Origin of the sequence: Micromonospora sp. NPDC047548 (genome assembly GCF_040642975.1) — a bacterium.
GTDB lineage: Bacteria > Actinomycetota > Actinomycetes > Mycobacteriales > Micromonosporaceae > Micromonospora.
Map to the genome: position 1 here is coordinate 1 of NZ_JBEYTI010000037.1, position 53141 is coordinate 53141.

The 53141-nt window shown below is 72.7% G+C and carries 52 protein-coding genes, 1 tRNA gene and 1 other RNA gene; 18 read left to right on the top strand and 36 right to left on the bottom strand.

The window, feature by feature from the left end; translation table 11 throughout:
- Positions 1-327, top strand: a 327-nt coding sequence (locus ABZ807_RS26355; protein ID WP_357163301.1) for a hypothetical protein, incomplete at its 5' end; no start/stop codon positions are given.
- A gap of 205 nt (positions 328-532) precedes the next feature.
- On the opposite strand, the gene ABZ807_RS26360 is transcribed toward ABZ807_RS26355, so the two are convergent.
- The gene (locus ABZ807_RS26360; protein ID WP_357163304.1) at positions 533-1006 is read right to left on the bottom strand and encodes a hypothetical protein; all 474 of its coding nucleotides are present in this window, start codon (positions 1004-1006) and stop codon (positions 533-535) included.
- Positions 1007-1753: 747 nt separating this feature from the next.
- On the opposite strand from ABZ807_RS26360, the gene ABZ807_RS26365 reads away from it, so the two are divergent.
- Together ABZ807_RS26365 and ABZ807_RS26370 are read left to right on the top strand one after the other, a co-directional pair.
- Positions 1754-2230, top strand: coding sequence for a hypothetical protein (locus tag ABZ807_RS26365; RefSeq protein ID WP_357163307.1), 477 nt, complete (start codon positions 1754-1756; stop codon positions 2228-2230).
- Positions 2231-2367: 137 nt separating this feature from the next.
- A complete protein-coding gene (locus ABZ807_RS26370) occupies positions 2368-3537 on the top strand; it encodes a winged helix DNA-binding domain-containing protein (RefSeq protein WP_357163310.1) in 1170 nt (389 codons plus the stop codon).
- Positions 3538-3837: 300 nt separating this feature from the next.
- Here ABZ807_RS26370 and ABZ807_RS26375 read toward each other — a convergent pair.
- Positions 3838-3910: transfer RNA gene (locus tag ABZ807_RS26375), tRNA-Ala, on the bottom strand.
- Positions 3911-4000: 90 nt separating this feature from the next.
- Positions 4001-4591: a YqgE/AlgH family protein gene (locus ABZ807_RS26380; RefSeq protein ID WP_350800170.1), complete on the bottom strand. Its 591-nt coding sequence runs from the start codon at positions 4589-4591 to the stop codon at positions 4001-4003.
- A gap of 150 nt (positions 4592-4741) precedes the next feature.
- Here ABZ807_RS26380 and ABZ807_RS26385 point away from each other — a divergent pair, with 150 nt between their 5' ends.
- Together ABZ807_RS26385 and mdlC are read left to right on the top strand one after the other, a co-directional pair.
- Positions 4742-5545 (top strand): S-methyl-5'-thioadenosine phosphorylase, encoded by an 804-nt coding sequence (locus tag ABZ807_RS26385; RefSeq protein WP_357163315.1) that lies wholly within the window; start codon positions 4742-4744, stop codon positions 5543-5545.
- Between the two features lie 151 nt (positions 5546-5696).
- A complete protein-coding gene (gene mdlC, locus ABZ807_RS26390) occupies positions 5697-7292 on the top strand; it encodes a benzoylformate decarboxylase (protein WP_357163318.1) in 1596 nt (531 codons plus the stop codon).
- 3 nt (positions 7293-7295) lie between these two features.
- On the opposite strand, the gene ABZ807_RS26395 is transcribed toward mdlC, so the two are convergent.
- From ABZ807_RS26395 to pruA, 10 genes are all read right to left on the bottom strand, one after another.
- Entirely contained in the window at positions 7296-8261 is a 966-nt protein-coding gene (locus tag ABZ807_RS26395) for a hypothetical protein (protein ID WP_357163321.1), read from the bottom strand.
- 40 nt (positions 8262-8301) lie between these two features.
- Positions 8302-8766 carry a hypothetical protein gene (locus ABZ807_RS26400; RefSeq protein ID WP_357163324.1) on the bottom strand — a complete coding sequence of 155 codons (465 nt, stop codon included), beginning with the start codon at positions 8764-8766 and terminating at the stop codon, positions 8302-8304.
- A 119-nt stretch (positions 8767-8885) separates the two neighbouring features.
- Positions 8886-9557 carry a hypothetical protein gene (locus ABZ807_RS26405; RefSeq protein WP_357163327.1) on the bottom strand — a complete coding sequence of 224 codons (672 nt, stop codon included), beginning with the start codon at positions 9555-9557 and terminating at the stop codon, positions 8886-8888.
- A gap of 79 nt (positions 9558-9636) precedes the next feature.
- Positions 9637-10012: a transfer-messenger RNA gene (ssrA, locus tag ABZ807_RS26410) on the bottom strand.
- A gap of 104 nt (positions 10013-10116) precedes the next feature.
- Positions 10117-10596: an SsrA-binding protein SmpB gene (gene smpB, locus ABZ807_RS26415; RefSeq protein ID WP_357163330.1), complete on the bottom strand. Its 480-nt coding sequence runs from the start codon at positions 10594-10596 to the stop codon at positions 10117-10119.
- Between the two features lie 137 nt (positions 10597-10733).
- A complete protein-coding gene (gene ftsX / locus ABZ807_RS26420) occupies positions 10734-11609 on the bottom strand; it encodes a permease-like cell division protein FtsX (protein ID WP_357163334.1) in 876 nt (291 codons plus the stop codon).
- Positions 11610-11679: 70 nt separating this feature from the next.
- Positions 11680-12360 carry a cell division ATP-binding protein FtsE gene (gene ftsE, locus ABZ807_RS26425; protein WP_357163337.1) on the bottom strand — a complete coding sequence of 227 codons (681 nt, stop codon included), beginning with the start codon at positions 12358-12360 and terminating at the stop codon, positions 11680-11682.
- A gap of 118 nt (positions 12361-12478) precedes the next feature.
- A complete protein-coding gene (gene prfB / locus ABZ807_RS26430) occupies positions 12479-13600 on the bottom strand; it encodes a peptide chain release factor 2 (RefSeq protein WP_357163340.1) in 1122 nt (373 codons plus the stop codon).
- 64 nt (positions 13601-13664) lie between these two features.
- A complete protein-coding gene (locus ABZ807_RS26435) occupies positions 13665-14180 on the bottom strand; it encodes a PadR family transcriptional regulator (RefSeq protein WP_357163343.1) in 516 nt (171 codons plus the stop codon).
- 234 nt (positions 14181-14414) lie between these two features.
- On the bottom strand, positions 14415-16043 hold the full coding sequence (gene pruA / locus ABZ807_RS26440) for an L-glutamate gamma-semialdehyde dehydrogenase (protein WP_357163346.1): 1629 nt from the start codon (positions 16041-16043) through the stop codon (positions 14415-14417).
- Positions 16044-16398: 355 nt separating this feature from the next.
- Here pruA and ABZ807_RS26445 point away from each other — a divergent pair, with 355 nt between their 5' ends.
- Positions 16399-17406 carry a hypothetical protein gene (locus ABZ807_RS26445; RefSeq protein WP_357163349.1) on the top strand — a complete coding sequence of 336 codons (1008 nt, stop codon included), beginning with the start codon at positions 16399-16401 and terminating at the stop codon, positions 17404-17406.
- Between the two features lie 61 nt (positions 17407-17467).
- Here the strand turns inward: ABZ807_RS26445 and ABZ807_RS26450 are convergent, their stop codons facing one another.
- Complete coding sequence (locus ABZ807_RS26450) at positions 17468-17977, bottom strand: hypothetical protein (RefSeq protein ID WP_357163352.1); 510 nt, start codon at positions 17975-17977, stop codon at positions 17468-17470.
- A 199-nt stretch (positions 17978-18176) separates the two neighbouring features.
- Between ABZ807_RS26450 and ABZ807_RS26455 the strand changes: the two genes are divergently transcribed.
- Both ABZ807_RS26455 and ABZ807_RS26460 read left to right on the top strand, forming a co-directional pair.
- A complete protein-coding gene (locus ABZ807_RS26455; protein ID WP_357163355.1) occupies positions 18177-18404 on the top strand; it encodes a helix-turn-helix domain-containing protein in 228 nt (75 codons plus the stop codon).
- Between the two features lie 104 nt (positions 18405-18508).
- Complete coding sequence (locus ABZ807_RS26460; protein ID WP_357163449.1) at positions 18509-19090, top strand: Rv3235 family protein; 582 nt, start codon at positions 18509-18511, stop codon at positions 19088-19090.
- A 357-nt stretch (positions 19091-19447) separates the two neighbouring features.
- On the opposite strand, the gene secA is transcribed toward ABZ807_RS26460, so the two are convergent.
- The gene (gene secA, locus ABZ807_RS26465) at positions 19448-22348 is read right to left on the bottom strand and encodes a preprotein translocase subunit SecA (protein WP_357163358.1); all 2901 of its coding nucleotides are present in this window, start codon (positions 22346-22348) and stop codon (positions 19448-19450) included.
- A gap of 169 nt (positions 22349-22517) precedes the next feature.
- On the opposite strand from secA, the gene ABZ807_RS26470 reads away from it, so the two are divergent.
- A complete protein-coding gene (locus ABZ807_RS26470) occupies positions 22518-23675 on the top strand; it encodes a GNAT family N-acetyltransferase (protein WP_357163362.1) in 1158 nt (385 codons plus the stop codon).
- The gene (locus tag ABZ807_RS26475; RefSeq protein ID WP_357163365.1) at positions 23672-24781 is read left to right on the top strand and encodes a GNAT family N-acetyltransferase; all 1110 of its coding nucleotides are present in this window, start codon (positions 23672-23674) and stop codon (positions 24779-24781) included. The genes ABZ807_RS26470 and ABZ807_RS26475 overlap by 4 nt, the downstream gene beginning before the upstream one ends.
- Positions 24782-24881: 100 nt before the next feature.
- On the opposite strand, the gene raiA is transcribed toward ABZ807_RS26475, so the two are convergent.
- The 5 genes from raiA to mtrA form a co-directional block, all read right to left on the bottom strand.
- Positions 24882-25529: a ribosome-associated translation inhibitor RaiA gene (gene raiA / locus ABZ807_RS26480; RefSeq protein ID WP_357163368.1), complete on the bottom strand. Its 648-nt coding sequence runs from the start codon at positions 25527-25529 to the stop codon at positions 24882-24884.
- A 249-nt stretch (positions 25530-25778) separates the two neighbouring features.
- On the bottom strand, positions 25779-26486 hold the full coding sequence (locus tag ABZ807_RS26485) for a ComF family protein (RefSeq protein WP_357163371.1): 708 nt from the start codon (positions 26484-26486) through the stop codon (positions 25779-25781).
- Positions 26487-26493: 7 nt separating this feature from the next.
- The gene (locus ABZ807_RS26490) at positions 26494-28290 is read right to left on the bottom strand and encodes an LpqB family beta-propeller domain-containing protein (RefSeq protein ID WP_357163374.1); all 1797 of its coding nucleotides are present in this window, start codon (positions 28288-28290) and stop codon (positions 26494-26496) included.
- On the bottom strand, positions 28287-29978 hold the full coding sequence (mtrB, locus tag ABZ807_RS26495; RefSeq protein WP_357163452.1) for an MtrAB system histidine kinase MtrB: 1692 nt from the start codon (positions 29976-29978) through the stop codon (positions 28287-28289). The genes ABZ807_RS26490 and mtrB overlap by 4 nt, the downstream gene beginning before the upstream one ends.
- Before the next feature lie 75 nt (positions 29979-30053).
- Positions 30054-30743, bottom strand: a complete 690-nt coding sequence (mtrA, locus tag ABZ807_RS26500; protein WP_357163377.1) for an MtrAB system response regulator MtrA — start codon at positions 30741-30743, stop codon at positions 30054-30056.
- A 214-nt stretch (positions 30744-30957) separates the two neighbouring features.
- Between mtrA and ABZ807_RS26505 the strand changes: the two genes are divergently transcribed.
- The 5 genes from ABZ807_RS26505 to ABZ807_RS26525 are packed head-to-tail and all read left to right on the top strand — an operon-like array spanning position 30958 to position 36134.
- Positions 30958-31809, top strand: coding sequence for a hypothetical protein (locus tag ABZ807_RS26505; RefSeq protein ID WP_357163380.1), 852 nt, complete (start codon positions 30958-30960; stop codon positions 31807-31809).
- Positions 31806-32435 carry a DUF4129 domain-containing protein gene (locus tag ABZ807_RS26510; RefSeq protein WP_357163383.1) on the top strand — a complete coding sequence of 210 codons (630 nt, stop codon included), beginning with the start codon at positions 31806-31808 and terminating at the stop codon, positions 32433-32435. The genes ABZ807_RS26505 and ABZ807_RS26510 overlap by 4 nt, the downstream gene beginning before the upstream one ends.
- Positions 32432-33838 (top strand): DUF4350 domain-containing protein, encoded by a 1407-nt coding sequence (locus ABZ807_RS26515; protein ID WP_357163386.1) that lies wholly within the window; start codon positions 32432-32434, stop codon positions 33836-33838. The genes ABZ807_RS26510 and ABZ807_RS26515 overlap by 4 nt, the downstream gene beginning before the upstream one ends.
- A complete protein-coding gene (locus ABZ807_RS26520) occupies positions 33835-34827 on the top strand; it encodes a MoxR family ATPase (protein ID WP_357163389.1) in 993 nt (330 codons plus the stop codon). Before ABZ807_RS26515 ends, ABZ807_RS26520 begins: the two co-directional genes overlap by 4 nt.
- Entirely contained in the window at positions 34824-36134 is a 1311-nt protein-coding gene (locus ABZ807_RS26525) for a DUF58 domain-containing protein (RefSeq protein WP_357163392.1), read from the top strand. The genes ABZ807_RS26520 and ABZ807_RS26525 overlap by 4 nt, the downstream gene beginning before the upstream one ends.
- Here the strand turns inward: ABZ807_RS26525 and ABZ807_RS26530 are convergent.
- Entirely contained in the window at positions 36112-37116 is a 1005-nt protein-coding gene (locus ABZ807_RS26530) for a stage II sporulation protein M (RefSeq protein ID WP_357163395.1), read from the bottom strand. The two genes, ABZ807_RS26525 and ABZ807_RS26530, sit on opposite strands and share 23 nt — an antisense overlap.
- Before the next feature lie 41 nt (positions 37117-37157).
- On the opposite strand from ABZ807_RS26530, the gene ABZ807_RS26535 reads away from it, so the two are divergent.
- Positions 37158-38150 (top strand): RDD family protein, encoded by a 993-nt coding sequence (locus ABZ807_RS26535; protein WP_357163398.1) that lies wholly within the window; start codon positions 37158-37160, stop codon positions 38148-38150.
- A gap of 103 nt (positions 38151-38253) precedes the next feature.
- Here ABZ807_RS26535 and efeB read toward each other — a convergent pair whose 3' ends face one another.
- The 3 genes from efeB to efeU are packed head-to-tail and all read right to left on the bottom strand — an operon-like array spanning position 38254 to position 41677.
- Complete coding sequence (gene efeB, locus ABZ807_RS26540; RefSeq protein ID WP_357163401.1) at positions 38254-39567, bottom strand: iron uptake transporter deferrochelatase/peroxidase subunit; 1314 nt, start codon at positions 39565-39567, stop codon at positions 38254-38256.
- Between the two features lie 23 nt (positions 39568-39590).
- On the bottom strand, positions 39591-40724 hold the full coding sequence (efeO, locus tag ABZ807_RS26545) for an iron uptake system protein EfeO (RefSeq protein WP_357163404.1): 1134 nt from the start codon (positions 40722-40724) through the stop codon (positions 39591-39593).
- Between the two features lie 29 nt (positions 40725-40753).
- Positions 40754-41677: an iron uptake transporter permease EfeU gene (gene efeU, locus ABZ807_RS26550; RefSeq protein ID WP_357163407.1), complete on the bottom strand. Its 924-nt coding sequence runs from the start codon at positions 41675-41677 to the stop codon at positions 40754-40756.
- 287 nt (positions 41678-41964) lie between these two features.
- Between efeU and ABZ807_RS26555 the strand changes: the two genes are divergently transcribed.
- Complete coding sequence (locus tag ABZ807_RS26555) at positions 41965-42117, top strand: hypothetical protein (protein WP_357163410.1); 153 nt, start codon at positions 41965-41967, stop codon at positions 42115-42117.
- Between the two features lie 276 nt (positions 42118-42393).
- Here the strand turns inward: ABZ807_RS26555 and ahcY are convergent, their stop codons facing one another.
- The 12 genes from ahcY to ABZ807_RS26615 all read right to left on the bottom strand — a co-directional run bounded on the left by ahcY (position 42394) and on the right by ABZ807_RS26615 (position 52532).
- Entirely contained in the window at positions 42394-43881 is a 1488-nt protein-coding gene (ahcY, locus tag ABZ807_RS26560; RefSeq protein WP_357163413.1) for an adenosylhomocysteinase, read from the bottom strand.
- Positions 43882-44190: 309 nt separating this feature from the next.
- On the bottom strand, positions 44191-45354 hold the full coding sequence (manA, locus tag ABZ807_RS26565; protein ID WP_357163416.1) for a mannose-6-phosphate isomerase, class I: 1164 nt from the start codon (positions 45352-45354) through the stop codon (positions 44191-44193).
- A 2-nt stretch (positions 45355-45356) separates the two neighbouring features.
- Positions 45357-46364, bottom strand: coding sequence for a cation diffusion facilitator family transporter (locus tag ABZ807_RS26570; protein WP_357163419.1), 1008 nt, complete (start codon positions 46362-46364; stop codon positions 45357-45359).
- The gene (locus tag ABZ807_RS26575; protein ID WP_357163422.1) at positions 46361-47557 is read right to left on the bottom strand and encodes an SIS domain-containing protein; all 1197 of its coding nucleotides are present in this window, start codon (positions 47555-47557) and stop codon (positions 46361-46363) included. Before ABZ807_RS26575 ends, ABZ807_RS26570 begins: the two co-directional genes overlap by 4 nt.
- Complete coding sequence (locus tag ABZ807_RS26580) at positions 47554-47739, bottom strand: Trm112 family protein (protein WP_357163425.1); 186 nt, start codon at positions 47737-47739, stop codon at positions 47554-47556. The genes ABZ807_RS26575 and ABZ807_RS26580 overlap by 4 nt, the downstream gene beginning before the upstream one ends.
- 62 nt (positions 47740-47801) lie before the next feature.
- Positions 47802-49184, bottom strand: a complete 1383-nt coding sequence (locus ABZ807_RS26585) for a phosphomannomutase/phosphoglucomutase (protein ID WP_357163428.1) — start codon at positions 49182-49184, stop codon at positions 47802-47804.
- Between the two features lie 69 nt (positions 49185-49253).
- Positions 49254-50339 (bottom strand): hypothetical protein, encoded by a 1086-nt coding sequence (locus ABZ807_RS26590; protein WP_357163431.1) that lies wholly within the window; start codon positions 50337-50339, stop codon positions 49254-49256.
- 152 nt (positions 50340-50491) lie between these two features.
- Entirely contained in the window at positions 50492-51133 is a 642-nt protein-coding gene (gene nfi, locus ABZ807_RS26595) for a deoxyribonuclease V (RefSeq protein ID WP_357163434.1), read from the bottom strand.
- A gap of 86 nt (positions 51134-51219) precedes the next feature.
- Positions 51220-51804 carry a DinB family protein gene (locus tag ABZ807_RS26600; RefSeq protein ID WP_357163437.1) on the bottom strand — a complete coding sequence of 195 codons (585 nt, stop codon included), beginning with the start codon at positions 51802-51804 and terminating at the stop codon, positions 51220-51222.
- Positions 51805-51853: 49 nt separating this feature from the next.
- Positions 51854-52045, bottom strand: a complete 192-nt coding sequence (locus ABZ807_RS26605) for a hypothetical protein (protein WP_357163440.1) — start codon at positions 52043-52045, stop codon at positions 51854-51856.
- Entirely contained in the window at positions 52042-52254 is a 213-nt protein-coding gene (locus ABZ807_RS26610; RefSeq protein WP_357163455.1) for a hypothetical protein, read from the bottom strand. The genes ABZ807_RS26605 and ABZ807_RS26610 overlap by 4 nt, the downstream gene beginning before the upstream one ends.
- 2 nt (positions 52255-52256) lie before the next feature.
- Complete coding sequence (locus tag ABZ807_RS26615) at positions 52257-52532, bottom strand: hypothetical protein (protein ID WP_357163443.1); 276 nt, start codon at positions 52530-52532, stop codon at positions 52257-52259.
- Positions 52533-52925: 393 nt separating this feature from the next.
- Here ABZ807_RS26615 and ABZ807_RS26620 point away from each other — a divergent pair.
- The coding region (locus tag ABZ807_RS26620; protein ID WP_357163446.1) for a GntR family transcriptional regulator at positions 52926-53141 on the top strand (216 nt) is incomplete at its 3' end.

The following is a 53141-nucleotide window of genomic DNA, read 5'->3' on the forward strand; positions in this document are numbered from 1 at the left end:
GATCATCAGAAGCCGCGCTCGTCCCACAACTCCAGCCCCGTCCGGTCCTTAACCTGGACAGAACGCCTCAAGCCGGAACAACGCCGGGGCCGTGCCCGACCCGCAACGCCGAAGGTCGCCCACGTCACCCGCGACGAGCTGATCGAGATTGTCCGCCGGATACAGGCAGCCGACGACGACATCGACTACTACGTTCTGCTGCTGGACACCAACGTCCTGCACCCACGAGTCACCGATCTGATCTTCTGGCCGCCACCGGAGCTGGCCAACGCGTCGCCCCGGGCCATCGTCGACGCGGCATTGAGCTACCGACCTATCGGTTTGTGACAACGCGCCCCGACGCACGCTCATGCCGCGAAGCGCTCGTCACCGAAAGTGACTGTTGGCGTCAGCCATCGTCCATTGGCGGACACTTCATGTGGGTCGAGGATGGTGGCGATCACGGTGATGTGGGAGCCGGAGGGGCGAAACTCCCTCCGGCTACCCGATCCTGCTGGCCGGCCTGTGCCAAGGCTGCCGGAATGGGCCGGCTTCAGAGAACCTTCGCGTCGCTTACCCGGAACTCCCAGCCAGCTACATTGCACGGGTCGTACTTTCCTGTGGCGGAGTCATAAAGGCAGGTCTTGGCCCAAAGGGTGCTGTCTTCGTAGTAATCCTTGTCGCAGACCGCCCATGATGGAGCGCCGTGGTTGTTCTTGCACTCGCCCGTTCGAATGAGCGACCCATTCCGATAGTTGTACCAGACCACAACGACCGACTTTCCGTCCTTTATGTTATCGAGGACCCACCACTTGTCGCCGTTCGCCTGGAATACTCCGAGATTGTTGCTAGTGCGCTCGGCGCCCTGGAACCAATATCCTGATTGCCAGTAGCTGGGCCCTACCATGGTTTTGGTACCGATATTCTTTTCATAGGTGATAGCAGCGGCCGGAGAAGAAGCCGCCATCACGATTGAGATGCCTCCGACGAGCGCCGTCAAGGCGCGCATGAAGTTTCGAACTGACATGGAAGGTCTCCTTCAAGACGGTGGGGGCGGGGGATTGAGCTACGCGCAGATCGGTGGTGGACCGCCGTCGCGGTTCTTGCAATAGAAGACGATCGCCTCCGGATTGCCACGGTGGTTGTTGTCGGCCAGGACTGGATGTCCGGCCAGGGATCGGGTTAAGGGCTGCTCTACTTTCTTGCCGTGCCAGGAAGTTAGTCGAGGCGCACACGGGCCGTCATCAACCATCTCGATCCTTGAGGGAATCTTGAGCTAAATTCATCTTGGGTGGCGGACACCTTCGGCGGCATGGCGGACGTCGATGGCCCATACGATCCGGGGGCGGCAAGCACCCAGCCAAGGCCGCGGCAAAGTCGTCAGGTGATGCCGAGTAGGGCCAGCGGGCGGGTGCTGGCGCGGGCGTGGTGACGCTTGGCGGCGGCGATGTTGGTGACCAGATCATCCGCCACTCCGGCCCACCCACACCCACGCTGGCCTGCCCGAAGGCTCCTATCTGAACGGCATTGACTCCTGGCCTGCCGTGGGTAGGGCGCTCGACCGCTTGTACGGCATCCCGGCAACTTCACCGACAAGGTCGTCTTCCGTCGTTGTCCCACCTGCGGCGAGCGCAACATCGTGCGAGACAACGACTTCACCCGCGCCCTCTGCAACAGTTCCCTACCCATGCAGTGGAACTTCACGTCGGACTGATCAACACCACCCAGCAGCATCCGGATCTGCCGTTGGCCGGGCGTTCGAAGCCGCCCGGTAGTGCCGAAGAATATTCAGGATGCAGCGGCGGATCCTGCCGGTTCAGTCGTCGAACTCGAAGCCGTGAGTCTTGGCGAGTTCCACGAGTTGCCGCACACGACTGCCGTCGGCCGCAACCGCATGCAGCCGGACGGCCAGGTCGTCCAGTGTGGCGCGATCGCTGCTGTAGGCGAGGAAGGCACCGGCCTCCGCATCGGACGAGAAGCGCCCGTCAAGGACGTCTCGGTCTACTGGCTGACCGGCACCGCCGGATCCGCCGCCCGCCTCTACTACGAAGACGCCCGCACCTGGGGCCAGGCCCAGCCACGCTCTTCAGTACCGACCGGGGTGGCGGTGTTCCCCAACGACATCACCATCCGGCCCCTCGCCGAACGCGACCACAACGTGGTGCACTGGACCGAGTTCAGCCGCGGCGGCCACTTCGCCGCCCTGGAAGCACCCGACCTCCTCGTCGGCGACGTGCGAGTTTTTCCGTAAGCTCCGCTGACCGCACCCAGCCACGCTAGCCGTCTCGACGCCCGGCCGCCCGATCCGGGCGACGAGACGGCACGTTCCGAGGTCATCCGAAGCCTGGGAACGCCCACCCGAACCACGACGCCGGGGAGACGTGCTCGATGACCAACCTTTCGACGATGGCGCCGCGGCTGTCCTGGCCCGATGTATGGGGTCGGCGGCTCGACCGGCACGGGCTGTCCGCTCCGGTACACGGCCGGCCAGCCGATGCCGTTGCCGCTATGTGCGGCGCGCACGCTCAAGTGCTCTCCGCCGCTGAGGTGTCCATCGGGTTGCGCGTAGCCGGCACCACCCGCAACGACGTTCGAGACGCATTGTGGAAGGAACGCAGCCTGGTCAAGACGTTCGGGCCGCGCGGCACCGTGCACCTACTGCCGACGCGTGATCTACCGCTGTGGACCGGCGCGCTCGGCGCGTTGCCACCGTCCTCGAACAGCCTGCCCGCCGACGCGCGGCTGACCAGAGACCAGACCGACGAGGTCGTCTCGGCGATCGCGGAGGCACTGGCCGACGCGGAACTGACCATCGACGAGCTCACCGCGGCGGTGGTCGCCCGCACCGGCCCTTGGGCCGCCGACCCGGTCGTGCCCGGGTTCGGCGGCATGTGGCCGCGCTGGCGACAGGCGATACACCTTGCCGCACACCGTGGGGCACTCTGTTTCGGCCCGAACCGTGGACGAAAGGTCACCTACACCAGCCCGCAACGGTGGCGGCCAGGATTCCAGCCCGCACCGGCACCCGACGCCCTCGCCGGCCTGGTCCGGCGCTATCTGCACGCGTACGGGCCGGCAACACCGCAGCAGTTCGCGCAGTGGCTGTCCGCGCCTCGCCGCTGGGCGACCCAGTTGTTCGACTCCCTCGCCGACGAACTGCAACAGGTCAACGTCGCCGGCACGGTCGCCTGGGTCTCGGCCGGCGACACCGCGCCAGCACCCGTGCCATCGCGCGGGGTACGGCTACTGCCGTACTTCGACGCCTACACCGTCGGCTGCCACCCGCGCGAGCAGCTCTTCCCCGGACCTGCCGCGCAACGCGCGCTCTCCGGTGGCCAAGCCGGCAACTTTCCGGTACTGCTCATCGACGGCACCGTTGCCGGGATCTGGCACCTCCGCCGCTCCGGACGCACGCTGCACATCACGGTCGAACCGTTGACCACGCTCACCGTCGCCGAGCGCCGGGATCTCGACGACCAGGCAGACCGTATCGGGGAGATCCTGGAAGGCAGACCACAGTTGACCATCGGCACGGTGACCGTAGGCGGCCACGCGTAACCACGCCAACGTCAGCCGATCGGTGGGCACATCCGTTCGGTTCGCGCACCGCAGCCTAATGGAGCTGCCGCCCGCTCACACGAACCGCAAAGGCGCAGGTCAGCAGCGAGATCATGTCATGGAGTGGACCCGATGGGGCAGAACCCGAACCGCATTCACGCTGCTCGGGGGCCAGTCGTGACGGTTTCAGCCGTGCGTCGGCGGGTTTCGTAGTGCGCCGGCAGCTGTCTGCACGGCGGCTGATCGCAAAAAACCGACACCAGTCGATGACTGATGCCGGTTTACCTGCGAAAACGCAAGTGGAGCCGAGGGGACTCGAACCCCTGACCCCCACACTGCCAGTGTGGTGCGCTACCAGCTGCGCCACGGCCCCTTGCTGTCGTCCCCGGTGTCCCGGGCACGCAGAGAACTATACACACGCCGGCTGGCATGGTCATCTCGCGGGGGTCCGACCCCGCCGCGCCTAGTTCAGCGCCACGTCGGGCGGGAAATGGGCGACCGCCGCCATCATCCCGCCCTGCCTCCGCAGCACCATCTGCCACAGGTCGTCCGGCCGGTCGACGAAGGCGTCGCCCGGCAGCGCGTCGAAGACGAACCAGGAGCCGTCCTCGATCTCCTGCTCCAACTGCCCGGAACCCCACCCGGAGTAGCCGGCGAAGACCCGGATGCCGCCGATGCCGTCACGCAGCTTCTCCGGGTCGGCCGACAGGTCGACGGTGCCCACCGCGCCGGAGATCTGCTGGAAGCCCTTCAGCCGGCGCATCGGGTGCCGCATCCGGGCCAGGCAGATCGCCGAGTCCGGCTGCACCGGGCCGCCCTCGAAGAGCACCGCGGGGTGGCGGGCCAGGTCGCTCCAGTCACCCAGCACGTCGGCCACCGGCACCTCGGTCGCCCGGTTGAGCACCACGCCGAGCGCCCCTCCGGCCTCGTGGGCGACCAGGAGCACCACCGTGCGGTCGAAGTTCGGATCCTTGAGGGCCGGGGTCGCGACCAGCAGCCGCCCGGTCATGGACTCCATGGCTCGACCGCCGATCGCCCGTCCCTCCTCCTGCATCTCGGACACCGTCAGCCGCGCGCCGGGTCGTGGGACCGGTCGCCGTCGGCCATCCGCGCTGTCACCGCCATGTCTGGCACGATAGCTTGCGCCCGGGGCGCTGGTTAAGGTCTGACCGGCGGGTGATCGAGCGGGAACGAGGGAGGGTCGATGGGTCCGACGGCGGACATCGCGGTGATCGGCGGGTCGGGGCTGTACGCGCTGCTCGACGGCGCCACCGAGCACGTGGTCGAGACGCCGTACGGGGCTCCCTCGGACGCGGTCACCGTCGCGGAGGTGGGCGGCCGGCCGGTGGCCTTCCTCCCCCGGCACGGCCGCGACCACCGGTATCCGCCGCACCTGATCCCATACCGGGCCAACCTGTGGGCACTGCGGTCGCTCGGGGTACGCCAGGTCCTCGCCCCGTGCGCCGTGGGCGGGCTCCGGCCGGAGCTCGGCCCGGGCACCTTCGTGGTGCCCGACCAGCTGATCGATCGGACCAGCGGCCGGATCCAGACCTACTACGACCGGGGCGCGGTGCACGTGCCCTTCGGCGATCCGTACTGCCCGGTCGGGCGGCGTACGCTGCTGGCCGCGGCGGCCGGCCGGGACGTGGCGGCGATGGACGGCGGCACGGTGGTGGTGGTCGAGGGCCCGCGCTTCTCCACCCGCGCCGAGTCCCGCTGGCACGCCTCGATGGGCGGCACGGTGGTCAACATGACCGGCCACCCGGAGGCGGTGCTCGCCCGCGAACTGGCCCTCTGCTACACCTCGATCGCGCTCGTCACCGACCTGGACGCCGGTGTGCAGGCCGGCGAGTCGGTCACCCAGGAGGAGGTGTTCCGGGTCTTCGCCGAGAACACCGACCGGCTGCGGGGGGTGCTGCTGGACGCGGTGGGCGCGCTGCCGACCGACCGGGACTGCCCGTGCGGGCACTCCGTGGACGGCATCAAGACCCCCTTCCCGCTGCCCTGAGCAGCGCCCCCGGCCGGGTATGCCAGGCGCGGTAAGCGGCAAACCACCCGACTTGTCCACCTGCCCCGGATAGATTCGGCAGGTCGGCAGCCCGTTCACGGTGGGCGTCCGGCGGGCGCCGGCACGCGCCGGGACACGGAGGCAGGGGGCGATGGCGACCGTCCGGGAGACCACGTACGAGTTGCTCCGTGCTCTCGGTCTGACCACCGTCTTCGGCAACCCCGGCTCCACCGAGCAACCTTTCCTGCAGGACTTCCCGGCGGACTTCCGCTACGTGCACGCCCTGCAGGAGGCGTCCGCGGTGGCGATGGCCGACGGGTACGCGCAGGCCACCGGACGCCCGGCGCACGTCAACCTGCACACCGCCCCGGGCACCGGAAACGGCATGGGCAACCTCGTCACCGCCTGGCACAACCGGACCCCGTTGATCGTCACCGCCGGCCAGCAGAGCCGGGAGATGCTGCTGCTGGAGCCCCGGCTGGCCAACCGCCATCCGACCGAGCTGCCCCAGCCGTACGTGAAGTGGAGCCACGAGCCGGTCCGCGCGCAGGACATCCCGGCGGCGGTCATGCGGGCGTACGCGACCGCCGCCCAGCCACCGGCGGGGCCGGTCTTCCTCTCCCTGCCGCTGGACGACTGGGACCAGCCGGCGGACCCGCCGCCCCAGGTCCGTACCGTGGCCACCCGCTTCGGGCCCGATCCCCGGCGGCTGCGGGAGTTCGCCGCGCTGCTGGCCGCCAGCCGCTCGCCGGTGCTGGTGTTCGGCGCGGCGGTGGACCGGGCCGCGGCCTGGCCGGCGGCGGTGGCGGTGGCCGAGCGGCTGGCCGCGCCCGTCTGGTCGGCCCCCGCGCCGGAGCGGGCCGCGTTCCCGGAGCGGCATCCGCACTACCGGGGCGTGCTGCCCTTCGCGATCGCGCCGCTGGCCGAGAAGCTGCGCGGGCACGACACCGTGCTGGTCGTCGGCGCGCCGGTGTTCCGGTACTACCCGCACATCCCCGGCGCGCACCTGCCCGACGGCACCAGGCTGCTGCACGTCACCGACGACCCGGACGAGGCCGCCCGGGCACCGGTCGGGGACAGCCTGCTCGGAGACGCCGGGCTGACCCTCGCCGCGCTGCTGGATCTGCTGCCGGCGGCCGACCGGCCGACGCCGGAACCACGGCCGGCGGCGGCACCGCCGGAGTCGACCGGCCCGCCGGACGCGGACGCGCTCTTCGCCGCGCTGGGGGCCTGCTGGCCGACCGACGGGGTGCTGGTCCAGGAGTCACCGTCCAACCTGGCCGCGCTGCGCCGCCGGCTGCCGGTGGTCCGGCCGGCGTCGTACTTCACCATGGCCAGCGGCGGGCTCGGGTACGGCCTGCCGGCGGCGGTCGGCATCGCCCTGGCCGAGCGGGACACCGGTCGGGGCCGGCCGGTGGTCGCGGTGATCGGCGACGGCTCGTTCCACTACTCGGTGCAGGCGCTCTGGACCGCCGCCCGCCTGCGCCTGCCGGTCGTCGTGCTGGTGCCGGTCAACCGGCAGTACGCGATCCTCAAGTCGTTCGCCGAGCTGAAGCACACGCCGGGCGTGCCCGGGCTGGACCTGCCCGGGCTGGACATCACCGCGATCGCTCAGGGCTACGGCTGCGCCACCAGGGTCGTCGGCACGCCGGACGAGCTGCCCGACGCGCTGGCCGGCGCGCTGCGCGCCGACGGCCCGACGGTGCTCCCGGCGCCGATCAGCACCGAGGTGCCCCGGATCCTCTGACCGTCAGCCGGCCTGCTCGGTCAGCACCCTGCCGGTGAGCACGTCGAGCACCGGCCGGCCGCCGAGCGGCGCGGACAGGGTGACCGTGACCGGCTCCAGCTTGAGCTGGTCGGTGCAGACGCCGGTGGCCCGGACGACCCCGCCGCCGACCACGATCGCGTCCTCGTGCTCCTGCACCAGCGGGGTGATCCCGGTGTCGCAGGCGCCCACCCCGAGCACGTAGGTCAGCCGCGTCCCGTCCACCCGCTCGGTGTGCTCGGCGCCCACCACGCCGGCGGCGCCCACCACGTCGGCGGGGGCCGGCCGGGCCGGCGCCGTCGGCTCGGGCACCGGGGTGACCGACTGCGGCGCCACGGCGACCCGGGCGACCGGGACGGCCAGTTCCTCCACGGTGAGCAGCCAGGCCGGCACGTCGGCCAGGCCCCGGCTGGTGCGGACCGGCGCGGTGCCGAGCGTGACCGCGGTGACGGTGAGCGGGACGCAGGCGGTGGCGACCGGGTGGGAGACCGGCTCGTCCGGGCCCGGCTCGACAGTCGCGGCGGGCATCTTCGGCCGCCCCTCGCACGGCGGCGGGTCGCCCTGGTCCAGCTGCCGGTACGCCTCGGCGGCGCTGATCAGCGGCGTCGTCATCGTGCCGTCGGGGAACCGGATCGTGCCGTCGGCCGGGCGGGTGTCCGGCACCTCGATCTGGTCGCGGTACCAGCCGGCGCGGAAGGCGGTCTCGGTGTCGGCGGTGAAGTCGGGGTCGCCGACGAGGACCGTCTGGTCCTGCAACGGCACGTACCCGGTCCGCCAGTCCGGCCCGGGACGCCAGGCCCCGGCGACCTCCGCGGCCCGCTGGTCGAACGCCTCCCGGCGGTGGTCCGGGCTGGTGGCGGACGGCCCGCCGGCCGGGTCGGAGCCGGCCGGTGCGCAGCCGGCCGCGGTGATCACCAGGGGCAGGCCCAGCAGGGCGAGAAGCCGACGCATACCGCTTGGACGCCACCCGTCACGGGCCGGTTCCCGCTGGTCAGGTCTCCCCGCCGAGATCCGTCTGGTACGCCTGCCAGAGCAGGTCCGCGCCGCGCTGCCGGTGCCGGGACAGCGCCCGCAGCAACTCGTCGGTACGCCGGCACAGCTCCTCGGGGCACACCCCGGGCCGTTCGACGGCGCGCTGGAGCTCGGCGAGCGCCGCGACGATGGCCGCGTGCTCCCGGGTGAGCAGCCGGACGCCGCGGTGCAGCCGGGGCGCCTGGGCGAGCACCTCCGCGTAGAGGCCGGCCGGCCCCTCGGTGATCCGGACGTGTTCGGCGAAGCCCCGGCGGACCGGCGCGAGGTGGACGATGACCCGCTCGCACCAGCGCGGCTCCCCCGGCGGTACGGCGAGCGCCCGGGCCAGGGCGGGCAGGTCGCCAGGCGAGACGGGCCGGCGCGCGGCGGGCGGACGGACCGCCGGCGGGGCGACGGACGGCTGCTGGATCGGACCCGTGACCATGGGCACCTCCCGCGCTGCGTGCGCTACCGCGTACAGCGATGGTGGACCCGCAGCTCACGGCCTGTCCAGGGGGCGGGAAGGCCTCATTGGTCCCGTGCGCACCACCGGTCCCACCAGCCTCAGAGGCCGAGCGGGTTGGCCGCCATCGCCCGGAGCTGCCCGGCGAGGACGTGCACATCGCCGTCCCGCCCATCGGTGGGGCGACCGGTGGACATCGCGTCGGCGAGCGCCCGCAGCTCGTGCGGCGGGAGCGTGGCCGGCCCCGCCCCACGCAGCGGGACGGTCACCGTACGACCGGTCACCCGGTCGCGGGCGACGAGGGTCGGCACCTGATGGACGTGATCGGGGCCGGCGTTGGCGTCCCGGAAGGTCAGCCTGCCGGCGGTGATGTCGGCATCTGCCAGGTCGACCGTGCGGGCCCCGAAGGCAGCCCGCACCGTGACCCGGGTGCCCTCCAGCCATGCCGCGGTACGCAGTACCCGGAGCACGAGGTAGAGCCCGAGCAGCGCGAACGGCACCCCGCACAGCCCGATGAACCGACCCGCGCCGAGTCCGGTGGTCGACGGCTCGCGCAGTTCGGGAGGGAGCAGCTCCGGCGGGAGGTCCCGGCCGTTCTGGTACGAGGTGAGCGGGTCGTCGGTGCCGAGCATCCGACGAGTCATCCCGTCCGCGAGCAGCGGCAGCAGCACGAAGGCCGTGGCGACGACGCCGAAGAGCAGCCCGACCATGGCGGCGAAGACGCGCTGCCCGGTCGGTACGGCCACAGAGAGCCGCAGCTTCTCGTTGTTCACACGGGGCAGCCTAGGCGCGGCGTCAACACCTGGATACGACTGTGCGCCCCGGTCCAGGTGGACCGGGGCGCACATGAGGTGGTGGAGGTGCCGGGAATCGAACCCGGGTCCTTCGCCGGTTTGTCAGGGCTTCTCCGAGCGCAGCTCGCTATGCCTCTACTCGGCCCCACCGCTCACGCGAGCGAGTTGGTGTGACGGGCCCAGTCGCTGATTGATCTCGCCGCACGGACCCCGCGACCGGGTCCGGTTGGCCAGCCTCCTAGCTGATGCCGGCTGACTGGGACGAAGGCGTTCCCAGGCCGACAGACTCACTACTCGCCTCAGGCGGCGAGAGCGAAGTCAGCGCGATTGTTCTTGGCGCTTATTGGTTTCCGACGAACGATTCTCGAGACGACGTCGGCTTCCTCGGCTCGCTTCCCCTGCCGCAACGTACGAAGTCGAAACCAGTCACCCCCTCGGTCGGCCGCCCTGGTGGCGGCTCCATCAAGACTAACGCCTGCCGCAACCGGATTCATCCCGAGCCCCGGCCCCGATCATCGGCCCGGACAAAAACGACAAATCAATCGTTCATGCCCTTGCCGCGCCGGCCGGACACCCGGGCGATCTCCCGGTCCGCGTCCCGCTTGGCGAGGTCCTGACGCTTGTCGTACGACTTCTTACCCTTGGCCAGGGCGATCTCCACCTTCGCCCAACCGTCGGAGAAGTAGACCTGCAACGGCACCATGGTCAGCCCGCCCTCGCGGGTCTTGCCGATCAGCCGGTCGATCTCCAACCGCTTGAGCAGCAGCTTGCGGGTACGCCGGGGCTCGTGGTTGGTCCACGTGCCCTGGGTGTACTCCGGGATGTGCATGCCGTGCAGGTAGAGCTCGCCGTTGCGCTCCTGGGCGAACGCGTCGACCAGGGAGGCCCGACCGGCCCGCAGCGACTTGACCTCGGTGCCGGTCAGCGCCATGCCCGCCTCGTACGTGTCGAGGATGGCGTAGTCGTGGCGCGCCTTCTTGTTGGAGGCGACCACCTTGCGACCCTGTTCCCGTGGCACCGGCGCCACCCCCTTCCCGGGTTACCCACGACCGGTGCGACCGGCCGCAGGGCGGAGATCATGCTACCCGAGACACAAGGGCCCTCCCGCGCCGTTTATTCCGGCGCGGAAGGGCCCCTGGCAGAGCCGTCGGGCAACTAGACCCGCAGGTAGAAGCGGAGCGTGATCCAGCCGGTGACCGCGCTGAACAGGGCGCCGATGCCGGCCATGAGCGGGAACATCAGGAAGATGTCGCCCCAGGAGACCGGCGTGATCAGGCCCTCCAGGGCGGACAGCGAACCGCTGCCACCGAAGTACTTCCCGGCCGCCATGAACACCAGGGCGAGGATCGAACCGATCAGACCGGCGACCACGGCCTCCAGCACGAACGGCGCCTGGATGAACCAGTTGGAGGCGCCGACCAGCTTCATGACCGCGACCTCACGCCGCTTGCTGTACGCGGCGACCTGGATGGTGTTCGCCACCAGGAGCAGCGCGGCGGCGGCCATGAACACCGCGATGGCCAGCGCGAAGGTCTGGATGCTGGTGAGGACGCCGAAGACCTTGTCCAGCAGCCGGCTCTGGTCGACGATCTCGTCGACCCCCTCGGTGTCCTTGTAATGGTCGTAGATGCTCTTGTACTGCTCCGGGTTGTTCAGCGTGATCCGAAACGACGACGGGAGGCTGTCCGCCTTGACCGCGTTGAGCAGGTCGGGCGCGTCCGCGAACATCTCCTGGAAGCGCTTGTACGCCTCGTCCTTGTTGACGTAGAAGACGTCCTTGACCAGGGGGTCGCTCTTGAGCTTGGCGTCCAGGTCGTTGCGCTGCTGGTCGCTGGCGTCGGTCGCCAGGAAGATGGAGACCTGGACGTTCTCGTAGTAGAGGTCCTTCATGTCGCCGACCTTCTGGTACAGCAGGCCGGCCGCGCCGAGCATGAACAGCGACACCGCCATGGTGATGATCATGGCGATGGACATGGTGACGTTGCGCCACAGTCCGACCAGTACCTCGGACAGGACGTATTTCATCCGCATCGGGTGTTCCTCCGGCTCTCCGGCATGAGGTGTTCGTCGTCAGGGTGTACGGCAGGGGTGGAGCGCCGGGTCACCCGTAGACGCCGCGGGCCTGGTCGCGCACGATGCGGCCGCTCTCGATCTCGATGACGCGACGGCGCATCTGGTTCACGATGTTGGAGTCGTGCGTGACCATCACGACGGTCGTACCGGTGCGGTTGATCCGGTCCAGCAGGCGCATGATCTCGATCGAGGTGTCCGGGTCCAGGTTTCCCGTCGGCTCGTCCGCCAGCAGGATCAGCGGACGGTTCACGAACGCCCGGGCGACGGCCACGCGCTGCTGCTCACCACCGGAGAGCTCGTGTGGGTAGCGGTGCTCCTTGCCACCGAGCCCGACCAGCTCCAGCACCTCGGGCACGACCCGGCGGGCGACCGCCTTGGTCTTGCCGATCACCTCGAGGGCGAACGCCACGTTCTCGTACGCGGTGCGGTTCGGCAGCAGCCGGAAGTCCTGGAAGACGCAGCCGATCGAACGCCGGAAGTGGGGTCGCTTCCAGGAGCGCATCGCGGTGACGTCCCTGCCGTTCACGACGACCCGGCCCTTGTTCGGGTTGACCTCGTGCAGCAGCATCTTGATGATCGTGGACTTGCCGGAGCCTGATGGACCGATGAAGAAGACGAACTCGCCCTTCTCGATCGAGACGGACACGTTGTCGAGCGAAGGCCGGGACGCCTTCGGGTACGTCTTCGTCACTTGCTCAAGCTGAATCACGGGTGGTGAGTCTACGCGGTGTAACCGCTAAGCCAAGTCCTACGCCCCACCTGTGCGAGGCGCGTCATCGATTCCCCCGTTCACCAGGAGATCGAGGACGCGCTCCGCCCACGCTTGATCACGCAGCGTCGCCGGCGAGCTGCTGCTGCTTGCGCCAACGGATGCCGGCCTCGATGAAGCTGTCCAGCTCACCGTCGAACACGGAGGACGGATTGCCGGTCTCCTGCTCGGTTCGGAGATCCTTCACCATCTGATACGGGTGCAGCACGTAGGAGCGCATCTGGTCGCCCCACGAGCCGGCGGCCTCCGTCTTGAGGCCCTGAAGCTTGGCCTGCTCCTCCTGCCGCTTGCGCTCCAGCAGCCGGGCCTGGAGCACCCGCAGCGCGGAGGCCTTGTTCTGCAGCTGGGACTTCTCGTTCTGGCAGGTCACCACGATGCCGGTGGGGATGTGGGTGATCCGGACCGCCGAGTCGGTGGTGTTGACGCTCTGCCCACCCGGGCCCGAGGAGCGGTAGACGTCGATCCGCATCTCGTTCTCGGGGATGTCGATGTGGTCGGTCTGCTCCACCACCGGCAGCACCTCGACCCCGGCGAAGCTGGTCTGCCGGCGGCCCTGGTTGTCGAAGGGACTGATCCGGACCAGCCGGTGGGTGCCCGACTCGACGCTGAGGGTGCCGTAGGCGTACGGGACCTTGACCGTGAAGGTGGCGGACTTCAGGCCGGCCTCCTCCGCGTACGAGGTCTCGTAGACCTCGGTCGGGTAGCCGTGCCGCTCGGCCCAGCGCAGGTACATCCGCAGCAGCATCTCGGCGAAGTCGGCCGCGTCCACCCCGCCGGCGCCGGCCCGGATGGCGACCAGCGCCTCCCGGGAGTCGTACTCGCCGGAGAGCAGGGTGCGGACCTCCATCTCCTGGATGGCCTTGCCCAGCCCGGCGATCTCCGTCTCGACCTCGGAGAGCACCCCCGGGTCGGACTCGTCCTCGGCCAGCTCCAGCAGGACACCGGCGTCGTCGAGCCGGGAGCGGAGACTGCCCAGCTTGCCGATCTCGCTGTTGACGTACGACAGCTGCGAGGTCACCTGCTGCGCCTTCGCCTGGTCGTCCCACAGGTCGGGCGCGGACGCCTGCTCCTCGAGCCGGGCCTTCTCCTCGTGCAGGCGGTCGAGGTTGAGCACGGCCTCGATGTTGCGCAGGGTCGCGTCGAGTTCCTTGAGCTGTTCGGCGTAATCGGCAGCGGTCACGACAGACAAGCGTACTGTGCGTGCGGCGGTCCGCTCACGTCACACCGCCGACCCGGGCAGATGATCAGCCGACCGGGGCGGTCTTCAGCCAGGAGAGCGCCGCCTTGTGGTAGGCGACGGCGAACTCCAACGCACTGGCGTCGTAGTTCTCGCCCTCCTTCTTGGCGTTCTTCACCTGCTCACGGACGTGCGCCAGGGCCTCGGTGTGGTATTCGTTGGCCGAGGCGTACAGGTTCTTCAGCTGGCTCGCCGAGTGTAGGTTGCCGAAGGCGATCCGCAGGGCGATCGGGTTGCGGATGGTGTCCCGCCCCGGGTTCTCCGCCAGCCAGCGGGAAAATGTCCGTTTCCCGCTCGCGGTGATCCCGTACGGCTGGCTCATCCGCGGCCCGGGCTTGCCCAGCCGCACGAAACCCCGCTCGGCCAGCACCGGCAACTCGCGGTAGACCTGACTGCGGGTCATCGACCAGTACGGCGCCAGTCGGCGCTCAGCGGCGGCCATCAGCTGGCCGCCTGTCATCGGGCCCTCGTGCAGCAGCCCCAGCAGGGCCGCCGCGGTGGGGTTGACTCCGGATTCCGCCATGCCCTCTAAGCTGCCACTTTGCCGACACGGCGTCCAGGATTTCCCTTTTTTGCCACCCGGGAGGATTTCCAATGTGCACTGTCGGCGGACGACAGTGCTGCCAGGACTATCGATGCCTACCGGCCGGACGGCGGCCCGGGCCCACCGGACGGCCGGGTCGGCACCCCCCGCGGGGCCAGCGGCGCGGCCCGGCCGCCGATGACGCTGCGCGCGCCACCGGCGGCCGTCGCCGGCTCAGCCCATGTGCGGGTACCTGTGGTCGGTCGGCGGCACGAACGTCTCCTTGATCGTCCGCGGCGACATCCAGCGGACCAGGTTGTGCCAGGAGCCCGCCTTGTCGTTGGTGCCGCTGGCCCGGGCGCCGCCGAAGGGCTGCTGCCCGACCACCGCGCCGGTCGGCTTGTCGTTGATGTAGAAGTTGCCGGCCGCGTACCGCATCCGCTCGGCGACCGCGTCGACCACCCGCCGGTCGGTCGCGAAGATCGACCCGGTCAGCGCGTACGGGGCGATCGACTCGGCCTGGGTGACCACGTCGTCGAAACGGGCGTCGTCGAAGACGTGCACGCCGAGGATCGGGCCGAAGTACTCGGTGGTGAAGGTCTCGTGCGCGGCGTCGCTGCACTCGAAGAGCGTGGGGCGGACGAAGTAGCCGACCGAGTCGTCGGCGGTGCCGCCGGCGAGGACCCGGCAGGTGTCGTCGCCAGCGATCAGCTCCAGCGCGGCGGTGTGCCGGCTGAACGCCTTGTCGTCGATCACCGCGCCACCGAAGTTGCTGAAGTCGGTGACGTCGCCGTAGGTCAGCGAGTCCGCGGTGGCGGCCAGCCGGTCACGCAGCCCACCCTCCCACAGCGACCGCGGCACGTACGCCCGCGAGGCCGCCGAGCACTTCTGGCCCTGGTACTCGTACGCGCCGCGGATCAGCGCGGTGTGCAGGGCGTCGACGTCGGCGCTGGGGTGGGCGACCACGAAGTCCTTGCCACCGGTCTCGCCGACCAGGCGCGGGTACCCCCGGTAGGCGGCGATGTTCTCGCCGACGGTCCGCCACAGGTGCTGGAAGACCTTGGTGGAGCCGGTGAAGTGGATGCCGGCCAGGTCCGGGTCGGCGAGCACGACGTCGGAGACCTCCTCGCCGCGCCCGGTGACCATGTTGATCACGCCGGGCGGCAGGCCGGCCGCCTCGAACAGCCGCATGGTGAAGTGCGCGGCGAACTGCTGGGTCGGGCCCGGCTTCCAGACCACGGTGTTGCCGAGCAGGGCCGGCGCCGAGGGCAGGTTGCCGGCGATCGCGGTGAAGTTGAACGGGGTGACCGCGTAGACGAAACCTTCGAGCGGGCGGTGGTCGAACCGGTTCCACACCCCCGGCGAGGACATCGGCTGCTCTTCGAGCAGCTTGCGGGCGAAGTGCACGTTGAACCGGAGGAAGTCGATGAACTCGCAGGCCGCGTCGATCTCCGCCTGGACGGCGGTCTTGGACTGGCCGAGCATGGTGGCGGCGTTCAGCGTGTCCCGCCAGGGGCCGGCGAGCAGCTCGGCGGCGCGCAGGAAGATCGCCGCCCGCTCCTCGAACGGCAGCGCCCGCCACATCGGCGCGGCGTCCTTGGCGGCCTTGACCGCGGCGCGGGCGTCGTCGTGGGTGGCGTGGCCGGTGACGCCGAGCACGTGGGCGTGCTTGTGCGGCTGGACCACGTCGATCGACGCGCCGCCGGCCATCCGCTGCTCGCCGGCGATGGTCATCGGCAGGTCGATCCGCTCGGCGGCGAGCTCGGTCAGCCGCCGCTGAAGCCGCTCCCGGTCGGCGCTGCCCGGCTCGTAGGTGCGTACCGGCTCGTTGTGCGGCTCGGGTACGGAGAACACGGCGTCCATCACAGGCTCCTGTGCGATCTCGACAGCGGTGGCGAAATCGGACCCGCGGGCACCGACCGGACGGCCGGAGGCCGGGCACCGCGCGGGTGAGGCGTCGCGGTGGCGGGACCTCCGGCGATTCTCCCACGCCCCCTCCCCGTCGATCGCGCCCCGCCCGCCCCGAAACCACTGATCGACAGGTTCGGGTCCGGGCCGGGCGGCGATCCGTACCCGAATGCCAGGCCCGGCCGAAGGAACGCAGGCCGGCGGCGCGGGAGCGGGCGCGCGGGGCCGGCAGGGCCGGGCGCGTACGCTGGATGGCCGGTGACCTGCCCCGGCCCGCCGCTGTGGTCGGGCGCCCGTCGAAGGGGAGACGATGAGCAAGCAGCCCGGCAGCTCGACGGCCGCGGAGCCGGACACCACCGACCCGGCCGACGAGGTCGCGCCGGCGGCCGAGGCCCCCCGCCCGGCGCGCGCCCCCGGCGCGCCCGTGCTGGCCCTGCTGGCGGTCGGCTGGCTGGCGGCGATGCTGTGGTCGACCCACGAGGCGATCACCTCGGCCGCGGCCGGCCTCACCGCGATCAGCCTCTCCGCCTTCGCCCTGCCCGGGGTCATCTCGGCCGCGCTGGTGGCCGGGGCCTCGGTCGCCCTGGCGGCGACCGGGCTGCTGGCCCGGCGGGGCAGCGACCGGGCCACCCTGCGCTTCGTGGTGGCGGTCGGCACCGGCCTGCTGGTCGGGCTCGCCGCCGCCGTCGCGATCAACCTGACCTACGCCGACAACGCGACCACCAACACGATCGCCGGCACCAGCGCCGCGGCGGCCATCATCGGCGGGGCGCTGGCCGGCGCCCGCGACGCCGCCCCGGTCGGCGCCGTCGTCACCGCCGCCCTGGGCACCCTGCTCTTCGTGGTGGCGTTCAGCCGGGCCCGCGACCCGCTGTTCGACCTCTTCGGCGCCGACGGCTCCCAGGCCTCGCTGGTGAGCGCCGCGAAGTGGGTCTCCCGCACCGAGTCACTACTCGCCGGACTGCTCGCCGGACTGCTCGCCTTCGGCTATCTGACCTGGGCCCGCCGCCGGGCGGTGCGCCGCGACCCGGGGACGGCCGCGCTGCGCTGGCCGGCGTACCTGGTCGCCGGGGCCGGGCCGGGCCTGCTCCTGCTGCTCGCCGAGGTGATCATCCGGGTCGGCGGCCGGACCCTGCTCGACCTGGCCGGCGCGCTGAGCGAGGCGGACGCGGTCGCCCAGACCAGCCTCGGCACTTCCCGGGTGGACAACGGCATCTGGGTGCTCTTCGTGGGGGCGCTGGCCGCGCTGGTCGCCTTCGGCCGCACCCTCGGCCCGGCGCCGCGCGACGACGACGAGCCGGCGACGGTCGAGGACTGAGGCCGCCCTCCCGGGCCGGCGGGCGGCGGGAAGTCCCGCTGCCGCCCGGGCCTGGACCGGGTCAGGAGGCGGCGCGGAGCAGCACGTCCAGCTCGGAGGGGTCGTACCACTCCAGCTCGTGGTCCTCGGCGCTGTCGACGGTGAACTGGGCGTCCGGGTCGCTCGCGAGGGCCTCGGCGACCACCTCGACGGCCGCGGCCACGTCGTCCACCGCCTCCGCCCCGTCCACGTGCAGCGCGGCCACCGACGTCACCGGCACCGGCTGGTCGAGCCGCACCGTGCTGGAGCCGAGGTCCCCGTCGCCCCGGCCGACCGCCGAGGGGGGCAGGTCCACCGAGACCACCACCCGGCGCCGGGGCGCGGCCGGGTCCTCACGCAGCAGCTGGAGGGCGTCCTGGGCGGCGCGGGTGAACGCGACGTACTCCAGCTCCTCCTCGTCGCCCTCGGCGTACCACTCGCGCAGGGCGGGGGTGACGGCGTGCGCCTCCGCGGCCGACAGCCCCTGCTCCCGCAGCCGGGCCAGCATCGGCACGGTCGCCGGGACGTACACCCGGACCAGCTCGTCGCTCACCGTCGTATCCCCCGATCATTCGCGGACCGGCTGGTCTGCCGGTCCCGGGCGCCGATCATGCCGTACGCCGAGACCGTCATACACCGCGCACCGTCGCAGTGGAAGTTGCCGCACCGCGCCGGTGGGGCCGGGTGGTGCTGGGCGGGCGCGGCCGGCGGTGGCAAACTGAGGCAAACAACGCCAACACCGGGGGTTATCCGTGGAGCCGAGGTTTCTCCTGCTCTCCGACGTGGCCACCGAGCTGAACGTGTCGGACTCGCAGGTCTACCACATGGTACGCAGCGGGGAACTGCCCGCGATCAAGATCGGTGGACGCGGTCAGTGGCGCGTCGAGCGCGCCCAGCTGGAGGAGTACATCCAGCGCAAGTACGCCGAGACCGCCGACTGGGTACGCGGCAACCCGCTCACCGACCGCGACCCCGAGTAACCACCACGACCCGGAGGGCATTGACGCCCGGCACCGCCATGCCCGAAGATTGGAGCTTGTCGGAGGCAAACGAAGGCAAACGCAATGATCCAGGGGTGAGCACAATGGTCGACTCCCGCCGTCCCAGGCCCTCCCGGCCCCCGGTCCGGCTGCGCCCGGCCCCCGTCAGCGACCCGCCCTACGTCGACGAGTCACCGGACCTCTGGCCCCGCCCCACCGGCCAGCTCGTCCTCGACCTCTTCGGTGCGGCGCACCAACCCGCCGGCCGCCCACCCGGCCGGCGGCACGAGTCCCGCCCCGGGCCGCCACGGCCCTCCGGCCCACCGCCGGGGGCCCTCGCCACCGCCACGCCCGAGGCCACCCGTGCCGCCCAACGGTTCGTCGCCACCTTCCTGGAGATCCTCAACGGCTACCGCCCGCCCGGGCAGCTCCGGTCCCTGGTCGAGCCGGGACGGGCCACCGAGGTGACCGAGCAACTGGCCCGGGCGTCGGCCCGTACCGGCCCGCTCCGGCGCCGGTCGGCCCGACCCGCCCTGCACCTGCGCCGGCTGCGGGTCTGCGAGCCACGGACGGCGGCGGTCGAGGCCGCCGCGGTGCTCGCCGGCGCGGGCCGCAGCTGGGCCCTGGCGGTACGCCTGGAACACCGCCGGGGCGGCTGGCTCTGCACCGCCCTCCAGGTGCTCTGATCAACGACCCGCCCACGCCCCGACCGGCGGCCCGGCCCGCTTGATCGACCGGCGACCCGGCCCGCTTGATCGACCGGCGACCCGGCCCGCTTGATCGACTCCGTTTGCGGCATGTTGCGGCATCAGGGACGCTCTGACACCGCGACATGCCGCAAACGGAGTCGATCATTGCCGGGCAGGGACGGAGTCGATCATTGCCGGAAGGGGACGGAGTCGGTCATTGCCGGACGGGGCCGGAGGCCGGGGGTCGGGCGAGATGCGGGGACCGGCTCCGGTCCGGGACGGCGAGAGCCGCAGCCCCGAAGGACCGCAGCTCTCGTCGTTGCCGAATCGGCGGGGCGGGGCCCCGCGTCGGGATCAGGCGCCGCCGTTGGGCGCGCCGTGGCAGCGCTTGTACTTGCGGCCGGAGCCGCACGGGCAGGGCGCGTTGCGGGACGGACCGTTGCCGGCCTCGGCCTCACCCGGGGCGGGCCGCCGGCCGGCGGCGCGGGCCGCGGCGGCCTGACCGCTCGCCCCCGCGGGCACCGGACGCCGCGGCGTGCCGGGGAGGCCCGGGGTGTCCGTACGGCCGACGCCGAGGGCGGGTGCCTCCTGCTCGGGCCGCTCCACGGCCACCGCACCCTGGCCGGCCTCGCCGTCGATGGTGGGAGCGGAGTATTGCAGGCCCTGCTGCTGCGGCGCGCGGTGGAGACCCTTGGCCCGGATCTCGACGGGCTTCTCCAGCAGCTGGACCTCCTCGGCCTCCGGCTCCTGGACCTGCACCTCCAGGTTGTAGAGGAAGCCGACCGTCTCCTCCTTGATGCCATCCATCATGGTGGCGAACATGTCGAAGCCCTCGCGCTGGTACTCGATGACCGGGTCGCGCTGGGCGTACGCCCGGAGGCTGATGCCCTCCTGGAGGTAGTCCATCTCGTAGAGGTGCTCGCGCCACTTGCGGTCGATGACCTGAAGCAGCACCATCCGCTCCAGCTGGCGTACCGCCTCCTCGCCGAGCTGCTCCTCGCGCCGGTCGTACGCGGCGTGCGCGTCCTCCTTGAGCTGGGCGAGCAGGAAGTCGGCGTCGATGCTGGCCCGGGAGCCGCCGGCCTCCTCCTCCATCTCCTCGATGGTGGTGCCCACCGGGTAGAGCTGCTTGAGGCTCGACCAGAGCTGCTCCAGATCCCAGTCCTCGGCGTACCCGCTGGCGGTGGCGCCGGTGGCGTACGCGGTGATGACGTCGTCGATCATGTTGCGGACCTGGTCGGAGAGGTCCTCGCCGTTGAGTACGCGCAGCCGCTCGGCGTAGATCACCTGGCGCTGCTTGTTGAGCACCTCGTCGTACTTCAGGACGTTCTTGCGGATCTCGGCGTTCTGGCCCTCGATCTGGGCCTGCGCGCTCTTGATCTGGCGGGTGACCATCTTCGACTCGATCGGCACATCCTCCGGGATGTTGAAGCGCTCCATCACCGCCTCGACCGCGCCGGCCCGGAAGCGCTTCATCAGCTCGTCCTGCAGCGACAGGTAGAACCGGGACTCGCCCGGGTCGCCCTGCCGGCCGGCGCGACCGCGCAGCTGGTTGTCGATCCGCCGGGACTCGTGCCGCTCGGTGCCCAGCACGTACAGGCCGCCGGCCTCGGCGACCTCCTCGGCCTCGGTCTCGCAGGCCTGCTTCCAGGCGGGCAGGACCTCCTCCATCGCCTTGGCGTACTCCTCCTCGTTCTCCACCGGGTCGAGGCCACGCTGGCTCAACTCGTTGGCGGCGAGGAACTCGGCGTTGCCGCCGAGCAGGATGTCCGTACCACGGCCGGCCATGTTGGTGGCGACGGTGACCGCGCCCTTGCGGCCGGCCTGGGCGACGATCTCCGCCTCCTTGGCGTGGAACTTCGCGTTCAGCACCGAGTGCGGGATGCCGCGGCGGCGCAGCAGCTGGGAGAGGATCTCGGAATTCCCCACCGAGACCGTGCCGACCAGCACCGGCTGGCCCTTCTCGTGCCGCTCGGCGATGTCCTCGATCACGGCGTTGAACTTGGCCCGCTCGGTCTTGTAGATGACGTCGGGGCGGTCCTGCCGGACCATCGGCCGGTGCGTCGGGATGGTCACGACGCCGACCTTGTAGACCTTGTTGAACTCGCTCGCCTCGGTCTGGGCGGTACCGGTCATGCCGGAGAGCTTCTCGTAGAGGCGGAAGTAGTTCTGCAGGGTGATGGTGGCCAGGGTCTGGTTCTCCTGCTTGATCTCCACCCCCTCCTTGGCCTCGATCGCCTGGTGCATGCCCTCGTTGTAGCGGCGACCGTGCAGGATGCGGCCGGTGAACTCGTCGACGATCAGGACCTCACCCTCGCTGAGAATGTAGTCCTTGTCGCGCTTGTAGAGCTCCTTGGCCTTGATCGCGTTGTTCAGGTAGCCAACCAGGGGCGTGTTCACCGACTCGTAGAGGTTGTCGATGCCGAGCCGGTCCTCGACCTTGGCCACCCCGCGCTCGGTGATTGCGATGGTCCGCTTGGCGTAGTCGACCTCGTAGTCGCCCTCGCCGTCGGTGCCGGGCTGGAGCCGGGCCACCACGCCGGCGAACTCCTGGTACCAGCGGGCGGAGTGCTCGGCCGGGCCGGAGATGATCAGCGGCGTCCGGGCCTCGTCGATCAGGATCGAGTCGACCTCGTCGACGACCGCGAAGTTGTGGCCGCGCTGGACCAGCTCGTCCCGCGACCAGGCCATGTTGTCGCGCAGGTAGTCGAAGCCGAACTCGTTGTTGGTGCCGTAGGTGATGTCGCACTCGTACGCCGCGCGGTGCTCGGAGGCGGGCCGGTTGGGCAGCACCACGCCGATGGTGAGCCCGAGGAACTCGTGCACCCGGCCCATCCAGGCGGCGTCACGCTGGGCCAGGTAGTCGTTGACCGTGACCACGTGCACGCCCTTGCCGGACAGCGCGTTGAGGTAGACCGCCATGACCGAGGTCAGGGTCTTGCCCTCACCGGTCTTCATCTCGGCGATGTTGCCGAAGTGCAGCGCCGCGCCGCCCATCACCTGGACGTCGTACGGCCGCTGCCCGAGCACCCGGGCCGCCGCCTCCCGTACCGTCGCGAACGCCTCCGGCAGCAGGTCGTCAAGGGTCTCGCCATCGGCGAGCCGCTCCCTGTACTGCTCCGTCAGGCCGCGCAGCTCGTCGTCGGTGAGGTTGACGTAGTCGTCCTCGATCGAGTTGACGGCAGCGGCGATGGCCTTGAGCCGGCGCACCATACGGCCCTCGCCGGCGCTAAGGACCTTTTCCAGAATCGACACGGATCAACGCTCCCCTAGACAGTCTCGAACCATCGTAGGCGCTCCATCGGCGCGATGGTCACTGGTGGCGGCGGTCCGGCCCGGCGAAACCGACATACCGCGCGGCCGTGGCCGCCGCCGACGGTTATCCGGTTACGCCCACCGCGAACGCTCCGGCACCATGGCTCAGATGGAGCCTGTGGAGATCACCGAGGACGGCCTGCTGCTGCGCCCCTGGCGGGCCACGGACGCGGACGCCGTGCACCGCGCCTGCCAGGACCCGGACATCCAGCGCTGGACCACCGTACCGCGCCCGTACCTCCCGGAACACGCCCACGGCTTCGTCACCGGGATCGCCCCGGCGGCGTGGGCCGAGGGCACCGGGGCGCCGTTCGCGGTCTGCGACGCCGACACCGGCGAGCTGCTCGCCGCCTGCGGCCTCGTCTCGATCGACCGGGCCCTGGACTCCGGCGAGATCGGCTACTGGACCGCGCCCTGGGCGCGCGGCCGGGGCGTCACCGTGCGGGCCACCCGGGCGGTCGCCCGCTGGGCGTTCGCCGCGCTGAAGCTGCGCCGGCTGATCTGGCAGGCCGAGGTCGGCAACCACTACTCCCGGCTGGTGGCGCTGCGCACCGGGTTCCAGCTCTCCGGGGAGCTGCGGCTGGCCCATCCGTCCGAGGGTGGCCGGGCGGACGGCTGGATCGGCTCACTGCTCCCCGGCGAGATACCGGGGCCGGACGAGCCGGGGCCGGCCGGCCGGGACACCCTCGACGCCCGCCGGGCCGCCGTCTTCGGCCGGCCACAGCCCGTCCTCTTCGCCACCGCCAACGGGGCCGAGCTGCGGCTACGCCCGATGGAGGAGCGCGACCTGGACGCGATCGTGACGACCTGCCAGGACGTCGACACCGTCCGCTGGACCACCGTGCCGCATCCGTACCAGCGGGAGCACGCCGAGGGGTTCATGCGGGACTTCGCCGACGCGGCCTGGGCCCGGGGCACCGGCGCGTACTACACCATCGCCGACGCCGACGACCGGTATGTGGGCTCGGTCGACCTGCGCCTCGGCCCGGACCCGCTGAACGGCCACGTCGGCTTCATGACCGCCCCGCACGCCCGGGGCAGGGGCTACATGCCCGCCGCCGTGGGCGCGCTGGCCGCCTGGGGCTTCACCACGCTCGGCCTGGCCCGGATCGAGTGGCTGGCGCTGGTCGGCAACACCGCCTCCCGCCGGGTGGCGGAGAAGGCCGGGTTCTCCTTCGAGGGCACCGCGCGGGCCCGCCTGGCCACCCGGGACGGCCGGGGCGACGCCTGGGTGGCCGGGCTGCTCGCCGAGGACCTGACCTCGTGACCCCGGAGATCGTCGACTCCCACGGGGTGCGGCTGCGCCCGTTCCGGCTCGACGACGTCGCGGACACGGCCACCGCCTGCGCCGACCCGCTCGCCCAACGGTTCATCTCCGGCATGCCCGACCCGTACACCGAGCAGAGCGCCCGGTGGTGGATCACCGAGGGGGCGCCGGCGGCCTGGGCCACCGGCGGGGCCGCGTACGCGATCGCGGACCCGGCCTCCGACCGGCTGCTCGGCGGCGCGGGCCTCAGCAACGTCCAGCGGGCGCGCGCCCAAGCGGAGATCGGCTACTGGGTGGCGCCCTGGGCGCGCGGCCGGGGAGTGGCCACCGCCGCGACCCGGGCGCTGTCCGCGCGGGCCTTCGCCGACGGCGTCGCCCGCCTGGAGCTGCTCACGCCCGCCGAGAACCCGGCCAGCCAGCGGGTCGCGCTCGCCGCCGGCTTCCGGCACGAGGGGGTACGCCGGTCCGCCGGCCTGGCCCGCGACGGCGGCCGGTACGACCTGACCGCCTGGGTACGCCTCGCCGAGGACCCCGCCGGCCCGGCGCCCCGCCCGTTGCCGGACCTGCCCGACGGCCGGCTCACCGACGGCGTGGTGACCCTGCGCCGGTTGGCCCCGGAGGACACCGACGCCTTGTACCGGCTGCACACGCTGCCCGAGGTGGTGGCGAGCCGGGTCCGGCAGGTCCCGCCGACCCGGGCGGCGATCGCGCGCCGCTGCGCCATCGCCGAGAGCGGCTGGCTGACCGGCGGCTCGGCCGACTTCGCGCTGCTCGATGAGGCGACCGGCACGCTGGCCGGCGGCTGCGCGCTGAGCTACGACGAGCCGGCCACCGGCCAGGCCATGATCGGCTACAGCCTGCTGCCCGAGGCGCGCGGGCGGGGGCTGACCACCCGCGCGGTGTGCCTGCTGGCCGGCTGGGCGTTCGGGGAGGTGGGGCTGGCCCGGCTCTGGGCCGGCACCGCGCCGGACAACGTCGCCTCGCAGCGGGTGCTGGAGCGGGCCGGTTTCCGGCGGGAGGGGCTGATGCGCGGCCGGCTCCCCGGCCGGGACGACGCCCGGCTGGACACGGTGCTCTACGCGCTGCTGGCCGACGATCCGCGCTGAGCCGGCGTCGGCCACGGCCACCGGGAGACAGCACCGGTCACGGAGCCTCGGTGGTGGACCACCGGGGACTCCGTGACCGGCCGCGAGGGGTGGACAGGGATCAGGTGTCGAGCGAGATGATGCCGTAGTCGTACGCGTGCCGCCGGTAGACGACGCTCGGCCGGCCGGACTCCTTGTCGTGGAACAGGTAGAAGTCGTGCCCCACCAGTTCCATCTGGAACAGAGCGTCGTCCACGGTCATCGGTTCGCCCGCGTGCACCTTGGCCCGGGCGATGTGCCAGGGCTGGTCGTCGTACTCGTCGGCGGGTTCCTCGTCGCGCTCGGCCACCGCGGTGGCCGTGCCGGCGGACCGGGGCGCGAGTCCGTCGAGGTCGGCCACCGGCAGGTCGGCCACCGGCAGGTCGGCGGTGGCGGCGGCGACGGAGAGCGGCGCGTGCCGGCCCCGATGCACGCGGCGGCGGTCAGCCGCCCGACGCAGCCGGGTGTCCAGCTTGGCGATGGCCGCGTCGAGCGCACTGTAGAAGTCGTTCGTGCAGGCCTCCGCCCGGATCACCGGCCCCCGGGAGACGCAGGTGATCTCCACTCGCTGGCAGGTGTCGGACTGGCGGGGATTACGTTCGTGGAACAACTCCACGTCGACTCGGATGAGCTTGTGGTCGTAGCGTTCGATTTTCGCGAGTTTCTCAGCTACGTGCACCCGGTAATGGTCCGGCACTTCAACGTTTCGGCCCTTGACCACGATGTCCACGTGACCTCCCTTTTTCGGATGGCCGTCTGATCGTCAACCCGGTCGACGTGACCCTCGGGAGCATCCCGGCGGCGTCGACCGGTCAGTTACGGCTACGCCTCCTTCCACCGCCGGGGGCGGGTTTGGAGCCTCCTACCCCCGACACGAAAACGCTAACTCGTGTTCGCCCGACAGTCACCCCCAGTTGTCGAGAACGCTGGAGATATTCAACACCTCATACACCAAGGGGTGAAACGGAAACACGAAGCGTCACCACTGACGCCGTTTTTGCGTTGCGGCGAGCACGGCCGCGGCGTTTGGCGTTATTCCCAGGCCGCGCAAAGCGCGGGCCACGGCCGCGAGGGTCGCCCCGGTGGTGAGGATGTCGTCCAGCACCACCACGCTCCGGCCGTCGGCGACGCGCCCGCCGCCGCCCCCGCGGGCCCGGAACGCCGACGCCGCCGCGGCGGCCCGCCCGGCGCTGTCCAGCGCCACCGAATCGGGTCGGGGCAGCGCCCGCAGCGGCCGGGCAGTCCGCACGTCCCAGCCCGCCGCGCCCAGCCGCCGCGCCGCGTGCCGGGCCAGCCGGGTCAGGTGGTCGCCGTAGCGAGACCGGGCGGCCACCGCGGTGTCCGGCACCGGCACCAGCAGCACCGGCCGCGCCGGGCCGACCGCGCCGGCCACCACCTCGGCCAGCAACGCGCCCAACGGCCCGGCCAGACCGTGCCGGCCACGCTCCTTGTACGCCAGCAGCGCCTCCCGCAACTGCCCGGCGTACGGGCCGAGGGCGTGGCAGGGCGGCAGGTCGGGTGGGGCCGGGGTGGGGCGTACCGGGCCGGGGCGCAGCGCCTGGAGCGCGTCGGCGCAACCCGGGCAGAACCCACGCCGGCTCGCCGACCCGGGCCGCCCGCAGCCCGCACACCCGACCGGCAGCACCAGGTCGGTCAGGTCCGCCCAGAGCCCGCCGAGGTCCCGCACGACGCGCTCAGAACAGGAAGAAGGGCGCGGTCGGGCTGCCCGGACGGACGCCGGACGGCGGCGGCGTCGTCTCCAGCACCTGATCCCGCCGGATGGTGTCCGCCGGGTAGCGGTAGGCGACGCCGTTCGCCTCGTACATGATCAACACGGCGGACGTCGGGTTGGTCGGGTACACCGCCAGGTGCGTCACCCGGGCACCCACGTCTTTCACGAGCGCCGCCTCCTGTGCCCCGTCGACGCCCACCACGTAGACCGCGGAACGGTTGGTCGAGCCGGCCACGGCGAGAGTGTTCTCCCCCGCCCAGTCCACCGCCGACAGATCGGTGAGCGTCGTGGCGACCGGCCGCACCGGGCCCAGGGAGACCATCCCACCATCGAGGTTCGCGGAGGAGAGGTAGAGCCGACCGCCGACGATCAGGGCGATCCGGTGCCCGTCCAGCGAGGCCGCCACGGCGGTGACCCGGCCGGAGGCGCTCACCGGCACCTGGAGCATCCGGGCCCGGTCGTCGAACCGGTAGAGCCGTCCGTCGGCAACCACCAGCCCGTACGGCTGGGCCGGGTCGAGCGAGCGCAACCAGACCGGCCGGCCGATCGCGCCGAAGGCCTGCGGCCCCGGCGTCATCACCTGCACCGGGTCAGCGCCCAACCCGGCCACCAGGCGCTGCCGGCCGCCGGGGACGGTGGTCACCATGGCGGCAAGGACCTTGTCCCCGGCCCGCCGGACCGAGGCCGAGACGACGTTGTGGTTGTCCTCGGCGCGGAGCGGCACGGTGCCGCTCGCCTCGGCCGGGAACGACAGCGGGTGGATCGCGCCCTCGTAGACGGTGAACCGCTGCGGCCCCCCGGTCAGCGGGTAGACCGGGTGGGCGAGGCGGTGCTTCTCCAGGTCCGGGATGGTCACCTGCGACTGATTGCGGGTGGTCAGTTGGAGCTGGCCGTCAAGATCGGGCAAGGAACAGGCCAGCTGGATGCCGAGCTTCTCCAGCTTGCGGCGGTCGTCCCCGGGCAGGTCCAGGTTGACCTCCCACCGGCCGTCGGTCTTGATGGCGTTGTTGATCAGAGCGGTCCGGTCCGGCAGGCCGATGACGCCCTGGCGCAGCCAGTCGGACGGGCCGGCGACAAGCCACTTGACCACCTCGCTGACCAGCCGCTCGCGCGGCACGGCGAGCGGCTGGTAACGCTGGTCGGCGACCAGGCGGGTGCCGTCGGAATTCCAGAAGTAGACCGTGTGGGGCTGGTAGTACCGGCGCAGCGCCTCGTCCTCCAGCAGCAGCACGGTCGGCGGATCGGTGACGTAGAGACCACCCTCCTCGGCGCCCTCCTGCCCCGGCTGCCGGGCGTTGCGCAGCGAGAACTGGTATTCCGTCTCGGTCGCCACCGGCGGCGCGAGCACGCCGTTGGCGCGCAGCACGCCGATCTGCTGCACCGGCACCCGGACGGTGAACAGCCCGTTGGCGTTCTCGGTGATCACCGGCTTCTCGGTCAACCGGACCACGTTGACCGCGATCTCGCTGCCCTGCTTCTCCTGCAGGCGGCTCTTGTCCTCCCGCGCGATGAACCCCTTGACCCGCGTGTACGCCCGCTCCGGCTCGCCCGCGGCGGCGGAGAGGAAGTTACTGACGAAGGCCTCCCGGTCGTCGCTGGCCGTACGGGTGGGCGGCTCGCCCCGGCGGGAGCTGGAGGCACCCGCCCCCGCCGCCGGCCCCGACCCGTCCACCTGCACCTCGGTCTGCGCCGGGATGCCGCAGCCGCCGAGCACCAGCAGCGCGACGCAGAGCGGGCCGGCCAGCCCGCGCCGTCTCACGAGCGCACCTCCGCCCGGTCGTCGTCGGCGGCCGGCCCCGGCCCGACGGCCAGGGCTCCCCCGCCGGCGGGGCCGATGGCCAGCAGGTCGCCGTCGCGGAGGCCGCCGAACGGCAGCGTGGCGTCGGCCGGCACCAGCCGCAGCGGCGAGGTGGTGAGCCGGTCTCCGGTCCGGGCCGGCAGCGTGAGCCGGAACTGGGCGCCCTGCCCGGGCGCGCCCCACGCCTCCAGCCAGCCGCCGTGCAGCCGGGCGTCCTCCAGGCTGATCGACAGGCCCAGACCCGTCCCGCCGGTCTGCCGCGCCCGCGACGGGTCGGCCCGCCAGAAGCGGTTGAACACCAGCTTCTCCTCCCCCGGCTTGAGCCCGACCCCGTGATCGCGCACGGTGATCGCGACGGCGGTCTGGTCCATCCCCAGCGTGATCAGCACCGGCTTCGCCTCGCCGTGCTCGACCGCGTTTCCGACCAGGTTGCGCAGCACCCGCTCGACCCGGCGGGGGTCGACCTCGGCGATGACCGGGGTGGCCGGCACGTCGAGCTGGATCGGCACGCCGACCCGCTCGGCCAGGCCGGCCAGCCGGTCGGCGACCCGGTGCACCACCGGCACCAGGTCGGTCGGCTCGGCATCGAGCATGGCAAAGCCGGCGTCGAAGCGGCTGATCTCCAGCAGGTCGGTGAGCAACTCCTCGAACCGGTCCAGCTCGGCCTGGAGCAGTTCGGCGCTGCGGGCCACGGCCGGGTCGAACTCGTCGCGCTCGGCGAAGAGCAGGTCGGCGGCCATCCGGACGGTGGTGAGCGGAGTACGCAGTTCGTGCGACACGTCGGAGGTGAACCGGCGCTGCAACCGGGACATCTCCTCCAGCCGGAGGATCTGCCGTTGCAGGTTGGTCGCCATCTGGTTGAACGAGGCGGCCAGCAGGGCCAGGTCGTCCTCACCGTTGACCACCATCCGCTGGTCGAGCAGGCCGGCGGAGAGCCGCTGGGCCGTCCGGGCGGCCACCCGTACCGGCGTCACCACCAGGCGGGTGACCAGGGCGGCGAGCAGGCCCAGCAGCAGCACCAGGGCCACCCCGGTGGCGAGCACGGTGGCCCGGGCGTCGGCGGCGGTGGCGTCCTGCCGGGACAGCGGCACCAGGTAGTAGAGCTCCAACTGGCCGAAGCCGGTCGGCACCGGCGAGCCGTACACCAGGTACTTGGTCTTCGCGCCGCCGAGCCGGCCGGTACGGATCTGGTGGGCGACCTTGCCGTCCGCGACGGCGGCCCGCAGCTGCGGGCTGATCAGCGGCCGGACGTCCGTCGCCGGGGAGGTCCGGGTCCCGATGATGCCCTCGTAGCTGTCGGCGGTGATCGCCACGACCACCCCACTGGTCTGCTGCGGGTCACCCCCGGCCAGGTAGTTGACCGTGCCCTCGATGGTGTCCTGGAGCTGGGCCTCCTGGGGCTGGCTGTAGAGGTTGAACTGCTTGGCCGAGTAGTCGCTGCCGCTGCGCAGCCGCAGCAGCACGTCGGTCTGGGCGTTCTCGACCAGGATGTTGGTGACCTTGCTGGCGATCAGGTAGGCGAAGCCGCCGACCAGCAGGCTGGAGACCGCCAGGGTGATGGTCACCACCCGGACCTGCAACGACCGGCGCCAGGTCTGGTGCAGGCCGGCGAGCAGGCCGAGGATCCAGCCGACGAGGGCGCGCCCCAGCGCCCGCGCGGCGGAACGCCGGCCGGCGGGGGTCCGGGAGTGGGGGCTCGGGGAGCTGGTCACGGTGCGACCAGGCTATCCGGTACCCGCCTTGTAGCCCACGCCCCGAACCGTGAGAATGATTTCCGGTCGCTCCGGATCCGGCTCGATCTTGGCGCGCAGCCGCTGCACGTGCACGTTCACCAACCGGGTGTCCGCCGCGTGCCGGTAGCCCCAGACCTGCTCCAGCAGCACCTCGCGGGTGAAGACCTGACGCGGCTTGCGGGCGAGCGCGACCAGCAGGTCGAACTCCAGCGGCGTCAGCTTCACCTCCTCGCCGTCCCGGCTGACCGTGTGCGCCGGCACGTCGATGCTGATCTGGTTGCTGGGCGGCCCGATCGTCAGCATCTCCGGGGCGGCGTCCTCGCCGCGCCGCAGCCGGGCCCGCATCCGGGCGATCAGCTCCTTGGGCTTGAACGGCTTGACCACGTAGTCGTCGGCACCGGACTCCAGGCCGAGCACCACGTCGACGGTGTCGCTCTTGGCGGTCAGCATCACGATCGGCACGCCGGACTCGGCCCGGATGGCCCGGGCCACGTCGATACCGCTCATACCGGGCAGCATCAGGTCGAGCAGGACGATATCGGGTCGACTGTCCCGGAACGCGGCCAGCGCCCGTTCCCCGTCGGCGACGAACGAGGGCAGGAAGCCCTCGCTGCGCAGGACGATGCCGAGCATCTCGGCGAGCGCGGGGTCGTCGTCGACCACCAGTACCCGGGCTCTCATGGGATTGATGTTTCCATCCCCGTTCAGTTCGGTGGGATCGGCGTCACCCGGCACGGTACTGCCGTGGGTGGTGTCACCGCACCTCCCACGCCGCCGAAGGTCATCGGCGGGGGCCGCGCGGCGTGCGGGTCCACCCGATCGGACCGGCCGTGTCACCATGATCCCCGGGCGCGCCGCCGCCCGCCACCGAGACCCGTCAGGAGCAGGAGTACGCGTGCCCGACGTCGGCCCGACCGCCGTGCTCCCGAGGCGCCCGCTGACCGTCGGAGAGCTGCTCGACTCGGCGGTGCTGCTGCTGCGTACCCAGGGCCGCCTGCTGCTCCCGCTGGGCGCCCTGTTGGCCGTCGGCGAGCAACTGCTGCTGTACCCGGTGCGGCTGGCCGCCGGCGTCGAGCCGCCGACCTGGCTGCTGCGCGGCGACGGGTTCACCGCGCTGTGGTTCCTGCTGGCGCTGGGCGCCGCGACCGAGGCGGTGATCGTCACGCTGCTCGGCAACCCGGCCGCCCGGGCCGCCGGCGCCGCGCTGCTCGGCCGCCGCGCCGGCGTACGCGAACTGCTGCGCCCCCGCGGGGCCCGGTACGGCGCCACCCTGCTGCTCGCGCTCCTGGTCGGCCTCGTCGTCATGCTCGCCGGCCTGACCGGCCCGGTGTGGTTCGTCGCGTACCCCCTGTTCGGCTCCGTCGCGGCCGCCCTGGCGGTGGACCGGGTCCCGGTGGAGCAGGCGGTCGGACGTGCGGCGCGGCTGGCCGTGCGCGGCGGTGGGCAGGTCGCCGCCGTCCGGGTGCTCGGTTACCTCGGCTGGTGGATCCTGCGGGTCGGCCTCGCCCTGGGCGTCTTCACCGGGCTCGACTCCCTCGACCTGGTCGACCTCGGCGACCCGGCCCTGGCCCCGGTCGCCGCCATCGTGGTCTGGGCCGGGGTGAACACTGTCGCCTACCCGGCGCTGGCCTGCCTGGACGCGGTGGTCCACCTCGACAACCGGATGCGCACCGAGGGGCTGGACATCCGGCTCGCCCGCTCCCCCGCCGGCCTCGCCGAGCCCGTCCTGCTGGCGGCCGACCGATGAGCTTCAGCCGCTGGTGGACCGAGACCACCGCCGCGCTCGGCGACCTGGTGCCGCTGCCGCTGGCGGCGCTGCTGCTCCTGCTGGCCGCCGCGCTGGCCGCGCTGGCCTGGTACCACTGGCCGGCGTGGGTGCCCCGCCGCCTGCCCCGACTCCGCCTGCCCCGACTCCCGTTCCGGCTGCCCCGACTCCGGCTGCCCCGGCTGCGTAAGCTCCGGCTGCTCAGGTGGCGGCGGCGGACGCGGCCCGCCACGCAGGCCCCGGAGCTGCCCCGACCCCGCGCGGGCGGGGCCGAACCGCCGTCCGGGCCGGCCCTCTCCCTCGCCGACCGGCTGGCCGCCGAGGGCCGCTTCGCCGAGGCGGTCCGGGAACGGCTGCGCGGCATGGTCCGCCGGCTGATCGCCACCGGGGCGGTGGAGCAGCGCCCCGGCATGACCGTCACCGAACTGACCGAGGCGGCGGCCCGCAACCGTCCCCCGGTCGACCCGACGCTCCGCGCTGCGGGCACGATCTTCTCCGAGCTCTGGTACGCCCGGCGTACCGCCTCCGCCGAGCACGACCGGCGGATGCGGGAGCTCGCCGACGAACTGGACCGGGTGCTGGCCGGCGGTCCGGAGAAGCCGCGATGACCGCCACCGCCGCGCCGCCGGCCGCACCGCCCACCGCCCCACCCCCGCCCCGGCGGCGCTACCGTTGGCACCGACTGGTGATCCCGTTCGCGCTGGCCGCCATGCTGCTCACGGTCACCGTGGTCACCCGCGCGGTCGACCAGCCGGACGCCACCGAACGGGGCTTCCTCTCCCCGGTGGCGACCGGCGACGACGGCGGCAGCCGGCTGGCCGGGGCGCTGCGCGGGCAGGGCGTCACCGTGCAGCGGGAGACGGACACCCTGCGGGCCCTGCTGGCGCTCGACGGCCGGCCGGCGACGCTGTTCGTGCCGGCGCCGGAGCTGCTGCACCCGGACACCGTCGGCGCGCTGGGTGACCTGCCGGCCGGCAGCCGTCTCGTCCTGGTCGACCCGTCCCGGCGGGTGCTGGAGTCGGTCGACCTGCCGCTGGTGCCGGCCGACCGGCGCTGGGCCACCCGGGCGGTCGCCCCGGACACCGACGGGGTGCCCTGCCCACTGCCCGAGGCCGCCCGGGCCGGCACCGCCGCCGCCCGGCTCCAGCGGTACGCCCCACCCCGCGGCTTCGCGGCCACCCTGCGCAGCTGCTACTCCGGCGGGCTGGTCCACCTGCCCTGGGCGGCCGACGTGGTGGTGATCGGCGCCAGCGACCCGTTCCGCAACGACCGGATCGGCGAGTGGGGCAACCGGGCGCTGGCCACCGGGCTGCTCGGCGGCCACGGCCGGGTGGTCTGGCTCGACCTGGACGGGCCCGCCCCGCCCCCGCACTTCGGCACCGGCAGCAGCGGCGAGCCCGCCTGGTCGCCCACCCCCGGCGGCTCCACCACCTACGGCGGCGGCACCGGTGACGGCCACGGCGGCCAGCCCAGCGAGGGCCACCCGGGCGGCTCCGACGGCGACCCGTCCGACGGCGACGACCAGCAGGAGCAGGCCCAACGGCCGGACCGGCAGAACCCGCTCTGGGCGGCGTTCCCCGCCTGGTTCTGGGCGCTGCTGGTGCAGCTCGCGCTGGCGGCGCTGCTGGTCGTGCTCTGGCGGGCCCGCCGGCTCGGCCCACCGGTCGCCGAGCCGCTGCCGGTGCGGGTCCGCTCCGCCGAGACGGTCCTCGGCCGGGCGCGGCTCTACCAGCGCGCCCGCGCCCGCGGCCCGGCCGCCGACACGCTGCGCGCCGCCGCCCTGGACCGGCTGCTCACCCGGCTCAACCTGCCCGCGACCACCCCGCTGACCGAGGTGTCCGCGCTGGTCGCCGCCCGGACCGGCGGCACACCGGAGCAGGCGCACGAGCTGCTGTACGGGGACGCGCCGACCTCCGACGCCGAACTGCTGGAGCTGGCCCGGTCGCTGGACCGGGTGACCCGTACGGTCGCGGCACCCCCCGACCACCCGACCGAAGGAGACCACCGGTGACCCACCCCGTCGCACCCGCCGCGACCGCGACCGCCGGCGCGGACGACGCCCGCGCCGCCCTGCACCGGCTGCGCGCCGAGGTGGCCAAGGCGGTCGTCGGGCAGGACGCCGTGGTCACCGGGCTGGTGATCGCGCTGCTCTGCCGGGGGCACGTGCTGCTGGAGGGCGTACCGGGGGTGGCCAAGACGCTGCTGATCCGCACCGTCGCGACCGCGCTGGACCTGGACTCGAAGCGCGTGCAGTTCACCCCCGACCTGATGCCGGGCGACGTCACCGGGTCGCTGATCTTCGACCCGCACACCGCCGCGTTCACCTTCCGGGAGGGGCCGGTCTTCACCAACCTGCTGCTCGCCGACGAGATCAACCGCACCCCGCCGAAGACCCAGTCGGCGCTGCTGGAGGTCATGGAGGAACGGCAGGTCTCCGTCGAGGGTGCCCGCCGGCCGCTGCCCGACCCGTTCATCGTCGCCGCCACCCAGAACCCCGTCGAGTACGAGGGCACCTACCAGCTGCCGGAGGCGCAGCTGGACCGGTTCCTGCTCAAGCTCACCGTGCCGCTGCCCACCCGGGACGAGGAGCTGGGCGTGCTGCGGGCGCACCACGCCGGCTTCGACCCGCGGGACCTGGCCGCCGCCGGCGTACGACCGGTGGCCACCGCCGCCGACCTGGCCGCGGCCCGGGAGGCCGTCGGGCGGGGGTACGTGGCCGAACCCGTCCTCGGCTACATCGTGGACCTGTGCCGGGCCACCCGGGCCACCCCGGCGCTGGAGCTGGGCGCCTCGCCCCGGGGCGCGACCGCCCTGCTCAACACGGCGAAGGCGTGGGCCTGGCTGGCCGGGCGGGACCACGTCACCCCGGACGACGTCAAGGCCACCGCCCGGCCGACGCTGCGACACCGGCTGCGGCTGCGGCCCGAGGTGGAGCTGGAGGGCGTCGGCGTGGACACGGTGCTGGACACGGTGCTGGCCACCGTGCCGACGCCACGATGACCTGGCGGGCGGCCGTCCTGCTGCTGGTGGGTGCGCTGACCCTGCCGGCGTGGCCGGACCCGTTCCTCGGGGTCGTCGCGATGACCGGCGCGGTGCTGCTGCTCTGCGCCCTGGACTGGGCGCTGGCCGCGCCGCTGCACGCGGTCACCGCCACCCGCGAGGGCGACCGGACCGTCCGGCTCGGCGGCACCGCCACCGTCTCGCTGCGCCTGGCCAACACTTCCGGCCGTACGCTGCGCGCCCAGGTCCGCGATGCCTGGGTGCCCTCGGCCGGGGCCTGGCCGGAGGTGCCGCCGGGGCGGATCGTGCGGGTGGCGGCGGGCGGCGACGCCCCGTTGCCCAGTCGACTCACCCCGACCCGACGCGGCGACCGGCCCGCGGTGGCCCTGGCGGTGCGCTCGCTGGGCCCGCTGGGGCTGGCCTTCCGGCAGCGCGCCGGGCGGCCCGCCACCCCGGCCTGGACACTGCGGGTGCTGCCGCGCTTCGACTCCCGGCGGCACCTGCCGGAGAAGCTCTCCCGGCTACGGGTGATCGACGGCATGCAGGTCAGCCGGGGACGCGGCCAGGGCACCGAATTCGACACCCTGCGCGAGTACGTGGTCGGCGACGACGTCCGCTCGATCGACTGGCGGGCCAGCGCCCGGCGGGCCGACGTGCTGGTCCGCACCTGGCGGCCGGAGCGGGACCGCCGGCTGGTCTGCGTGCTGGACACCGGCCGCACCTCGGCGGTACGCGTCGGCGACGAGCCCCGGCTGGACACCGCGATCGACGCGGCGCTGCTGCTCACCGCGCTGGCCGCCCGGGCCGGCGACCGGGTCGACCTGATCGCCGCGGACGCGGCGATCCGGGCCACGGTCACCGGCAGCGGGCGGGCGGCCCTGCTCAGCCGGCTGGTGACCACCGTGGCACCGCTGCAGCCGGCGCTGGTGGAGACCGACTTCGAGCTGATCGTCGGGGAGATCCTCCGCCGGGAGCGGCAGCGCAGCCTGGTGGTGCTCTTCACCGCACTGGAGGCGGGCGCGCTCGGCGAGGGCCTGCTGCCGGTGCTGCCCCGGCTGGCCGCCCGGCACCGGGTGGTGCTGGCGGCCGTACACGACCCGGTGCTCACCCGGCTGACCACCGCCGTGCCGGCCCGGCCGGAGGACGCGTACGCGGCGGCGGCGGGTTGGCGGGCGCTGGCCGAGCGGGACCGGGTCCGCGCCGCCCTCGGCCGGTACGGCGTGACCGTGGTGGACGCCCCGGCGGACCGCCTCGCCCCCACGGTCGCCGACACCTACCTCCGCCTCAAGGCTCTCGGCCAACTCTGAGTTCGGCCAGCCAGGGGTCGGTCCGCTCGGCGGGCACGGACGCCGCGGCCACCGCCCGGCGGCCCAGGACCGCCACGTACCCGAGGAAACCCAGCCAGACCGCGGCCCCGAGCCCCACGCGCAGCGCGATCGGCACGGGCGCCGGGGTGACGAAGGCCTCCAGCAGCGCGGAGACCGCGAAGAGCCCGACCAGGCCGACGGCGACCAGGATCGCCGAACGCCCCGCCTCGGCGACGGCCCGGCCCCGGGTCAGGTGCGCCGGCGGGGAGATCCACGCCCACGCGGTACGCAGGCCCACCCCGGCGGCGACGAACACCCCGGTCAGTTCGAGCAGCCCGTGCGGGGTGATCAGTCCGAAGAAGACGTCGGCCCGGCCGTAGGAGACCATCACGCCGCCGACCACGCCGACGTTCAGCGCGTTCTGCCAGAGCAGGTAGAACACGGGCACGACCAGCACCCCGGACGCCAGGCACTGGGCCGCGATCCAGGCGTTGTGGGTCCACAGGTGGAAGGCGAAGGTCGGCGCGGAGAACTCGGTGTAGTAGCCGGCGAAGCCGGAGTCGACCAGGTCGGCCGCCGCCTGCGGGCCGATGAACGCCGCAGCGGTGTCGGGGTTGCCGGCGACGTACCAGATGAGGAAGCCGCTGAGCAGGCTGAACCCGGTCGCCACCGCGCACCACCAGGGCCAGGCGCGGTAGACGGCACCGGGGAAGTCGACGGTGAAAAACCGGGCCACCGCAATCCAGGACGGGCCGCGCCGCCCGGTCACCCGGGCCCGGGCCCGCAGCACCAGCTGGGACAGGCGGCTGACCAGCCCGGGGTCGGGCGAGCGGCTGCGCAGCGCGGACAGGTGGGTGGCGGTGCGCTGGTAGAGCGCCACCAGCTCGTCGACCTCGTCAGCGGCCAGCCGGCGCCGGTCGCAGAGCTGTTCCAGCCGCCGCCACTCGTGTTGGTGCTCGGCGACGTACGCGTCGAGATCCACTCGTCCTCCCCCGTCCGGCGCTCATAGTGTTCACTGTGCGGGTGAGAGCGCAACCACCGGCGCCCGCCGCGCCCGGCGGCGCCGACCGTTTCCCGACCGGGGCCGACGCCGGCCTGGTCAGCGGCGAGGCCGTCCAGCTCGACGTGCGGGCGGCCCGGCTGGGCTCCCGGGTGCTGGCGCTGCTGCTGGACGTCGGGACCCAGGTGGTCCTGGTGCTGCTGCTCGGGACGGCGTTGGCGGCCCTGGCGCTGAACACGCTGCCCGGCGTGGACGAGGCCCTGACGAACGCCCTGGCGACCGTGTTCCTGGTGCTGGTGCTGGTCGGCTACCCGGTGCTCTTCGAGCGCTTCAACCACGGCCGTACGCCCGGCAAGATGGCCGTCGGGCTGCGGGTGGTCAGCGCCGACGGCGGCCCGGTCGGGCTGCGGCAGTCGCTCAGCCGGGCGCTGGTCGGGGTCGCGGTGGAGTGGCCGGGCCTGGTGCTGCCGCTGCTGAGCTGGGTCGCCGGCGTGGCGGTGATGCTCACCGACCGGCGCGGCCGGCGGCTGGGCGACCTGGTCGCCGGCACGATGGTGGTGCACACCCGTACGACGCAGCCCTGGCTGCCGGCGCCGATGATCATCCCGCCGTTGACCGGGTGGGCGGTCACCCTGGACCTGACCCGGCTGGACGACCCGCTGGCCCTGGCCGTGCGGCAGTACCTGACCCGGGCGCACCGGTTCGCCGAGCCGTCCCGGACCCTGCTGGCGCGGGCACTGTGGAGCGAGGTGGCCGCCGTGACGTCGCCGCCACCGCCACCCCGCGTACCGGAACCGCTCCTGCTGGCCGCCATGCTGGCCGAGCGGAACCGCCGCGGGGCCCTCCGGTTGCGCCGGGCCCGCACGCTCACCGCCACCCTCTGGCCCGAGCTGGCACCGACCCCGGGCGCACCCGCCGTACCCGTCGAGGCCACCGCGGACCGCTCGCCAGCCGGCCCCCGCCCGGCGGTTCCGGCCCCCCGCGCCGCGCCGACGCCGCTGACACCGCCCCGCTGACACCGCCCCGAGAACGCCCCGGCCATCAGGCCGGACCCTCGACGTGGCCGCGGGCCACGACGTGGACCACCACGTCGTGGCCGGCGAACGGAGGCGGGAGCGGTCAGGTGAAGAGCGGGCGGCCCCACCAGTCGGCGGCGTCCCGAACGCCGGGCGGGCAGGCGAACAGCGCGCTGGAGACGTGACGCAGGTACTCGTTCATCGCGTCGTTTCGGGCGAGCTGGGTCTGGATCGGCACGAACTGCTTACGCGGGTCCCGCTGGTACGCCATGAAGAAGAGCCCGGCGTCGAGCCGGCCCAGCCCGTCCGAGCCGTCCACGAAGTTGTAGCCCCGGCGCAGCAGCCGGGCACCGTTGTTGCGGCTCGGATGGGCGAGCCGCACGTGCGCGGTGGTGGCGATGACCGGCTCCCCGCCGTCGCGCTTGGCGTCGAGGTCGGGCTCGTCGAACTCGTCCCGGCGGCCCAGCGGCGCGCCGCTGCCCTTGGTCCGCCCGACGATCTGCTCCTGCTCGGCCAGCGAGCTGCGGTCCCAGGTCTCGACCTGCATCCGGATCTTCCGGGTGACCAGGTACGACCCGCCGGTCATCCACTCCGGCCCGTCGCCCGGCTGGGCCCAGAGCTGCTCGCGCAGCAGCCCGGCGTCCTCCGACTTGAGGTTGGCGGTGCCGTCCTTGAAGCCGAAGAGGTTGCGCGGCGTCGCCTGGTCGCGCGAGGTCGAGGAGGTACGCCCGAAGCCCAGCTGCGACCAGCGGACGCTCACCGCGCCCATGCCGATCCGGGCCAGGTTGCGGATGGCGTGCACCGCCACCTGCGGGTCGTTGGCGCAGGCCTGGACGCAGAGGTCGCCACCGGAGATCTCCGGGCGCAGCGCGTCCCCGGCGAAGTGCGGCAGGTCGGCCAGGGCGGCGGGCCGCCGGTCGGCGATGCCGAACCGGTCCCTGCCCTGCTCGTCCCGGAACAGCGTCGGGCCGAAGCCGATGGTGAGGGTGAGCTGCGACGGCGGCAGGCCGAGCGCCTCGCCGGTGTCGTCCGGCGGGGCCTCCGGCATGCCGTCGACCGCGCCGATCACCCCGGCGTCCCGGCCGGCGGTCATCCGGGCGGCGGCGGCGGTCCACTCCTGCAGGAGCGCCACCAGCCGGGCCCGGTCCTTGGTGATCACGTCAAACGCGACGACGTGCAGGCGGTCCTGCGCGGGGGTGGTGATGCCGGCCTGGTGCTCGCCGTGGAACGGCACCGCGCCGGCCGCCAGGTCGTTCGCCGCCGCGTGGTCGGCGTCGCGGACCAGCGCGCCGGCGCCGGCGGCGACCCCGGCCACCCCGGCGACCCCGACCCCGGCGAGGGTGATGGCCTGCCGCCGGGACAGCCGACCCCGGGCGGCCCCGGCGGACGGGGTGGACGCGCTGGTCTGCTCACTCATCGGTTCTCCTGTTGGACCGGCCGTCACCGGGCGACGACGGCGGCGACCTTGCTGATCGGCTCGGCGAGGGCGTTGATGCTGTCGGACAGCTCCTTGAGCTCGGTCTTGCTCAGCTCGGTGTGCAGCTTCCAGCCGTCACCGGCCCGGTGCTGGCCGAGCGCCCGCTCGGCGTTGGCGAACTCCGTGTCGAGCTGGGTGACCAGCTCGGGCGAGCGCTGCTCCAGGGCCGGGCGCAGCGCGGCGATCGCGGCCTTGGAACCCTCCAGGTTGGCGTTGAAGTCCCAGAGGTCGGTGTGCGAGTAGCGCTCCTCCTCACCGGTGATCTTGCCGCTGGCGACCTCGTCGAGCAGCGCCTTGGCGCCGTTGGCGAGCTGGAGCGGGGTGAGCTTCTCGGCGTTGGCCCGGGCCACGATCTCCTTGACGTCGGCGAGCAGCCGGTCGGCGATCGGGCCGTCCTTGCTGATGTCGCCGGTGGTCCACAGGTCCTTCTCGATCCGGTGGAAGCCGGTGAACTCCATGCCCTCCTCGACGATCTCCTCGCGCCCGTCGATCTTCGGGTCGAGGTCGCCGAAGCTTGCCGCCACCGGCTCGATCCGCTCCCAGTAGGTGCGGGCGACCGGGTAGAGCGCCTTGGCCCTGGCGGCGTCGCCGGCCTTGACCGCGGTGACGAACTCCTCGGTCTTCGTCAGCAGGGCGGCGGTCTGGCTGGTCACGTACCGCTGGTAGCTGGCGGTGGCCTGGGCCAGCGCCGCGTCCGGTGCCACGGTCGCGGCGGCGCCGCTGACCTTCAGCGCGCCGCGGATGCCCCGGCCGCTCATCCCAGGCTTGCAGGCGGTCTCGTACGTCCCGGCGGCCAGCTCGACGCGCAGCTCGCGGCTGAGCCCCGGGGCGATGTTCTCCACCTCGCCCATCACCCGGTCACCGGCCGCGTACACGTAGAACTCGTTGACCTTGCTGCCGGAGTTGGTGATGGAGAAGGTCGCCTGGCCGGCGGTGAGGTCGGTGACGTCGATCTCGCAGGCGGTGTCGGTGGCCTTGACCTTGACCGCGTTGGCGCCCTTCGCGCCGTCCTGCTTCTTGCCGTCGCTGCAGGCGGTCACGCCGGTGACGGCCAGCACGCCGGCGGCGGCGAGCACCAGGAAGCGGGTGGTACGCATCAGTTTCTGTCTCCTCGGAGCAGGTGGATTCAGGCGCTCTTCGGCGCGGAGGTCGAGCTGGTGGGCGTGGCCGGCTCGGCGGCACCGTCGCCCGTGCCGGCCGGGTTGCTCGCGGGGGCGGCGGGGGCGGCCGGCCTGGCGGCGCCGCGAGAGGGCTTCTTGAGGAAGAGCACCAGCACCGGCACGGCGTAGGCGACCCAGGCGACCATCTCCAGCACGCTCGGCGCCGGGGTGATGTTGAACATCCCGCTCAGCAGGGTGGCGTACCAGGTGCTGGGGTCGAGCGTGGCGGAGATGTCGAAGGCCTTGTCATTGAGGCCGGGCAGGACACCGGCCTCCTGGAAGTCGTGCACGCCGTACTTGAAGATGCCGGCGGCGACCAGGATCAGCAGGGCCCCGGTCCAGGTGAAGAACTTGCTGAGGTTGATCTTCAGGGCGCTCGCGTAGAGCAGGAAACCGAGCAGGACCGAAGTCGCGATCCCGCCGGCCAGCGCCAGCAGCGGCCCGGTGTTGTTGTCGGCGAGCCCTCGGGCGGCCGAGTAGAAGATGAGCGCCGTCTCCAACCCTTCGCGGATCACCGCGAGGAAGGCCATCCCGGTGACGGCCACCGCGCCGACCGCAAGCGCGTCGGTCAGCTTGCCGCGCAGCTCACCCGCCATGGACCGGGCGGCGCGCCGCATCCAGAAGATCATCCAGGTGACGAAGACCACTGCGGCAACGGAGGTGATCGCATCGAAGAGCTCCCGCTCCTCGGAGGTGTTCAGCAGCGTGGTGGACGTGTACTCGATGAACCAGCCGAAGACCACCGCAAGCGCGACGGCGAGCCCGACCCCGAGCCAGACGTGCGGCAGGCGCTCCCGGCGCTGCGACTTCACCAGAAAGGCGACCAGGATGCTGACCACGAGGGTCGCTTCCAGGCCCTCGCGCAGGCCGATCAGGTACGTGGCGAACATCGGTACTCCGTCTTGGTGAGGGTTGCCTCAGTTAACTTAGGGCAGACTTACCTTCCTCCTGCTCCCGGGGTGCCGTCAAGTCGATCGCGACGAGTCCACCTGCCCGCCTCGTGACAAAATCGGCCGGACCCCCACGGACGGACGAGGCAGGCCACCTTGATCATTGCCACCATCACTCCGGCCGGCACGCCCCTGCCAGGCACTTCCGGCCCCTTCCCGGTGCGCGGCCCCCGGTCGGCGCGGCGGCGTCCCTCGGCAGTCCACCCCCGCGCCATCGGACCCGGGGCATGAGGGGCCTGCTGCCCTGGCTGGCGGTGCTGGCCGTGGTCGTGGTCCTCAGCGAGCTGCGGATGCGCCCGCTGGCCGCCGCGGTGTCGCTGGCCTGGCTGGCCTGGTGCGTCTGGACCTGGATCCGACCGAACCGCCGCCTGCCACGCTGAGTCGTCTCCGCGCCCACCGCCCCCCCCGGCCGGCGCTGCCCGACATACGGCCGGGTCGCGGTGTTGACGACCCCCGACACCGCGACCCGCCGCAAGCCGGGTCACCAGGGCCGGAGCGATGCGGCGGGAGCCGGCGCGGAGCGCCGGGGGGCGGGAGCCGGCGCGGAGCGACGTGGGCGGGAGCCGGCGCGGAGCGCCGGGGGGCCGACTGTCGGCGTACGCGGAAAAGGACCGGGCCGGCCGCACGGCGGCCGACCCGGTCCTTCGAGGTGGAGCTCAGTAGCGGTAGTGCTCCGGCTTGAACGGGCCCTCGACGGCGACGCCGAGGTAGGCGGCCTGCTCCTTGGAGAGGTGGCTCAGCTTGGCGCCGAGCGCCTCCAGGTGCAGCCGGGCGACCTTCTCGTCCAGGTGCTTGGGCAGCACGTAGACGCCGACCGGGTACTCGTCGGTCTTGGCGTACAGCTCGATCTGGGCGATCGTCTGGTTGGCGAACGAGTTCGACATCACGAAGCTCGGGTGCCCGGTGGCGTTGCCCAGGTTCAGCAGGCGGCCCTCGGAGAGCACGATGATGGCGTGGCCGTCGTCGAAGCGCCACAGGTCGACCTGCGGCTTGATGTTCTCCCGGGTGACGTCCGAGCGCTTCGCCAGGCCGGCCATGTCGATCTCGTTGTCGAAGTGGCCGATGTTGCCGACGATGGCCTGGTGCTTCATCCGGGCCATGTGCTCGTTGGTGATGACGTCGAAGCAGCCGGTCGCGGTGATGAAGATGTCGGCCTTCTCGACCACGTCGTCCAGGGTGGCGACCTGGTAGCCGTCCATCGCCGCCTGAAGCGCGCAGATCGGGTCGACCTCGGTCACCACGACCCGGGCGCCCTGGCCGCGCAGCGACTCGGCGCAGCCCTTGCCCACGTCGCCGTAGCCGAGCACGACGGCCATCTTGCCGCCGATCAGCACGTCGGTGGCCCGGTTGATGCCGTCGATGAGGGAGTGCCGGCAGCCGTACTTGTTGTCGAACTTGCTCTTGGTCACCGAGTCGTTGACGTTGATGGCCGGGAAGAGCAGGGTGCCGGCGCGGTGCATCTCGTAGAGCCGGTGCACGCCGGTGGTGGTCTCCTCGGTCACGCCCTTGATGGCGGAGGCGATCCGGGTCCAGCGCTGGCCGTCCTCGGCGAGCGAGCGGTGCAGCACCTGGAGAATGACCGCGTACTCCTCGGAGTCGGCGGACTCGACCGGCGGGACGACCCCGGCCTTCTCGAACTCGACGCCCTTGTGCACGAGCAGGGTGGCGTCACCGCCGTCGTCGAGGATCATGTTGGGGCCCGCGCCGTCAGGCCAGGTCAGCACCTGCTCGGTGCACCACCAGTACTCCTCGAGGCTCTCGCCCTTCCAGGCGTACACGGGGGCGCCGGCCGGGGCCTCGGGGGTGCCGGTCGGGCCGACGACGATCGCGGCGGCGGCGTGATCCTGGGTGGAGAAGATGTTGCAGGACGCCCACCGGACCTGCGCGCCGAGCGCGACCAGGGTCTCGATCAGGACGGCGGTCTGGATGGTCATGTGCAGCGAGCCGGTGATCCGGGCGCCGGCGAGCGGCTGGGCGTCGGCGAACTCGCGGCGGATCGCCATCAGGCCGGGCATCTCGTGCTCGGCGAGCTGGATCTCCTTGCGCCCGAACTCGGCGAGCGACAGATCCGCCACCTTGTAGTCGCCCTCGGCGAGGGTGCTCGGTCGCGCGCCGCTGGTGGACGCCGGGAGGGTGCTGGTCATGGAAGCTCCTGTCGAACGATGTGCTGCGCGACCTTCCACCTTACGCGCGTGGTCCAGCGCCGCACGGAAGGCCGCCGGAGACAGCGCACGGGGCGGTCGGTGATGGACGGACTTTCCGTCCACGAGCCGGCCGCCCCGTGCATCCCCCCGGTTTGGTTCCCCCGCGCGTTCCCGGACCTTCGTCGCGACAACGCTGCGCACCCATACAGTCACACTGCGCCAGAAACGAGTCAAGCTATTTCGGGAAAGTCGGACTCGTGTCGCGGAAACGAGGCCGGGGTGGCACGTCACCTCGACGACAGCGGGGTGTCAGCGGAGGCCGGCGGTGGCGACGAACGCCTCACCTTCGCCGGAGAAGACCAGCGGGCCCGCGGCGGCCGGACCGACGGCGGCCTGCCCGGGACCGAGGGTGAGGGCACCCGTCCCGTCGTCCACCGCGACCCGGCCGGCCCGGCAGAGCACCACCCGGGGCCCCGGCAGCGGCAGCCGCACCTGGGGCGCGGTCGCGTCCACGGTCACCCGGTGCAGCGCGAAGTCCTCGACCGGCACCGGCCAGCAGACCACCCCCGGCGCCACCGGCCGCGCGGTGACCACCGGGTCGGTCAGCACCTCGAAACGGAGCACCCGCAGCAGCTCGTCGACGTCCACGCGCTTCGGCGTGAGCCCGCCGCGCAGCACGTTGTCGCTGGCCGCCATGATCTCCACCCCGGTGCCGCGCAGGTAGGCGTGCAGGTTGCCGGCCGGCATCCAGATCGCCTCCCCCGGCGCCAGCCACACGTGGTGCAGCAGCAACGCCACCAGCACCCCCGGGTCGGCCGGGTAGCTGGCCGCCAGCGCCCGGGCCAGCTCGGCATCCGGGCCGGCCACGTCCGCCGCCGCCACCGCGTCGACCAGCCCGGCACGGTCCGCGGCCGGCCAGGTCAACAGCAGGCGTACGGCGTCGCGCAGGCCCGCCGGCCCGGTGCGCAGCGCGGCCACCACCGGCTCCAGCGCGGGTACGCCGAACGCGCCGAGCACGTCGGCCGACTCCGCCGGGTCGCGGAACCCGCAGAGCGCCTCCATCGGCGAGAGCGCGACCAGCAGCTCGGGCTTGTGGTACGGGTCGACGTAGTTGCGCTGCCCGTCGGTGCGCGCGGCGTCGGCGGCGTACCCGGCCCGGGCCTGCTCCGGGTCCGGGTGCGCCTGGAGGCTCAGCGGGGCGTCCGCGGCGAGCACCTTCAGCAGGAACGGCAGCCGGGTGCCGAACCGGTCGACCACCTGCTCGCCGAGCCAGCGACCCGGCTCGGCGGTGACCAGGTCGACCAGGCTCACCCGGTCGCCGTCGGTGTCGACCGTGGCCGGGGCGCCCGGGTGGGCGCCCAGCCACAGCTCCGCCTCCGGGCCGTCGCTGGGCACCGGGCGCCCCTGCAGCTCGGCGATGGCCGAGCGGGACCCCCAGGCGTAGTCGCGGATCGGCCCGTGAAGCAGTTCCACGCTCAGCCTCCGGCCTGCCCGGCCACCTCGCCCGGCTCATCCTCCGGCCCCGGTACGGCGGTGGGCGCGGCCGCGCCCGTGCCGGCCCGCTCGGCGGCGGCGCTGTAGATGTCCGGCTCCAGGTAGATCAACCGGGCGATCGGCACCGCGCTGCGGATCCGGGCCTCGACGGCGTTGATGCCGCGGGCCAGCTCCTCGGCGCTCTCGCAGGGCGGCACGCCGATCTTCGCGGCGACCATCAGCTCCTCGGGGCCGAGGTAGAGCGTCTTCATGTGGATGATCCGCTCGACCTCGGGGCCGCTGGTGATCGCCTGCTCGATCGCCGCCAGGTCGTGCTGCTCGGCGCCCTCGCCGAGCAGCAGGCTCTTGGTCTCGATCGCCAGGGTGATCGCGATGACCACCAGCAGCACGCCGATCATCGCGGTGCCGGCCGCGTCCCACCGGCCGTTGCCGGTGATCAGGGTCATGCCGACGCCGAAGAGCGCGAAGACCAGACCGACCAGCGCGCCGAAGTCCTCCAGCAGCACCACCGGCAGCTCGGGCGCCTTGGCCCGACGGATGAACTTCACCCAGGACTGGTTGCCCCGGACGAGGTTGGACTCCTTGATCGCGGTCCGGAAGGAGAACGACTCCATGATGATCGCCGCCACCAGCACGGTGACCGGCACCCACTGCCACTCGGTGATGCCCCCCTTGTGCGACCACTTGTGGTACGCCTCGTAGAGCGCGAACAGCCCACCGAGGCTGAACAGCACGATCGACACGATGAACGCGTAGATGTAGCGCTCCCGGCCGTACCCGAAGGGGTGCTGCGGGGTGGCCTCGCGCTTGGCCCGCTTGCCGCCGAGCAGCAGCAGGCCCTGGTTACCGGAGTCGGCGACCGAGTGGATCGCCTCCGCCAGCATCGACGAGGAACCCGTCAGGATGAACGCGATGAACTTGGTGACGGCGATGCCGACGTTGGCCAGCAGGGCGGCGACGATCGCCTTCGTCCCGCCATTTGCGCTCACTGGTTCGACAGCTCCTTCATCTCCGTGATCGCCGGGACCGCCATCGGGTCCAGGCCGTGGGCCAGGGCCAGGTAGACCGAGGCGAAGTCGGGCACCGCGACGAGCGAGGCGAGCCGCTCCAGCGCGGAGCCGCCCTCGGCGGTCACCACCTCGCAACGCACGCCGCGCCGCTCGGCGAGGGTCTGCACCGCGTCGGCGCGGCGCTCCTCGACGGCGAGCGGCTCGTCGGTGTCGTCCTCGGCGTTGAGCCCGCCGTCGCGCAGCAGCACCAGCCGCAGCCGGGTCGGGTCGCCCTCGGCCTCGTCCGGGTCGGCGAAGATGTCCCGCGCCGACTCGACCAGGCCGCCGAAGACGCCGTCCAGCAGGCCGACGCGACCGCGACCGGCCTCGCCGAGCGCCCCGGTGACCACCGGGTAGCGGGCGTTGGCGGAGAGCGTGTCGCCGAAGCGCCGCGCCGCGACGGTGGCCAGCGGGGACGACCCCCAGACGATCGGGATCGACCCGGCCAGCCCGAGGGCCAGCGACTTCGCCGGGTTGACGAAGGACTCGGCGCTGGAACGGCACCGGTCGGCGTCGGCGTCCAGCCGGGCCGCGGTCTCGGCCAGATCCGCCTCGTTGACCTTCACCAGGCCGAGCGTACGGGCGGCGAGCAGCACCGGCACGGTGAGCGCCCAGAGGCTGGCCCGGGCCGGGGCGCGCCGGGGCACCGGGATGAACGGGGCGCGGGCCCGCTCGGCGACCGCCTGGAGCTGCGAGTCGGGCGCGCCGACGGCGACCAGCCGGGCGCCCCGGCGGTGCGCGGCCTCGGCGGCGCCGAGCGCCTCGGGGCTGCGACCGGAGGCGCTGACCGCGATCACCACGTCGGCCGCGCCCACCCAACCGGGCACGCCGGCGCTGCGGTGCGGGATCACCGGCACCGGGCAGCGCGGCCCGGCCACCGTGGCGAGCACGTCACCGGTACGCCCGGCGGTGCCGATGCCGGCGATGACGACCGCCCGGGGGCGACCGCCGTCCTCCAGCAGCGACAGGTTGGCCTCGGCGGCCAGGCTCGCCGACTCGCGCACCTGGGCGCCAGCGGAGGCGGTGAACCGCAGCATGCCGCCCGGGTCCTGCTCGGCGATGGTGTCCGGGTCGTCCAGGACGGACTCGTCGGCCACCCGCCGGCCGCTGACCCCGGCCGTACCCTCCATCACGGCTGCGCCGCCGGGCCGCCGCGCGCCTCGTCCAGCAGCAGCACCGGCACGTCGTCGCGCACCTCGAAGACGCGACCGCACTCGGTGCAGGTGAGGGTCTGCGCCTGCGCGTCGTAGTCCAGCGGGGCGTGGTGTGTGTCCGGGCAGGCGAGGATCTCGAGCAACTGCGGGTCCAGGGCCACGGTGCGGCTCCTTCCACGTGTGCGGTCTCGTCGGCCGGCGGTGCCGACCGGCGCAGGCGATCTTATCGGCGAACCCGCTCCAGCACCTCGTCGCGCAGCGAGATCATCCGCTCCTCGGTCGCGCCCTCCACATTGAGTCGCAGCAGCGGCTCGGTGTTGGAGGGGCGCAGGTTGAACCAGGCGCCGTCCGGGAAGCGCAGGGTGAGGCCGTCCAGCTCGTCGGCGTCCGCCTCCGGGTACGCGGCGCGCACCTCGGCGACCTTCGCCGCCTGGTCGGCCACCGTGGAGTTGATCTCACCGGAGGCGACGTACCGCTCGTAGACGCTGGCCAGGAGCGACAGCGGCTGGGACTGCTCGCCGAGGGCCGCCAGGGTGTGCATGGCGGCGAGCATGCCGGTGTCGGCGAACCAGAAGTCCCGGAAGTAGTAGTGCGCCGAGTGCTCCCCGCCGAAGATCGCGTTGGTGCGGGCCATCTCGGCCTTGATGAAGGAGTGGCCGACCCGGGCCACCACCGGCTCGCCGCCGTGCTCGCGGATGATCTCCGGCACGGCACGCGAGGTGATCGGGTTGTGGATCACCGTTGAGCCGGGGTGCTTGGCCAGCTCGCGGGCCGCCACCAGGGCGGTGATCGCGGACGGGGAGACCGGCTCGCCGCGCTCGTCCACGACGAAGCAGCGGTCGGCGTCGCCGTCGAAGGCGAGCCCGATGTCGGCGCTGTGCGCCACCACCGCGCGCTGGAGGTCGACCAGGTTCTTCGGGTCGAGCGGGTTGGCCTCGTGGTTGGGGAAGGTGCCGTCCAGCTCGAAGTAGAGCGGCACGATCTCCAGCGGCAGGGCCGGCAGGGCGGCGTCGCCGAGCACGGTGGGCACGGTGTAGCCGCCCATCCCGTTGCCGGCGTCCACGACCACCTTCAGCGGCCGGATGGTCGACAGGTCCACCAGCTTGCGCAGGTGCGCGGCGTAGTCCGGCAGCAGGTCACGCCGCTGGGCCGGGGCCTGCGGCGCACCGGCCGGGCGCTCGCCGCCGGCCAGCAGCGCCTGCGCCCGGTCGCGGATGTCGGCCAGGCCGCTGTCCTGCCCGATCGGGCGGGCGCCCGACCGGCACAGCTTGATGCCGTTGTACTGCGCCGGGTTGTGACTGGCGGTGAACATCGCCCCGGGCAGGCCCAGCGCGCCGGAGGCGTAGTAGAGCATGTCGGTGGAGCCCAGCCCGAGCTCGATCACCGTACGGCCCTCGGCCCGCACGCCGGTGGCGAAGGCACTCGCCAGGCCGGGGCCGGTGGCGCGCATGTCGTGCGCGATGAGCACGGCCTCGCCCGGCTCGCCCGTGTCGTTGAGGACCTGCGTGAAGGCGGCGCCGAGCGCCTCGGCCGCGCGCTCGTCCCACTGGTCGGGCACCGTCCCCCGGACGTCGTACGCCTTCACGATCTGGGACAGGTCAGACACCGGTTTCGCTCCTCGCCAGCAGGTCGTCAACGAACCTGAGCCTAACGGAGCGGCAGCGTCCGCCCCGTCCTAGCCGGGGAGGCGGGGCGCGAAGGTCGTCGCGTCACCGCCGTGGCCGACGGGCGGCGGGCCCGGCGGGGTGGCCGGCGGGGCCGAGGCGGGCCGGTTCGACGCGGGCGGCGCCGAGGTCGGGGCGCCGTACATCCCGCCGGCCGGGCGGGGGGCGGGCGAGACGGTCGGGTACGCGCCGGCCCCGCCGTACAGGCCGCCGGGGCGCGCGGGGGCGGCCTGCTGGCCGTACACCTGGCCGGTCGGCGTGGGGGTCGCGCCGGGCGCCCCGCCGTCGGAGCGGTAGGTGGTCGGGCCGGGGTTGCGGGGCACCGGGGCACCCGGGTACGCCGTCCGCTCGTCGGCGTGCCCCCGGTCCTTGCGGTTGTTGCGGACGAGCAGGGCGATCAGCCCGGCGCCGACGGCGACCATGGCGATACCGAACCACATGATCATGGATCCTCCGGAGGACTTTTCGGCAGCGGCGGTGGCCTGGCCGGTGGTCGGGGCGGCGAGGACGGCCTGGGTCGGCTCGTCCGTGACTGCGGCCTGGGTCTCGGTCGCGCTCGGGGTGGGCTTGCGGCTCGGGGTCGGCGAGGCGCTCGCGGCGGCGCGGCCACCGACCCGGGAGGTGTCGGCGCCCCGGCCGATCAGCCCGCCGACCGCGGTGGTCGCCTCGCCGATCACCTCCAACCGACCCGCTGGCGCGCCCGCGAGGAACGCGACCCGGTAGCGAACGGTGATGCTCTTCCCCTTGCACAACGTCGGTTTGGCCGGCGAGGTGCGGTCGGTGACCACGCTGCCCCCGCCGCCGGAGACCGGCACCGGGAACCAGCGGCCCCCGTAGTTCACCTCGACCTTCACCTGGTCCGGGGCCAGCCCGTCCAGCCGCAGCCCGAGCCCGCTGCGCAGCAGCACACAGCCCTCGGTGCGCTTGCGCACCTCCATCGAGACGCCACCCGGGGATCCGCCCGCGTTGAAGCTGCTCGCCGCACGCACCCCGACCCGGTCCTCGTCGGCGTACGCCGGCGCCGCCCCGACGGCCACCAGGCCGCCGAGCAGTGCGCCGACCGTCATCAGCCGCGCCATGTGCCGACGCACGGACATGTCCACCTCACCGTCTCCACCCCGCTGGGGTCCGGCGGTCAGGGTACTACCGGCCGAGGTGGGGCCCTGGTCATAGAGCGCTCCGCAGGTGTGCGGCGTTACCCTCTCCGGCCGGCGCGCATGGCTGCCACCGCTCCGGTTCGGCGCCGGGTTCAGCCAGGCGGCGTGGCGGCGGTGAGGGCGTCGCGGCAGAGCCGGTCGGCGGTGCGGGTGGTCTCCGGCAGCCGGTAGCGCGGGGTGAGCGCGAGCACCTGGTCGACGGCGTTGTCCAGGCTCATGCGGTGCCCGACGCTGACGAAGACCGGCTTCACCCCGTCCCGGGTCCGCAGCACCCGCCCGACCGTCGCACCGCCGTCGACCAGCGGCGTGCTGTCACCCCGCCGCGGCCCGGGCTCCGTCCACTCGCCGACCAGCCGCGTCTTGCCCACCCCGATGGCCGGCAGCCCGGTGACCACGCCCAGGTGACAGGCCAGCCCGAACCGGCGCGGGTGGGCCAGCCCGTGCCCGTCACAGACCAGCAGCTCCGGGCGGACGGTCAGCCCGTCGAGCGCGGCCAGCAACGCCGGCAGCTCCCGGAAGGCGAAGAGCCCCGGCACGTAGTCGAACGCCGGCCGCCCCACGCTGACCGCCCGGTCGACCACCGCCAGGGTCGCGGCGTCCAGCACCGTGACGGCCGCCGCGAGCAGGTCACCGGTCTCCGCGTACGCGACGTCGAGGCCGGCCACCGTCGCCGGCCGGCGCGGACCCGGCCCGACCAGGTCCGCGAGCGGCCGCAACCGATCCTGTACGGCCACCGCCTCCGCGACCGTCCCCGGCGTGCCGGGGTTCGCCGCCGAACACGGCCAGCCCGGACCCCCTCGACGATGCGATGACCCGTCGGTCACTGGCCGACCCGGCCGTCGATCCGCTCGCGGAGGAGGTCGGCGTGGCCGTTGTGGCGGGCGTACTCCTCGATCATGTGCACCAGCAGCTCGCGCAGCGAGATGGTCAGGTCACCCCGGTGCCCCTTGACGCCCAGGTCGGCAGTCTCGGCGACGAAACGCTCGGCGTACGCGACCTCCTCGCGCCAGGCCGCCCACGCCTCCTCGACCACCTTGTCGTCGGCGACCGCCCCGTCGAAGTCGCCGTCCGGGTCGTCCTCGGTGCACCAGATCCGCGGCGCGTCCTCGCCGGCCATGGTGCGGCGGAACCAGCCCCGCTCCACCTCGGCCATGTGCCGCACCAGGCCGAGCAGCGACATCGTCGACGGCGGCACGCCGCGCCGGGCCAGCGCCTCGGCGTCCAGGTCGGCGCACTTGAGTTCCAGGGTCAGGCGGTGGTCGCGGAGGTAGTTGACCAGGACGCTGCGCTCGTCGTCGAAACCGCCGGTGGAGCGCGGGTCGTCCTCGGGCTTGAGGAACATGTCCGACCAGCCGAACGAGCGGGTGGGGAATTCAGCGGGAGTGCCGGCGTGAGAGTTCGTCATGTCGCGACCCTGACCCATCCATCGACCGGGTCGCAAGGTATTCGGCCGCTCAGATCGAGCGCATCCGGAAACGTGGCTTCGGCTTCTCACCCGCCAGGTGGCGCAGCTTGTGCTGGCGCACCTGTTCGTCCCAGACCTCCTGGTCGCAGTCGGGCTGGTCGTAGTCGGGCCCGGGCGGGATCCACCTGTGCGACCCGTCGCTGTAGTGGAACTTCTCGTCACCGGGCCGCAGGACGCTCACCGCACCCACCCGACGAACCGCCGATGCAGGGTGCCCGCCGGCAACCAGGCCAGGTCCTCGGCCGCCCAGACGAAGTAGGACCCCATGTAGAGCGCCAGCGAGACCGGGGCCCGGTCGAACTCCGCCCGCAGCTCACGCTTGCGGGTCGGGCACGGCCACGGCAGGTCGCAGCCACCGCAGGTCCAGACCGGCGGCACCGGCCCGTGCATGGTCACGGCAGGCCACCCAGGAAACGGGCGGTCCGCGCCCGCGCCTGCCGGCTGGTCGCCCAGTCGACCTGCCAGCAGGGGTACGGCGACAGCCTCCCCCACCACGCCCGGCACCCGACGCACATGCCGTCGAGCCCGTTGAGGTGCACGGCGAGGACGAGCCACATCACCTGGTCGGTGGTCAGTGCTCCTCCCCCGGCCAGTGGCCCCGCCGGATCGGGATCCGGTGCCGCGCCCGGCAGGGCAACTCGGCCCCGCAGCGGCAGACCCGACGCCACCGACGCCAGCACCACACGGGCTGGTGCCGGCGGGCGAGGGTCATCGCCGCCGCGAGGAGGTAGTCGTCGTAGGAAACGCGGCGCGTCACTACGCCGCCCGCTCTGCTGAACCCGCATCCCGCTCCCGAAGGTCGGTCACCTGCCGGGGAGTCCCGCGCTTCCCACTTCTCACCGGGCCTCCCGCCACTCGCCAGGACGGTGCCGCGGGTGCCCACCCCAGACGGGGGACCAGGCCAGACACCCACGGCGGGGCATCAAGCCGCCAAGCTCAGTAGCCCCACCAGCAACTTAAGATACAATGTATCTAGCGTCAACGCCTCCAGCACAATGTGTTGTAGGTTCCCGGGGTCGTGTGGTCTGCTTGTGCCAGCCGCCAAGCTGGGAGCACCACCGATGTCTGAAGCTGCATATCTACAGGTCGCCCGCGAAATCCGCGATCAGGTCGCATCCGGGCGACTGAAGCCCGGCGACAAGCTGCCGTCGTTCAAAGCCCTCTGCGAGCAATACGAAGTGAGTGCTAGCGGACGCTGGAAAATCCTTGTTGGCGGACAGTTGAGTCCCTGCTCGCGGACAGCAGAAATCCTGTTGGGCGGTCAGGTGATCTCCGTC

Coding starts and splice junctions, on each gene's coding strand:
- ABZ807_RS26525 (WP_357163392.1), top strand. CDS start 34,824: ATGACCTGGCGGGCGGCCGTCCTGCTGCTGGTGGGTGCGCTGACCCTG.
- efeU (WP_357163407.1), bottom strand. CDS start 41,677: ATGTTCGCCACGTACCTGATCGGCCTGCGCGAGGGCCTGGAAGCGACC.
- ABZ807_RS26460 (WP_357163449.1), top strand. CDS start 18,509: ATGGTCGACTCCCGCCGTCCCAGGCCCTCCCGGCCCCCGGTCCGGCTG.
- ABZ807_RS26515 (WP_357163386.1), top strand. CDS start 32,432: ATGACCGCCACCGCCGCGCCGCCGGCCGCACCGCCCACCGCCCCACCC.
- ABZ807_RS26600 (WP_357163437.1), bottom strand. CDS start 51,804: ATGACGAACTCTCACGCCGGCACTCCCGCTGAATTCCCCACCCGCTCG.
- ABZ807_RS26470 (WP_357163362.1), top strand. CDS start 22,518: ATGGAGCCTGTGGAGATCACCGAGGACGGCCTGCTGCTGCGCCCCTGG.
- mtrA (WP_357163377.1), bottom strand. CDS start 30,743: ATGAGAGCCCGGGTACTGGTGGTCGACGACGACCCCGCGCTCGCCGAG.
- ABZ807_RS26445 (WP_357163349.1), top strand. CDS start 16,399: ATGAGCAAGCAGCCCGGCAGCTCGACGGCCGCGGAGCCGGACACCACC.
- ABZ807_RS26610 (WP_357163455.1), bottom strand. CDS start 52,254: ATGCACGGGCCGGTGCCGCCGGTCTGGACCTGCGGTGGCTGCGACCTG.
- ABZ807_RS26435 (WP_357163343.1), bottom strand. CDS start 14,180: ATGGCGGAATCCGGAGTCAACCCCACCGCGGCGGCCCTGCTGGGGCTG.
- ABZ807_RS26370 (WP_357163310.1), top strand. CDS start 2,368: ATGACCAACCTTTCGACGATGGCGCCGCGGCTGTCCTGGCCCGATGTA.
- ABZ807_RS26380 (WP_350800170.1), bottom strand. CDS start 4,591: ATGCAGGAGGAGGGACGGGCGATCGGCGGTCGAGCCATGGAGTCCATG.
- pruA (WP_357163346.1), bottom strand. CDS start 16,043: ATGGACGCCGTGTTCTCCGTACCCGAGCCGCACAACGAGCCGGTACGC.
- ABZ807_RS26400 (WP_357163324.1), bottom strand. CDS start 8,766: ATGGTCACGGGTCCGATCCAGCAGCCGTCCGTCGCCCCGCCGGCGGTC.
- ABZ807_RS26590 (WP_357163431.1), bottom strand. CDS start 50,339: ATGTCCGTGCGTCGGCACATGGCGCGGCTGATGACGGTCGGCGCACTG.
- ABZ807_RS26395 (WP_357163321.1), bottom strand. CDS start 8,261: ATGCGTCGGCTTCTCGCCCTGCTGGGCCTGCCCCTGGTGATCACCGCG.
- ftsX (WP_357163334.1), bottom strand. CDS start 11,609: ATGCGGATGAAATACGTCCTGTCCGAGGTACTGGTCGGACTGTGGCGC.
- ABZ807_RS26555 (WP_357163410.1), top strand. CDS start 41,965: ATGAGGGGCCTGCTGCCCTGGCTGGCGGTGCTGGCCGTGGTCGTGGTC.
- ABZ807_RS26360 (WP_357163304.1), bottom strand. CDS start 1,006: ATGTCAGTTCGAAACTTCATGCGCGCCTTGACGGCGCTCGTCGGAGGC.
- ahcY (WP_357163413.1), bottom strand. CDS start 43,881: ATGACCAGCACCCTCCCGGCGTCCACCAGCGGCGCGCGACCGAGCACC.
- efeB (WP_357163401.1), bottom strand. CDS start 39,567: ATGAGTGAGCAGACCAGCGCGTCCACCCCGTCCGCCGGGGCCGCCCGG.
- ABZ807_RS26385 (WP_357163315.1), top strand. CDS start 4,742: ATGGGTCCGACGGCGGACATCGCGGTGATCGGCGGGTCGGGGCTGTAC.
- mdlC (WP_357163318.1), top strand. CDS start 5,697: ATGGCGACCGTCCGGGAGACCACGTACGAGTTGCTCCGTGCTCTCGGT.
- ABZ807_RS26510 (WP_357163383.1), top strand. CDS start 31,806: ATGAGCTTCAGCCGCTGGTGGACCGAGACCACCGCCGCGCTCGGCGAC.
- efeO (WP_357163404.1), bottom strand. CDS start 40,724: ATGCGTACCACCCGCTTCCTGGTGCTCGCCGCCGCCGGCGTGCTGGCC.